Source organism: Actinosynnema sp. NPDC059335 (assembly GCF_042752395.1).
Taxonomy (GTDB): Bacteria; Actinomycetota; Actinomycetes; order Mycobacteriales; family Pseudonocardiaceae; genus Actinosynnema.
In genome coordinates this window covers 1-56,008 of record NZ_JBHYXZ010000039.1, presented here as the reverse complement: position 1 = coordinate 56,008, position 56,008 = coordinate 1, and the positions used below count along the sequence as shown (strand labels likewise).

The window sequence follows — 56,008 nt, the reverse complement described above, 5'->3', positions numbered from 1 at the left end:
CGCCGCACCGCCCTGTACCTGGCGAACGGTCTGGTCAAGAGCCCGGCCGGGCTGTTCTTCCACCACGACCGCGACAACGCGTTCGCGTCCATGCGGGAGACCTGGGACGACCCGGTGACGTGCTGGGCCGACTGGCACAACCGCCTGCACCGGCACGCCGAGGTGGTGTCGCTGGGCGGGCCGCCGGGCTGGCTCCAGGTCGTGCACGGCGGGAACGTGAGCAACCGCACACGCGGCCGGCTGGTCTCGCCCGCGCCCTACCGGCCGCTGTTCGGCGCGGCGCTGGACGACGTGCCCGAACCGGCGGGCGGCGTGCTGGCCCGCGACCGGTTCGTCGGGCGACCGCTGCGCTCGGCCCGCGACGGGGCGAGGTACCTGGCCAAGAACGCGGCGCTGCGGCTGCTCGGACCGGGCGGCTTCGAGAAGGCGAAGCAGGTGCTGGCCGCGCGCGGCCGCGTCCGGACCCCGAGGTGAGGCGGGGCACCGCGGCGGCGCTGACCTCCGGCTTCGCCCTGGCCCTGGCGCTGGCCGGGTGCGCCGCCGAGCCGGTGCGGCAGCCCGAACCGCCGGCCGCCGTGCCCCCGGGGCCGTCCGTCGACTACTACCGCAAGTGGTCCAACGGGCCGAACCCCGCCGGCGACCCGGCCGTGTTCCCGATCAACGTGTGGATGCAGGACCCGTCCGGCGTCGAGAACGGCGAGAAGCTCGGCCGCGCCTTCCCGAAGATCGGCATCGACTTCGGGATCGGGCTGTGGGAGGACGAGTGGTGGCACCTCCGGCAGGAGGGCCTGCACGAGACCGACTGGCGGGTGTACGTGGACGGCACCCGCGTGGACGACGTCCTGGCCGACACCGCGCACGCCCGCAACTACGTCGGCTACCTGATCGCGGACGAACCGGACATGACCAAGGTCTACGGCGACGTGTTCCACCCCGACATGCAGCCGTCGGCGATCGTGAAGGCCGCCGACGCGGTGCGCGCCCAGGACCCGACCCGGCCGACCTACCTCAACTTCAGCCCGTGGATGGGCACCCCGACCGGCGAGGTCGGCTACGGCTACATCGAGAAGTCCTACGAAGAGGACATGCGCACGTACTGCTCGGCCGCGGACATCGCGTCGGCCGACTACTACGGCTGGACGCACCCCGACCGCAACCACACCGTCGGCGCGTACAGCTACGGGCAGGTCATCGACACCATGCGCAAGTGGTGCGGCCCGGACAAGCCGCTGTACGGGTTCGTGGAGACCGGGCACCCGCACGACCGCGGCGAGATCATCCAACCCGACCAGCTCGAATCGGCCGTGTGGAACACCGTCCTGCACGGCGCGACCGGCATCAACTACTTCGCGCACAGCTTCTACACCGACGGCACCGGCGAGTACTCCAGCGTGCTGACGCGGCCGGAGATCACCGCCCGGGTCGCCGCCGTCAACGCGCGGCTGAAGTCGCTCGCCCCGGTGCTCAACGCGCCCAACCTGCCCGGCGTGACGGCCGGGAGCGACAACGGCATCCCGGTGGCCGTGCTGCACAAGCGGGTCGGCGACGAGCGGTGGGTGCTGGCCCAGACCGACGGCACCAAGGACGACCCGCGCAGCCGCGCCGCCCGCGTCACCCTGACCGTGCCGGCGTCGTCGGGCACCGCCACGGTGGTGGGCGAGGACCGGACCGTGCCGATCGTGGACGGGCGGATCGTGGACGACTTCGGGCCGTACGGGGTGCACGTGTACCGATTCTGACCCGCTAACGGCGCAGTGGTCCCCGCCGATTGGAGCACTGCGGGACCCCAACCCCTGGAGGTCGATAGTGCTGCTCGGACGATTTCGCAAGGCGCCGGCCACGTGCGGCGTGGTCGCGTTGGGAGCGGCGCTGCTGCTCGTGCCGCCCGGCACGGCGGCGGCGCAGGACCCGGTCCGCGTGCTCGGGTACGTCGCCAACAACGGCGGCGGGGTGTCGGTGCTGGACACCGCCACGAACGCGGTCACCACGACGCTCGTCGACTCGGCCGGCGACTCGCCGTACGGCGTCGGCGTCGCGTTCGACGGCACGCGCGGGTACGTCACGAACGTGCGCGACGACACGCTGACCGTCATCGACACGCCGACCAACACCGTGGACGCGGCGGTGCCGGTCGGCGACGGGCCGGCCGGTGTCGTGGTGTCGCCCTCCGGCGGGCACGTGTACGTGTCCAACTACGCGGCGGGCACCGTCTCCGTGGTGGACGCGGCCACGCTGACGACCACCGAGACGATCCCGGTGGGCGCGAACGCGGACGGCATCGCGATCACCCCGGACGGCACGCGGCTGTACGTGGCGCACGACGTCGTGGGTCCGGGCACGGTGTCCGTGGTGGACACCGCGACGAACACCGAGATCGCCGACATCCCGACCGGCAGCACCCCGACCGCAGTGGCGGTGACGCCGGACGGCGCGAAGCTCGTGGTCGTCAACAAGTTCTCCAACAACGTGGCCGTGGTGGACACCGGGTCCAACGCCGTGCTCGGCACGGTGCCGGTGAGCTTCATCCCGCACGGCGTGGCGATCTCGCCCGACGGCGCGCGGGCGTACGTGACCAACAGCGAGGCCCACAGCCTGTCCGTGGTGGACCTCGTCGCGTTGACGCCGGTGGCGCAGATCCCGGTCGGCAGCAGGCCGATCGGCGTCGCGCTCACCCCGGACGGCGCGAAGGCGTACGTGACGAACTACAACAGCGGCACGGTGTCCATCGTGGACACCGCGAGCCTGGCGGTCGTGGGCTCGGTCCCGGTGGGGGCGAACCCGGTGGGCCTCGCGATCCACGCCGTCCCGCCCGCGCCGACCAGGCTCGTGGCCGGGTACGGGCAGCTCCAGCTGCGCCTGCTCGGCTTCACCGCGCGGGGTCTGGACGCCACGCTCACCGAGTCGCACACGGGCCGGCCGGTGGCGGGCAAGGCGATCGCTTTCCGCACGATCAAGGGCCACCCGCTGTGCACCGCGACCACGAACGCCCAGGGCAAGGCGCAGTGCGACGCGAACGTGCCGCTGCTGGTGGGGCTCTCCACCCTGCTCCGGGGCTACACGGCGAGCTACGCGGGCGACACGACCCACGGCCGTGCCGCGGCGCACGGGGCGATCGGCCTGCTCTGACCGCGTGTAGCGAGCGGGGCTGAGGGGCACCTCCCGGGAGGACCGGAACCGACCTCCCGGGGGAGTGCCATGCGCTTCGACTCCGACAAGGACATCGACTTCGCCGAGGACGCCGATCCCGGCAGCTTCCCGACGGAGCGGTCGCGGCGTCGGGCCATCGGCCTCGACCGCTGGTCGGGCCGCCACCCGGTGCTGGTCACGCTCCTGACCGGCGCGGGCCTGGGCGTCCTGATGTGGTGGGCCCTGCTGGACGTGCGGCCGGAGAAGCTCGCCCTCCGCCTGGTGATCTACGTCGGGTTCGTGGTCGCCGCGACGGTGTTGGTCGCCCGGTTCGCGCTGAAGGCCAGGAAGCGGTACTACGGCCGCTGAGCGTTGAGCCGCCAGGCCACCACGACCGCCACCGCCAGCGACCCGATCGCCGCCCACACCGCGGCGCCGAACGCGGCGAACTGGAGCAGGAAGCCGAACGCCACGGACGACACCAGCCGCGCCAACGCCTGCCCGGTCTGCACCACCGCGAGCCCCGACGCGCGCAGCGACTCGGGCACGAGACCGCTCACCCGCGCGGACAGCACGCCGTCCGTGGCGGCGTAGAACAGGCCGTGCAGCAGCAGTGCCGCGCCGACGCCGAGGTAGCCGGTGCCGGGTGCGAGCAGCAGCACGTACACCGCCAACAACAGCACGTGCCCGCCGAGGAACACCGGCCACCGGCCGACCCGGTCCGCCAACCGCCCGACCGGCGCGGCGGCCACGAGGAACACCAGGGCCGTGCCCAGCGGCAGCAGCGGCAGCAGGTGCAGCGGCGCGTCGGTCGCGTCCTGCACCAGGATGAACACGAACGCGTCCGAGAGCGTTGCGAGGCCGAGCACGGCCGCCGCGACCGCCAGCCGCCGGTAGCCCGCCTCCCGCAGCAGCGCGAGGCCCGCCCGCACCGACGGGCGCGGCCCGGCGAGCACCGGGCGCGGGTTCTCCCGCACGAACGCCACCAGCACGATCAGCCCCACCGCGGCGAAGCACGCGCTCACCACGAACACCGGACCCGCGACCGTGCCGATGCCGTACAGCAGCAGGAACGTCACCAGCGGCCCGAGGAGCGCGCCGACGGTGTCCATGCTGCGGTGCAACCCGAACGCCGCGCCGAGCCGGTCCGGCGGCGTGGCCAGCGAGATCAACGCGTCCCGCGGCGCGGTGCGCAGGCCCTTGCCCGCGCGGTCGGCCGCCATGGCCGCGCCGATGCCGAACGCCGACGCGCCCACGACCGGGAAGATGAGCTTCGTCACCGCCGACAGCCCGTAACCGACCGCCGCGATCGCCTTGTGCCGGTGCGTGCGGTCGGAGACGTGCCCGCCGACGAGCCGCAGCACGGCCGTCGCGCCCGTGTAGAGGCCGTCCAGGACGCCGAACTGGGCGTAGCCCATGTTGAGCGTGAACAGCAGGTAGACCGGCATGAACGCGGTGACCATCTCGGCCGAGACGTCGGTCAGCAGGCTCACCGCGCCGAGCGCGACCACCGTGCCCGGCACCTTGCCCCTGACCCGCTCGCTCGGCCGGACGGACGCTACGTACATGCCCCCGTTATCGGTCACGTGCGGTGACCGTTACCGGTGCGGGCCCCGTCGTAACGGGGACCACGCCGAACCCGATGACGCGGGTATGCCGGAACTCCCGCAGCCCCGCGTCCGCGTGGGCGCAGTCGACGTGTGGTCCGTCCGCGAGTCCGGTGTCGCCGATCACGTCGCCGCCGCGTGGCGGCGGGCCGAGGGCGGCGCGATCGTCACGGCCAACGTGGACATCGTGCGCGCCGCCACCCGTCGCCCCGAGCTGGCCGCGCTGATCGCCGAGTCGGAACTCGTCGTGGCCGACGGCATGCCGGTGGTGTGGGCGGGCCGGCTCGCGGGCGTGCCCGTGCCGGAACGGGTCACCGGGTCGTCGCTCGTGTTCACCCTGGCCGGGGCCGCCGCCCGCGAGGGCCGCTCGGTGTACCTGCTCGGCGGCGAGCCGGGCGTGCCGGAGAAGGCCGCCGAGGTGCTGGCCGGCCGGTACCCGGGGTTGCGGGTCGCGGGCACGGACTCGCCGCCGTTCGGCTTCGACGCCGATCCGGGGGCGACCGCCGCGACGGTGGCCAGGGTGGTGCGGGCCGAGCCGGACCTGGTGCTGGTCGGGCTCGGCTTCCCCAAGCAGGAACGCCTGATCCGGCTGCTGCGCGCGGAGCTGCCGCGGGCGTGGTTCCTGGGCTGCGGCGCGGGCATCCCGATGGCCGCGGGCGAGTTCAAGCGGGCCTCGGGCGTGGTGCAGAAGATGGGCGCGGAGTGGCTGCACCGCCTCGCCCTCGAACCGCGCCGCCTGGCCAAGCGCTACCTGCGCGACGACCTGCCGTTCGCCTTCCGCCTGCTCGGGGGCGCGCTGCGCACCCGCCTCCGCCGCACCACCGCCGGGACCGCCGGCGACCAGACCACCGCCGGCGCCCGGATCGGGGAGTAGAAGTGCCGCTTGCCGTCGTCGTCGTGACCTACCAGAGCGCGGAGGTCGTCGAGGACTGCCTCAGGTCCGTGGACGCGGCCCTGGCGTCCATCCCGGACAGCCGGGTCGTGGTCGTGGACAACGCCTCCACCGACGACACGGTGGCGATCGTCGCCCGCGTCGCCCCGCACGCGCAGGTCGTGGCGCGGACCGCCAACGACGGGTTCGCGGCGGGCGTCAACGCCGGGTTCGCCGCCGCGCCCGACTGCGACGTGCTGGTGCTCAACCCCGACGTCCGGCTCGACCCGGACGCCGTCGCGCTGCTGCGCGCCGCGCTGTCCCTGCCCGGCACCGGCATCGCCGTGCCCCGGCTGACCGGTCCCGACGGCGCGCCGCAGCTGTCCTTGCGCCGCGCGCCGAACCCGTTGCGCGCGTTGGGGGAGGCGATCCTCGGCGGCCCGCGCGCGGGCCGGTCCGCCGCCCTCGGCGAGCTGGTGGTCGACCCGATCCGGTACGAGACGGCCGGGACGGCGGACTGGGCGACCGGCGCGGCGTGGCTGATCTCCCGCGAGGCGCGCGAGGCGACGGGCGTGCTGGAGGAGCGGTACTTCCTGTACTCGGAGGAGACCGAGTACATGCTGCGCGCGGGCCGGCGCGGGCACGCCGTGCGCTACGAGCCGCGCGCGCGGGCCGTGCACCTCGGCGGCGAGCAGTCGACGTCGCCGGTGCTGTGGTCGATGGCCACCACGAACCGGGTGCGGATGGTGCGCGAGCGCAACGGTCGGTGGGCGGCGTTCGCGATGTGGTGGGCCGTGCTGCTGAACGAGCTGCTGCGCCTGCCGCGCGGGGCCAAGCACCGCCGTGCCGTCGGCGACCTGCTGCGCTGGCGGCGGTGGCCGCAGCGGCCCGGCGCGGGCGCGGAGCCCGGCTGGGTGTGCTTCTCCGCGCAGGACTGGTGGTACCACAACCGGGCGCACTCGGACTTCCAGCTCATGCGGTCGATGGCCGCGCACCGCCGGGTGCTGGTGGTCAACAGCATCGGCATGCGGATGCCCACCCGGGGCAACAGCACGCACGTGTCCCGGCGGATCCTGCGCAAGCTGCGCAGCGTGGCCAAGTTCGTGCGCCGGCCGCTGCCGGACTTCTACGTGATGTCGCCGTTGCCGCTGCCGTTCTACGGCTCGCCGCTGCTGCGCAAGGTCAACGCCGTGCTCGTCCGGGTCCAGGTGCGCGCGGTGGCCCTGGCGCTGGGCCTGCGCACGCCGGTGATCATGGTCACCATCCCGACCGCGTGGGACGTCGTCGCGCCGATGCGCCGGCACCGCCTGGTGTTCAACCGCTCCGACCGGCACTCCGACTTCCCCGAGGCCGACCGCGCGTCCATCGAGGCGCTGGAGAACCAGCTCCTGGACCACGCCGACCACGTGGTGTACGTCAGCCACGCGTTGATGGAGGAGGAGCGGGCGCGCACCGGTTCCCGCGCCTACTTCCTCGACCACGGCGTGGACGTCGACCACTTCACCGCGCGGCCGCAGCACGAGTGGCCGGACGACGTCCGCGCCGTCCCCGGCCCCCGGATCGGCTTCTTCGGCGCGCTGGACGACTTCGTGGTCGACTTCGACCTGCTGGAACGCGTCGCCGCCGAGCTGCCGGACGCGTCCCTGGTGCTGATCGGCGACGCGACGCACCCCATGGAGCGCTTCGACAAGTACCCCAACGTGCACTGGCTGGGCTTCCGCCCGTACGACCTGATCCCGGCCTACGGCTCGGCGTTCGACGTGGCGATCATGCCGTGGCAGGACAACGACTGGATCAAGCGGTCCAACCCGATCAAGCTGAAGGAGTACCTGGCGCTGGGCCTTCCGGTCGTCAGCACGGACTTCGCCGAGCTGGCCCACTACACCGACCGCGTCCGCGCCGCCCGCTCGCACGCCGAGTTCGTCGACGCCCTGCGCCGGACCCTGTCCGACGGCCCCCTGCTCCCGCCCCGGGCGCTGCGCACCTCCGTCCAACCCCACTCCTGGCAATCCCGAACCCGAACCCTCCTCACCCTCACCACCACGTGAGCCCACCCGCCAAACCCGCGTGTCCAACCTCCAGAACACCCGTGTCCTACCCTCAGAACCCGCGTGTCCTACGTTCAGAACGCGTGTGTCCTACGTCCAGAACGCGTGAGTCGTACGTCCAGGACCCCTGAGTTCAACGCTCAGGACGCCCGACCCGGTCCCGAGACACCCTCGACTGCACGACCCCGCCCGAGGTTGCGCGGTTGTGGCCTGCGCCGCGAACCCCGCCGTCCGGGCCGACCGGGGCGGCCGGCCCCTCTAGTGTGGGTGTCGTGCAGCCACTGCCCCCGAACGCCCCGTCGCGGATCGGCGACTACACGCTGCTCGCCGCCCTCGGCCGCGGCGCGATGGGGTCGGTCTACCTGGCGCGGTCACGCGGCGGGCGGCCGATCGCGGTCAAGGTCGCGCGGGCCGAGCTGGCCGACAACCCGCAGTTCCGCGAGCGCTTCCGCCGCGAGGTCGAGATGGCACGCGCGGTCGGCGGCTTCTGGACCGCCACCGTCGTGGACGCCGACCCGGACGCCGACCGGCCGTGGATGGCCACCGAGTACATCCCCGGCCCGAGCCTCCAGCAGGCCGTCCAGGACCACGGGCCGCTGCCCGAACGCGCCGTGCGCCGCCTCGCCGGCGGCCTGGCCGAGGCCCTGGTCGCGATCCACGGCGCGGGACTGGTCCACCGCGACCTCAAGCCGTCGAACGTCCTGCTGGCCGACGACGGCCCCCGCGTGATCGACTTCGGCATCGCCCGCGCCCTGGAGCACTCCGCGCTCACCGAGGCCGGCATCGTGTTCGGCACCCCCGGCTACCTCTCGCCCGAGCAGGTCGTCGGCCGGCGGATCACCGCCCAGAGCGACGTGTTCGCGCTCGGCTCGGTGCTGGTCTACGCCGCGACCGGCGGCGGGCCGTTCGGCGAGGGCGCCACGTCCGCGCTGGTCTACCGCGTGGTCCACCAGGAGCCCGACCTGTCCCGCGTGCCGCCGGGCCTGGTGCCGCTGATCGTGCCGTGCCTGGTCCGCGAACCGGAGCACCGCCCCACGCCCGCGCGCCTGCTGGAGGTGATCGGCCCGCCGTCGGCCGAACCGTCCTGGCTGCCGCCGCGCGTGCGGACCATGGTCGAGCAACGGCACACCGAGCTGAGCAAGCTGCCCGCCAAGCCGCCGACCCGCGTGCTGGTGGACGACCCGCCGCCCAAGCCGCCGACCCTCGTCGCCCCCGCGGCGACGAACCTCCCGGCGGTCGCGCGCCACCCGGTCCCGGCCGAACCCGACCGCAAGGACGTCCGCCCCACCGGCGTCCGCTTCAAGACCTCCCGCGCGGTCGGCCTGAGCTGGGCCGGCGCGAACGTGGTGGCCGCCCTCGTCACCGCCTCCGTCGCGGACTCGGCGTCGGGCGCGCCGGGCGCGGTGCGGCTGGCCGCGTTCGTCGCGTTCCTGGCGTTCGCGCTGGCCGGCGTCCGGCTCCTGATCGGCGTCGCCCGCTCGCCGCTCACCCTCGACGTCGGCCCCGACGGCATCACGCTGTCCAACGGCGCCCGCTCGCACCGCCTCCCGTGGTACGCCATCGCCCGCGTCAAGGTCGAGGCCCACCACGCCCGCCCGTGGCTCGTGGTCTGGCTGGTGCCCGCCGCCAAGACCCCGGACACCCTGGGCCGCGGCAGCTTCACCCGGCACCAGGGCGGCCTGCGGGTCTACCCGATCTCGCACGAGCGCTACCGCAAGCGCCGCGACCGGGACGTGGTCGAGCTGCGCTCCGCCCTGGCCTGGTACGGCTCCGCCGCCTACGACCCCCGCTAGGGCGACCGCCACCGACCCCCGAGGCGCGGGCGAAGGTCAGCGACCGCTGAACGTCGCCTTGCCCGGTCCGTCGGTCAGGAACGACCGCACCGCGCCGCGCAGGTCCTCGGTGTCGAACAGCTCGGCCGCGATCGCCGCGACGTGCTCGTTCGCCTCCGCCACGCCGCCGCTCTCGAAGTGCGCCAGCACCCGCTTGGTGGCCGCGTGCGCCACCGTGGGCCCGGCCGCGAGCGCCAGCGTGAACTCCAGCGCCGCGTCGTCGAACCCCTCGTCGGGCAGCACCCGGTTCACCACGCCCCACCGCTCCAGCGTGGCCGCGTCGTAGCGCTCGCCGGTCATCACCAGCTCCTTGGCCCGCCCCACGCCCGCCCGCGCGGCCAGCCGCTGCGTGCCGCCCATGGTCGGGGTCAGCCCGATGACCTTCTCCACCAGCCCGAACCTGGCCCGCTGCGCGGCCAGGACCACGTCGCACGCCAACGCGACCTCGAACGCCCAGGTCAGGCACAGCCCGTGGGCCGCGAACACGGTCGGGAACGGCAGCGCGGCCACCCGCTCCGGCAGGTCCAGCATCCGGTCGAACAGGGCCTTGGCCTGCGCGGGCGTCTTCCGCGCGGCGAACAGCGCCACATCGACGCCGCCGCTGACGACCTTGCCCTCGTAGCGGATCAGCAACGCCCGCGCGGGCCGCTCCTCCAGGTCCTCGACCGCCGCCTCCAGCAGGTCCTGCAACTCGCCGGTGTAGAGGTTCAGCGGGGGCGCGGCGACCGTGAGCACGGCCAGCCCTGCCGCGTCCCGCTCGAGGCGGAGGAGTTGCGCTGCCACGGGCGTGCACCCTACACGCGTCCGGAATGCCGAAAAGCACGTGCCCGAATGGACCAGCGCGGGTGAAAATCTGCCACTGTGTTCGTGGACCGTTCAGCCCGAACCCCTTGACCGCCGCGCCGGGCGGTCCCGGGCGGAGCGTGCCGACCGACCCGGCCCTGTTCGCGGGGGTCGTGGCGGCCGTCGTCTCATTTGGACGCGGCGGCCATTCGCCGCGCCACCCGTACTGACCTGGTCGAAGCGCGGGCGTCGGGCGGCCGACCCGGCTACCGTGAGGTGTTCGCGCCCGCCGACGACCGCTGTGCGGAGCACTGCTCCGAAAAGCGGCTATGAGGGCCATCGGGTTCCCATATCCCTGTTGTGATGTGTCTCACTTGACAGTTAATAAACGCCCCAGTTGAGTATGTGGCGAAAGTCGGCCGCGGAATGAAATGGGGATCAGTCCAGTGGCTTTCGCCGTTGAGTTGACATTTCGTGATGCGCGCCAGGTGCGGAGATCCATTCATCTCGCGCACCGGGAATATTGGCGTCCGCTCGCCGAGCAGGGTGTGCTCGTCGGAACCGGCCCGTGGGCCGACGGTTCCGGCGTGCTGCTGATCGTGCAGGTGCCCGACGACGCCGCGGCCCGGGACCTGGTGCGCGGTGACCCGTACGTGCGATCGCAGTCGATCGCCGAGGTTCGCATACGCCAGTGGCACGTGCTGCTGGGTGTGCCGGAAGGTGAGCGCGTGCCGGGCATGGTCCGGCCGCGCGACGGGCAGAGCGCCGAGGCGCGCTCGCGCGAGCCGCTGACGCCGCACGAGCACCGGATCGCCCTGATGATGTTGGAGGGGATGACGAACCGCCAGATCGCCGAGCACTTCTCGGTGTCGACCCGGGCCGTCGAACTCCACATCACCCGCATCTACCGCAAGCTCGACATCGGCCGGCGGGCGCAGCTCGCCGCGGCGATGCCGTGGGGCCAGCGCTCGTACCTGTAGCGGACGTACCGGTCTGACGCGACGCCGCGAGGAACGGCGGGACACCCCCGCCACCCTCGCGGCGTTCCCGTGCTCAGACCACCAGGTCGGCCCTCGACGCCACGCCGAGCTTGCGCAACGCCCGCGCCACGTGCTGCTCCACCGTGCGCGGCGACAGGAACAGCACCTCGGCGATCTCGCGGTTCGTCCGCCCCTGCGCGACCAGCCGCGCCACGTCCCGCTCGCGCGGCGACAACGCGTTGCCGTAGCCGCGCCGACCGCGCCGTGACGGCGTGGCCACGCCCGCGCCGCGCACCGCGTGCCGGCACCGCGCCGCGTCCCGGCTCGCGCCCAGCGCGTCGAACCGCGCCGCCACCTCGCCCAGCGCGGCTGCCGCGGTCCCGTCACCGCGCTCCAGCGCCAGCACCGCGATCCGCTCCGACAGCCGCGCCGAGTAGTACCGCAACCCCAGCCCGTCGGCCGCCCGGCGCGCGTCCTCCAGCAGCGCCGCCGCGTCGTCCCGACCTTCGCGCAGCGCGAGCGAGGCCCGGCACGTCTTCAGCGCCACGTGCGCGAGCGGCGCGTCCCGGTCGGCCAGCCCGGCGTCGAACTCCGCCACCAGCCGGACCGCGTCCGCCACCCGCCCGGCCGCGCAGAACGCGTCCACCGCCGCCGGGGCCAGCTCGCCCAGCCACGCCCACACGCCCTTGCGCCGGGCGAGGTCCAGCCCGCGGTCCGCCTCGGCGCACGCCCGCGCCGGGTCTCCGCGTTCCAGCCACAGCCGCGCCGACGCGGCGAACCCGCCCAGCGCCACCGGCGTGATCGCGTTCTCCACCGACCGCACCCCGCACGCACCCAGGTGCCGCTCGGCCGCGGCCCAGTCGCCCCGCGCCACCGCCAGGCACCCCAGCACCAGGTCGATCTCCCCGGCGACGGGCAGCATCTCGCGGTACTCCTCCAGCAGCCGCGCGCCCCGGTCGGCGAGCGTCGCCCAGTCCCCGCGGTACCAGTCGAGGTGGATGCGGGTGGACTGGCCGGTGCCCTCGGTGAACGGCACGCCCGCGCCGACCGTGAGGCGCAGGCCCCGGTCGAGGAAGTCGCGGGCCAGGTCGAAGTGCCCGACCAGGGCGAACGCGTCGGCCAGGTTGCAGTGCGCCCGCGCCAGGTGCCGCCGCACGGTCACGTCCGCCGCCGTGTCGGGCAGCCGGTCCAGCTCCGCCATCACGGTGTGGTCGCCGATCGACATCCGCGAGCCGAGCTGGTTGGCCAGCAGCGCGTACCGCGTCTCCTCGTCCGCGCACGAGCCGATGAACGCCTCCACCTCGCGCAGCCACCGCAGGTGCTCGGCCAGCGGCGTGCCGCCGAAGTACGGCTGGGCCAGCACGGCCCGCGCCCGCATCGCCAGGTCCGGGCGGTCGGCCAGCTCGCCGATGGCGCGCTCGACGACCTCCCGGGCGTGCCGCGGGCCGTCGAACTGCCGGATCAGCAGGAACCCGAGGTTGAGCCGCACCTCGCCGCGCGCGGCGGTGGACAGCCGCCGGTCGTCGAGCAGGCGTTCCAGCGTGGCACGGGGGTCGCGCTGGTCCAGCCCGCCGCGGGCGACCTGCCCGAGCTTCACCGCGAGCCGGTCCACGTCGGCGGGCGTGAGCGACGCCTCGTCCAGCAGCCGCCGGTAGAGGTGGGTGGCGGTGGCCGGGTCGCCGACCTCCAGCGCCCGGTCGGCGGCGGCCTCGCCGTGCCGCAGCCAGTCCGCCGCCAGCCCGGCGCGCCGGCTGTGCTCGGCCAACTGCCGGTGCGGGCGCGGGGAGGCGTGTTCGAGGGCGTGCAGGGCGCGCAGGTGCAGGCGTTGCCGTTCGGGACCGGTGAGCGTGTCGTAGACGGCCTGCTGGGCGAGCGAGTGCCGGAAGCCGTAGCGCACGTCGGCGGTCTCGTGCAGCACGCCGCTGTGCAGGGCGTGGGTGAGCGCGGCCCGGGCCCGGTCCGGGGCGACGGCCCCCACGTCCGCGAGGAGCCGTTCGGTGGCGGGCACGCCGAGCACGGCGGCGGCCTGGGCGATGCGCCGGCCCGTGGCGGGCAGCCGGGCCAGGCGTTCGGCCATCGCGTCGCGCAGCAGCGCGGGCACGCCGACCGCGTCCAGCAGCCGCCAGTCCGGGGCGCGCACGGCCCGCAGCACCTCCTCGACCACGAACGGGATGCCGGCCGTGCGCTCGTGCAGGCGGGCGGCGAACCCGGCGGGCACCGCCTCCACGCCGAGGATCGCGGCGGTGAGGTCGTGCACCTGGTCCACGTCCAGCGGGCCCAGCTCGACCAGCGCCGACGCCACCCCGGCGGGCGGCCGGTACGCGCTGCCCAGCGGCATCCCGCCGGGCGCGTCCTCACGGCGGTAGGTGACCAGGGTGGTCAGGTTCGGCGGCGGGTCGGCCATCAGGAAGCGCAGCAGGTGGCGGCACCCGTCGTCGGCCCAGTGCAGGTCCTCGACCACCAGCAGCACCGGGCCGAGGGCGGACAGCAGCTCGCGCACCGCGCGGAACAGGTGGTGCCGTTCGTGGCGCGGGTCGTCCGGGCGCTCGGGCGGCTCGGGCAGGCGCCCGGCGAGTTCGGGCAGCAACGGTCGCAACACACCGGTCACAGGGCTCAGTGACGCCCGACCGAGGTAGTCGCCCACGTTCCGCAACGCGTCGAGCACCGCGCCGTACGGGAACGGCTCGCGCAGCGGCTGGCAGAACCCGGTGAGCACGCGCAGCGGCCGCAGCTCCGCCCGGCCGAGCAGCTCGCGCACCAACCGGCTCTTGCCCACCCCGGCCTCGCCCGCCACGAGCACCACCGACGGCTGCGCGGCCACCGCGTCCAGCACCGCGGCCAGCTCGTCGCCCCGACCCACCAGGACGGGGGAGCTGGTTCGCGGTGGCGTCATGCGCTCTCCAGGCGGTTCCGGTTGCGGGCGGGGTCTCGACCGGCCCCAGTATTAGAACCCGAATCGTTCGGCGGGGGCACCCCGCTGGCCGTCGGTCCACCCCGGGTCGCATCGGTCGTGAATGTTGATCTGAACGGGTGGCAATCGCCGGCGGCGCGGAGCGGAAGTGCGACCGAAATGCTCACCGACCGTGCGGTATGTCACATGATTAGGCGATCCGGGTGATGCCTGTCAATACTCCTTACCCGTCGGTAACCTGAGCGCGGTGGGAGTCCCGTTGGTGCGCAACTTCGTCGTCGGATCGGCCGTGCTCGCCCTGCTGGCCGCGACCGCGTGCGGGGCCGCGGAGGAGACGCCGGTCAAGACCGGGCCCGGCGTCACCGACGACACCATCTCCCTGGGCGTGCTCACGGACATGACCGGACCGTTCTCGGCCACGTCGCTCGTCCGGATCAAGGGCTACGAGCTGTTCCTGGGCGAGCTGAACGAGCGCGGCGGCATCTGCGGGCGCAAGGTCGAGCTGAAGCAGGCCGACCACGGGTACGACGTGAACCGGGCGCTGGACGCGTACTTCGAGCTGGAGCCGCAGGTGCTCGGGTTCATGGACGTCACCGGCGCGCCGATGACCGAGGCCATCGAGCCGGACCTGATGCAGACCCGCGCCGTCGCCGCGCCCGCGTCGTGGTCGGCGAGCCTGCTCGGCAACCCGCACATGATGATCGTCGGCACCACGTACGACCTCGACGTGATCAACGGCCTGGACCACCTGAAGCGGTCCGGGCTGATCCGCGAGGGCGACACGATCGGGCACGTCCACGTCGACAGCGACTACGGCCGCAACGCCCTGGAGGGCAGCGCGTTCGCGGCCGGGCAGTGGGGCATGGACCTCGTAGCGAAGGCCGTGCCGGAGACGGCGGACGTGGCCGCGCAGGTGGGCGAGCTGCGTGCGGCGGGGGCGAAGGCGGTGTTCCTCAGCACGTCGCCGCAGCAGACCGCGACGGCCGTCGTCACCGCCGAGCGGCTCGGCTGGGACGTGCCGTTCCTGGTCAACGCGGTGGGTTACGACCCGTTGATCCTCAAGTCGCCCGCGGCGGCGGCCGCGGTGGCCCGGCTGCGGGTCGTGTCGCCGATCGCGCCGTTCGCCACGGACCAGCCGGGGCCGCGGGCGGTGGCCGAGGCGTTCACGCGCGAGTTCCCGGACGTGGAGCCGACCGGGTCGGTGGACCACGGGTACGTGATCGGCGTGGCGTTCGCGGCGGTGCTGGAGAAGGCGTGCGCGGAGCGTGACCTGACGCGTGACGGCGTGCTGCGGGCGTTCCAGGACACGAATCAGGTGGACACCCGGGGCCTGACCGGGCAGCTGCGGTTCTCGCTCGTGGGCAGGCCGTCCGCGACCAAGTCCTTCATCGCGACGCCGGACCCGGCGACGGCGGGCGGGTTGGCGGTCGTCGCGGACCTGTTCGAGTCCGACCTGGTCAAGCTCAAGGGCACGCGCGCCAAGTAGCCCCGGCGGGGAGTTTCCGCCGGCGTGCGCGGGGAATCCGAGGCGCATGATCGAGGTGCGCTGGGCGGTGCCCACGTCGGTGGAGCGGGTGTTCGCGGTGCTGGCCGACGGCTGGTCGTACGCGGGCTGGGTGGTCGGCGCGGCGCACATCCGCGAGGTCGACGCGGGCTGGCCGGGCACCGGCACCCGCATCCACCACAGCGTGGGCGCGTGGCCGTTGGCGGTGAAGGACGTGACCACGGTGCTGGACGTGGACCCGCCCCGGATGCTGGAGCTGGAAGCGCGCCTGTGGCCGTTCGGGGCCGCGCGCATCCGGTTCGAGCTGGCCCCCACCCCGACGGGCTGCGAGGTCACCATGCTGGAGGAGGCCGTCAAGGGCCCGCTCTCCCTGCTCCCCGAACCGGCCCAGTCCGTCTACCTGATCCCCCGCAACCGCGAAACCCTGCGCCGCCTGGCCGACCAGGCCGCCCGCAACCCCAACCCCTGACCCCGCGTGTCCTACCTCTGGAACGCGCGTGTCCTACGTTGGGAACACGTGTGTCCTACGTTGGGAACACGTGTGTTGAACGCTCAGAACACGCCGCCTGCCCTGAACGCTCAACTCGGCTGTTCTGGACGTAGGACACGCGCGTCCTGAACGTAGGACACGCGCGTTTTGGACGTAGGACACGCGGGTTAGTAGAGGGAGCGGTGCAGGGTGTGGAGGAGGAGGCGGTAGGCGTCGCCGGTCAGGGCGTTGCGGGACAGGGCGGCACGGGCGGCGTTCGCGCCGGCCGCGCCGTGCACGCCGCCGCCGGGGTGGGCCGAACCGGACGTCAGGTACAGGCGGTCGACCGGCGTGTCCGCACGCCCCAGACCCGGCACGGGCCGGAACACCAACTGCTGGTGGATCGCCGCCGTGCCCGAGTTGATCGACCCGCCGACCAGGCTGGGGTTGCGCGCCTCCAGCTCACCCGGCCCCTGCACGAACCGCCCCCGGATCAGCGACCGGAACCCCGGCGCGTGCCGCTCCACCAACGCCTCCACCTCGTCCGCACGCCGTTGCAACCGGTCCTCCGGCCACCGCTCACCCCGCGGCACGTGCGTGTACGCCCACGCCGTCTCCGTCCCCGCCGGCGACCGCGTCGGGTCGGCCGTCGTCATCTGCCCCATGATCACGAACGGCGTCCCCGGCACCCGACCGCACGCGATCTCCGTGCTGGTCATCGCCAACCCGTTGAAGTCCCCTCCCAAGTGGACGGTCCCCGCCGACCGCGCCCCCTCCGCCGTCCACGGCACGGGCCCGTCCAACGCCCAGTCCACCTTGACCGTCGCGTCGTCCCACTCGAACGCGTCCAGGTCGGACACCAACCGCGCCGGCAGGTGCTCCGCCCCCACCAACCCCAGGTACAACGCCGGCGCCGGCACGTCCGCCAGCACCGCCTTCCGCGCCCGCACGTACCCGCCTTCCGCGTCACGCACCCCGAGCGCGCGCCCACCGGCCACCACCACCCGCTCGACCGGCCGCCCGCACTCCACGACCCCGCCGAGCCGCCGCACCAACGCCCGCGTCAACGCGCCCGCACCGCCCTCCGGCACCGGGTACCCGACGTCCTGCCCCAGCATCGACAGCAGCCACCCGAACGCCGCACCGCCCGCCTGGTCCGGCCCGAGGTCGGTGTGCATCGCGTTGCCCGCCATCAGCAGCGACGCGCCCTCGCCGGCGAACCGCTCGTTCCCGAACGCCCGCACCGACTGCACGAACGACCGCGCGAACCGCAACGCCTCGCCCGGCCCCAACGCGCCCAGCAACCCCGCACCGGCCCGCACCGGCGGGAACGGCCGCATCAACGCCTCCACCAACGACGACCGCACCCGCAGCCACCGCGCGAACTCCGCCCGCCACGCGTCGCCGTCGCCCGCCCCGAACGCCTCCACCGACGCGGCGGTCCGGTCCACGTCCTGCGACAGCACCACGGCCCGGTCGTCCGGCAGCACGTGCGCCAGCACCTCCGGGGCCCGCCGCCACCGCAACCCGTGCCGCTCCAGCCCCAGCCCGGCGATCACCGGCGACGCCGCCCCCAGCGGGTAGAACGCGCTGAACAGGTCGTGCCGGAACCCCGGCTCGGTCAGCTCCGCCGTCCGCACCGCGCCGCCGGGCTCGTCGGCCGCCTCCAGCACCAGCACGTCCCACCCGGCGTCGGCCAGCAGGTTCGCCGCCACCAGCCCGTTCGGGCCGGACCCGATGACCACGGCGTCCACGACATCGCTCACCGCACGTCTCCCTGACTCTGGTGCGCCGGCCGCCCGAGACGGGGCCACCGCACGGCGCCGCGCGGTGCGAGCGGCCCCCACGTCCCGCGTCCCTCGGCGACCGCCGCCACGAACTCCGACAACGCCGCCGCGGGCGGGTGCCGCGGCTCCCACCCCAACGCCCGGACCCGGGTGCAGTCCACCAGGGGCGCGTGGGCGGCCAGCCGCAGCCAGCCGGGGTGCGCCGGCTGCACGCCCACCCGCCACGTCGGCCACGCCAGCGCCAGCAGCACCGCGAACGGCACCGGCACCAGGAACCCGCCGAACACCGACGCCAGCTCGCGCGCGCCCAGCGGCGGGTCGGCGGCGACGTTGAACGGGCCCGTCGCCCGGTGGGCGAGGATCACCCGGATCGCCCGCGCCACGTCCTCCGCGTGCACGACCTGCGCCGTCAACCCCGGCCACAGCGGCACCGGCAGCCACGGCCGCCCCAGCAGCCGTCCGGGCAGGAACGGCCCGAGCACCCACCGGTCGACCTCGGCCCCCGCGTCGGGCTGCACGACCGCGCAGGGCCGCACCACCGCCACGCCGTCCCGCCCGATCAGCAGCCGCTCCAGCTCGGCCTTCTGCCTGCTGTACGCGCTGCCCGGCACCCCGCCGCACGGCCAGCCTTCGTCCACCGGGCCGGACGTGGGCGTGTAGGCCGCCACCGAGGACGCCACCACCACGTGCGGCACCCCGGCACGCCCGGCCGCGCGCAGCACGTGCGTGCTCCCCGTGATGTTGGTCCGCCGCATGTCGGGCTCACCCGGCGTGGGTTGGATCGCCCACGCCAGGTGCACCACCGCGTCCGCACCCTCGAACGCCCGCGCCAGCACCACCTCGGCGGCCGGCGCGCCCAGGTCGCAACTCACCCAGTCAGGTGAAGCGGCCGGGATGCGCCGCGCGATGCCGACCACCGTGTCGCCCGCGTCCGCGAGCACCCGGCGCAGGGCCGTCCCCACGCTGCCGCTGGCACCCGTGACGACGACCCTCATGGCCAGGCGGGTACCCCTATCGGCCGCCGCCAAGCCCCGCGCGCCGCAGCGCCTCGGCCATCGCCCCGTTCGCCGGCGGCCGCTCCTGCTGGCGGGGCCGACCGCCGCCGCCACCGCGCTGCCCGCCGCGCTGACCGCGCTGGCCGTCGCGCTGCTGCTCGCGCGGCGGCTTGCGGCCCGGCTCGTCCTCCAGCCGCAGCGTCAACCCGATCCGCTTGCGCGGGATGTCGACCTCCAGCACCTTCACCCGGACCACGTCGCCGGACTTCACCACGTCCCGCGGGTCCTTCACGTAGGTGTTGGACAGCGCCGAGATGTGCACGAGCCCGTCCTGGTGCACGCCGATGTCCACGAACGCGCCGAACGCGGCCACGTTCGTCACCACGCCCTCCAGCACCATGCCGGGCTTGAGGTCGGCGATCTTCTCCACCCCGTCGGCGAACGTGGCGGTCTTGAACGCGGGCCGCGGGTCGCGCCCCGGCTTCTCCAGCTCCCGCAGGATGTCGGTGACGGTCGGCAGGCCGAACGTGTCGTCCACGAAGTCCTGCGGTCGCAGCGACTTCAGCACCGCGGTGTTGCCGATCAGCTGCTCCGCGCCCGCGCGCTCCTGCATCCGCCGCACCACCGGGTACGCCTCGGGGTGCACGGCGGAGGCGTCGAGCGGGTCGTCGCCGTTGGGGATGCGCAGGAAGCCCGCGCACTGCTCGAACGCCTTCGGGCCGAGCCGCGGCACGTCCTTCAACGCCCGCCGCGAGCGGAACGGCCCGTTGGTGTCGCGGTGCTGCACGATGTTCTCCGCCAGCCCGGCGGTGATGCCGGAGACCCGCGTCAGCAGCGGCACCGACGCCGTGTTCAGGTCGACGCCGACCGCGTTCACGCAGTCCTCGACCACCGCGTCCAGCGAGCGGGACAGCTTCGCCTCGGACAGGTCGTGCTGGTACTGGCCCACGCCGATCGACTTCGGGTCGATCTTCACCAGCTCGGCCAGCGGGTCCTGCAACCGGCGGGCGATGGACACCGCGCCGCGCAGCGACACGTCCAGCCCCGGCAGCTCGGCCGAGGCGAACGCCGACGCCGAGTACACCGACGCGCCCGCCTCCGACACCACGACCTTGGTCAGCTTCAGGTCCGGGTGGCGCTTGACCAGGTCGGCGGCCAGCTTGTCGGTCTCCCGCGACGCGGTGCCGTTGCCGATCGCGATCAGCTCGACCCGGTGCTGCCGCGCCAGCGCGGCGAGCTTGGCCAGCGCCTCGTCCCACCGGTTCGCCGGCACGTGCGGGTAGACGGTGTCCGTGGCGACGACCTTGCCCGTCGCGTCGACCACGGCCACCTTCACCCCGGTGCGGAAGCCGGGGTCCAGGCCCATCGTGGCGCGCGTGCCGGCGGGCGCGGCCAGCAGCAGGTCGCGCAGGTTCGACGCGAACACCTTCACGGCCTCGTCCTCGGCGAACGCCCGCAGCCGCGACCGCAGGTCGATGCCCAGGTGCACGAGGATGCGGGTCCGCCACGCCCAGCGCACGGTGTCGCCCAGCCACCGGTCGGCGGGCCGGCCGCGGTCGTCCACCCCGAACCGGGACGCGATGCGCGCCTCGTAGCCGGTGGGCTCGTCCTCGTCGGCCGGGTCGAACTGGAGGTCGAGCACCTCCTCCTTCTCGCCGCGCAGCAGCGCGAGGATGCGGTGCGAGGGCAGCTTGGTGAACGGCTCGGAGAAGTCGAAGTAGTCGGCGAACTTCGCGCCGTCCTCCTCCTTGCCCTCCCGCACCTTGGACACCAGCCGGCCCTGGCCCCACATGCGTTCCCGCAGCTCGCCGATGAGGTCGCCGTCCTCGCCGAACCGCTCGACCAGGATCGCCCGCGCGCCCTGCAACGCGGCGGCGACGTCGGCGACCTCCTCGGTCACGTACGCCTTGGCCGCCTCCTGCGGGTCCTGCCCGGGGTCGGCCAGCAGGCCGTCGGCGAGCGGTTCGAGGCCCTGCTCGCGGGCGATCTGCGCCTTGGTGCGCCGCTTCGGCTTGTAGGGCAGGTAGAGGTCCTCCAGCCGGGCCTTGGAGTCGGCGGCCAGGATCGACGCCTCCAGCGCCTCGTCCAGCTTGCCCTGCGACCGGATGGACTCGAGCACAGCCGCCCGGCGGTCCTCCAGCTCGCGCAGGTAGCCGAGCCGCTCCTCAAGCGTGCGCAGCTGGGCGTCGTCGAGCGCGCCGGTCGCTTCCTTGCGGTACCGGGCGATGAAGGGGACGGTGGAACCGCCGTCGAGCAGGTCGACCGCGGCGCTGACCTGGCCGGCCCGCACCCCCAGCTCGTCGGCGATCCTCTGGTGAATGGCTGTGCTCACAGCGAGCCATTGTGCCCTGCCCGCCGGTCCACGTTCGGGCACCCCGACCCCTCCCCGCGCGCGTCGCGGCCGTTACGGCATCGCCTTGGTGAGCACCGCGACGTCCGACTCGTCGTCGGGCAGGTACATCGCCCGGACCACCATCCCCGGCTGGACCTGCGGGATCGACACGGGCGGGAGCTTCTTGTCCTGCGTGACGTCGAACGTGGTCCCGTCCGGCCGGCTCACCCGCAGCGTCAGCCGCAGCGCCGTGCGGCCGTCCGGCAGCTGCCCGGTCGGCGTCATGTCGAGCACGACCGCGCGGGTGTCGACGCCCTCCTCGGTGATCCGGAGCTGGTGCGGTGTCAGGTACCCCTTGGCCACGTGCACGCGGTCGAGGGCGGCCTGCAGCTCGTGCGGCGGGGCGTCGGTCGCGAGCACGGCGCGCCCGTCGGGCAGGTGGCGCACCGGCAGGATCGCCCCCGGCCGCACCAGCGCCAGGTCGGTGAGGTCCACGACCTGGCGCGCGGTGGCCGGGAACGTGCGGCCGTCCGCGGTGTCCACCTCCAGTCGGATGTCGAGCTGCGGCTGGTCGTTCACGGAGAGGCCGGTCCGCGCGACCCCGACGACGGTGCCCATGCCGATCGGCGCGCCCCGGAACTCCTTGGGGACGCCGCCGGTCAGCGCCGTGAGGCCGCCGCCCGGCAGCCGGCCCGCCGAGAACAGGGTCGGCACGACGAACAGCAGGATGGCCGGGCCGACCAGCAGGCCGTTCAGCCAGGCGAACGCGTCGTCGCCCGCCAGCCCGCCCGCGACCCACGCGGCGGTGAGGGCGAGCCCGGCGGCCAGGACGAGCCAGTTGACGATCTTCATGTGAGGTCCTTCCAGGGTGTCGGACGGGGGTCAGCGGGGTGCGCCGAAGAAGCCGGCGAGGCCGACGTCCAGGGGCACCACCCGGCCGTCGCCGCGGGCCGCGGCGAGCACTTCGCCCGCCGCGATCGCCGTGAGGCCGTCCGGGCCGACGAGGGCGCGGTCCACCCGGGCGTCGACCGCCAACGTGGCGGTGACCTGCCCGGTGGCCAGGGAGACCAGGCTGAGCGCGAGGCCGGGGTCGTTCACCGAGCGCTGGTGCTCGACCAGCACGTGGCCGGTGGCGGCGGCGACCGCGGTCACGCCGTCCACCACCAGCCGGGCGTCGTGGAAGACGGTCGCGCCGACCGGGAGGTCCCGGCCGTCGGCCGTGACGCGGACCAGCACGCTCCCCGGCGCGCCGCCCGGCGCCCGCCGCAGCGCGACCCGCTCGGCCCCGGCGCCGAGGACGGCCTCGACACCGGTCGCGCTGGTCGGCGCGCCGGGACCGCGCTCGACGGACAGGCGTCCCGCCCAGGCCGCGGCCGTCGGCGCGTCGACCGGCACGGCCACCGCCTCGTCCAGCCCGATCGCCACCACCCCTCCGGTGGCGTTCATGGCCATGACGCGGCGGTGGTCCGGGTCGTAGGCGTAGGCCGTGCGCACCGCGGCGTACGCGTCGCCGAGCCCTTGCACGCCCGCGCCCTCGGCGACCACCGAACCGTCCGCCAGGTCGATCACGACCAGCCCGGAGTCGGTGGCCAGGTAGGCGTACCGCTGCCCGGCGGCCAGCACGGACGCCTCCCAGACCAGCTCGTCGGACAGCTGGGTGTCCCACAGCACGTCGCCGGTGGCCGGGTCGGTGGCCGCGAGCCGCACCTGGAACAGGTCCTGGGTCAGCAACTGGAACATCCCGCGCGCGCCGTGCCGCTCGTACGGGGCCAGCACCACGTCCCGCCCGTCGATCTCGGCGAACGCGAAACCCGGCTGCACCTCGACGTCCGGTTCCGGTGCGATCGCGTAGGACCCGCCGAAGAACAGCGCCGCGAACAGGACCAGGGGCAGCAGCAACAGCCGCAGCGGCAGGACGAAGCGGAGGCGTCGTGTCGGCGTCTCGTAGGGCATCGCCGGCGGGTACTGCGGCGGTGTCTCGTACATCGGTCTCCCCCGTTCGGTGGTCGTGGGGGAAGCGTCGTGCGGACCGCGCGCCTACCGGTCCCAACAACGGCGGGCGCGAAGCCGCCACCAGCGGTGATCCGGTTCGACTAGGCTCGGCCCGGTGAGCACCGCCCGAGCCGTGACGGCCACGATCCCGCGCGGTGCGCTGGTGGCCCGCGCCTGGGCCGGCCTGGGCGACGCGGTCGCGCCGCTGGGCAACCCGGCGGGCCGACCGCTCACCCGGACGGTGAAGCTGATCCTCGACCCGCTCGTGCTGCGGCCCGTGCAGAACCCGGAGTTCGCCGCGGGCGCGATCGCGGCCGAGCACGCGGACGCCCTGCTGTCCCGGATCGCCGACGCCGGCCCGGCGCTGGCCGCGACCGCGAGCTGGTTCGTGGTGCTGAAGAAGGAACGCCGCCGGCGGTGGATCACCGAGGGCAACCCGCAGGACCTGTACTTCCAGCGCTGCTTCGAGCTGGCGACCGGGCGCGGCGAGCCGGGGCCGGACGCGGCCGAGGTCGCGGCGGTGGTGCTGGAGGAGGTGCACGGGCGGGACGGGCCGACCGTGGCCGCGCTGCGCGACTTCGTGGCCGATCCGGGCCGCGCGGCCGAGCTGACCGCCCTGCTGGACGCGGCGTGGGCCGCCCGCGAACCGGTGGTCCAGGCTCCGCCGGCCACGGCGCCCTTCCTGGCCACCTGCGCCGTCGCGCCCGACCACGGCCTGTTCGACGCGCTGGTCGCGAGCCGGGCCGGCGCCGCCGCCGCGGCCGACCTCGACCGGCCCGGTGTGGCGCTGGCGCACGGCCTCACCTCGCGGGACGTGCCCGTGCGGCCGGAACTGGGCCGTGCCGCGTCGAAGGCCAACCTGCCCCGTCCGTTCGACCGGTCGATCGTGGAGCGCCTGTTCCCGCCGCTCACCAACGCGTTCCAACGGGCCGGCCTGGCGGACGTGCCGACGTTGGTGCGGCGGGAGATCGCCCGGTCCACCGGTCCGTGGCAGCTCGCCGAGGAGGAGAGCCGGCTCGTGGTCGCGCTGGGCCGGGACGCGTCCGCCGACCTCGCCGGCCCGCCGACGGCCGAGCCCGGTTCCGCCGCGGCCAGGCTGCGGTCACGCTGGGAGCGGGAGGCGTACGTGCACCGGGTGCTGCGGGTGCCGTCGTCCGCGCCGCCGGAGGTCCGCGCGGACGTGCACGGGGTGCGCGAGGCGTACCTGCGGCGGCTGTGGGTGCGGCTGCACGGCCGCGAGCTGCGCCACGACACCGTGACGCCCGACCAGGTGTGGGACGTGCTGGACGGCGTCCTGCGGTCGGTGATCCTGGACCAGCGGGACCGGCTGCGCTCGGCGCTCGAACGGGAGGCGGTGGCATGAGGGTGACCCGCGGGGCCGACCTCGCGGTCGGCGACTGGCCCACGTCGCCCGAGGTCGTGGCCCTGCTCGAAGGCGCGGGCGCGGTGCTCGCGTGGGACGTCCTGGCCGACGACCCGGTGCCCGCGGCCCGCGTGCACGACCCGGAGCGCGCGTCCGAGTGGCTGTGGGAGGTCTACGGCGACGCGGCCGACGCCGTCCTCGGCGGTGCGGAGGAGGTGGACGTGCCCGCCGCCGGCGACTGGCGGGTCCGCGACGCCTGCCGCCGCGCGGCCCGGCTCACGTGGGCGGAGGCGTGGTGGCCCGCGTCGGTGACCGCCGGCGTGCCCGCCCTGGACCCCGCCGTGCTGCACGCGGAACTCGCGGTCGCGCTGTCCACTGTGGAGCACCTGCTGGACGACCCGGACGCGGTGACCCGGGCGCTGGCGTCGGTCGTGCCGCTCGACGTGCCGACGACCGACCCGGAGCTGGACGCGCTGGCCGAGCGGGTCGCCGCGCTCGCCGAGGACTACGGCGTGCGGCCGCGGCCCGCCGAGGCGCCGAGCAGGCGCGCGTTCGCCCTCGCCGCCGGGGGAGGAGGCGGCACGGCCGGGATCACGGCGCTGTCCGGCGAGTCCGATGTGGACTGGGCGCTGGTGCCGCACGGCGCGGTCGACGCGGTCGCCCCCGCCCGGTGGGCCGTCGTGCGCAGGCAGGGGCGCACGGTGCTGGAGGTCTCCGTCGTGCCGGGACCGTCGCCGGGCGCGCGGCTCGCGGCGCGGTTCGGCGACGTCGAGGTGGCCCTGGACGGGGTCGACGCGGCGGGTCGGATCACCGGGGCCGCGCCCGTGTCGGCGGCCGTGCTCCTGCTGCCCCCGGACCGGCGCGTGCTGACGGTCCACGCGCCGGACTTCGCCGCGCCCGCCGCACCCGACCCGGACGCCCCGGCCCGCCGCGCGGCGATCGTCGCCCACGCCCGGTCCCGGATCGGCTCGCCGACCGCGACCCTCACCGAGCGGACCGCCCGGTGACCGACTGGGCCGAGCTGAACGACCGGGCCGTCCACCTGGCCGCCGCCGGCGACCTCGACGGGGCGCGCGCGGCGCTCGAAGCCGCGCTCACCGCGCCGGCGCCGCACCGCGCGCAGGTCCTGCTGAACCTGGCGCACGTGGTCGACCTGGCCGGCGACCGGCAGCGCGCCGCGGACCTGCTGACCGAGGCGGTCGAGACCGGCGAGGGGGAGGTCCGGTTGACGGCCGTCGCGGCGCGTGCCGACCTGCTGCCCTGGCTGGGCCGGTGGGACGAGGCGTGGCGGGACGTCGAGGCGGCGCTGGCGGACACCGAGCCCGAGCACCAGGTCGGGCTCCGCAGCACCCGCGTCGGCCTGCTGATGATGGCGGGCCGGCTCGCCGAAGCGGAGGCGGACGCGGTAGAAGCGGTCGGGCTGGCCGCCCGGCACGCGCCGGAGCACCTGGCGGGCCTCTACGCCAACCTGGCGCTCCTGGCCGACGAGGCGGGGGACGAGCGGCGCGCGGCCGAGTACCGGGTGCTGTCCGACAACCCCGGTCGGCAACCGCTCGGGCACCGGTGGCACCGGTTCGTGGAGCTGAACACCGAAGGCGGCGTGCTGCTGGCCTCGGGCGACCGGGCCGGCGCGAAGGCGGCCTTCGAAGCCGCCTACCGCGAGGTCGGGACGACGTCGACCGGACCGGACGACGTCGAAGCCGTGGTGTGCCGGGCCGGCGTCGCGGGCAACCTCGCCGGGGTCGCCGACGACCCGGAGGACGCGGCGCGCTGGAGCACCGAGGCGATCGAGGCGGCACGGGCCGCGTCGGCGGTCGTCGGCGACGCCTACGGCTCGGCCTCCGTGCTGCTCAACGCCCTGGTGTCCCGGGCCGCCGCCCACCACGCGCGGACCAGGCTGCCCGAGGCGTTGGCCGACTTGGCGGAGGCCCTGGACCTGTCGGTCGACGGGAGCGAGGCGACCGTCCGCGCCGTCCGGGCCCGCGTGCTCGCGACCGGCGGCTGGTTCGCGGAAGCCGCCGAGGAGGCGGGTCGCGCGTTGGACCTCGCGTACGCGGGCGCACCCGAACTGGCCGCGTCCGTCCACCTCACGCTGGCCGAGATCACGAGCGCGACCGGCGACCTGCCCGGCGCGGCCGAGCACCTGGCCCTGGCCCGTGACCTGAGCGCCGCCACCGGTGACGTCGCGGGCGAGGCCACCGCCCTGCTCAGCGCCGCGCGCCTGGCCTACCTGTCCTCGGACGTCGACCGGGCCGACGCGCTGTACGGGGAGGCGGACGCGCTCCTCGCCGACGACCCGCGACGCCGGGCGGTGTGCCTGCACGGCCGCGCGGCGGTCGCCGTCCTGCGCGGCCGGCCGGACGAGGCCCTGGCGCTGTCGGACCGGGCGCTCGCGCTGTTCCCCGCGGCCTCCCCGCTGGAGTCCGTGGCGTTGCACCAGGTGCGGGGGTCGGCGTTCGAGGCGGCGGGGCGGTACGCCGAGGCCGAGTCCTGCTACGCCGAGGCCGCGACGTCGTGCGAGGCCGCCGGGCTGTGGCACGTCGCGTTGGGCATGGCGTGGTGGCGCGCGGACGCCCTGGTGCGCCGGGCCGCGGCCGCGACCGGCGCCGAACGCGAACGGATCGGCCGCCGGGCGCTGGACCTGGCGCTGCCCGCCGCGCTGGCCGCGGAGGCCGTGCGGCAGCGGTTCCCGCACGGGCCGCTGCGCGAGCGGTGGGTGGCGCTGGCCGCCGCACCGGCCACCCGGTCGGCGTTCCTGGCGATCCGGGCGGTGGGTGACGCGTCGTTGGCCGCCGAGTACGTGGACCACCTCGCGGGCGCGGTGTCCCTGAGGGCCGAGGGGGTCGTCGAGGTGGAACGCGGCGAGCTGGTCCGGCTGCCCGCCCCGCCGCCCGCCGCCGCGCACCTGCCGCACGCCGCGGCCGGGTTCGCCACCGGAGCCGACCCGGCCTTCCCGGACGCGGGCTTCGAGCTGCCGCCGAGGGTCCGGCCCGACCCGGCCACGCCCACCGCGCTGGACGCCTGGATCGACCTGGCCGAGCGGCGGTACGGGCTGGGCGTGCGGTCGGAACGGGCGGTGTCGTCGTGGTGACCGTGCAGCTCAAGCTGGTGGACGCGGGCGACCTGTACGTGTCGTGGCGGTGGGAGCACGAGCCGGCCGACCCGCGGGTGATCGCCGTGCCGCGCGACCTCGTGGAGGGCACGTTGCGGGAGTGGGCCGAAGCGGTGCCGTCGCCGCTGCCGGGCGAGACCGCCGACCAGGCCCTGCGCCGCTCGCTGACGCACGGCCCGCTCGTGGACCACGACCGCGAGCGGGACCTGGCCACCAGGATGGCGCGGGCGCTGGTGCCGCACCGCCTCGCGGTCGAGCTGAACGCGTACCTGGCGCAGGGGGTCCGGCCGCACCTGCGGGTCCAGCCCTCACCGTCGACCGCCTTCGTCCCGTGGGAGGCGCTGCGCGTGGACGAGGGCGGACGGGCGGTGCACGACCTGACGATCTCCGTGCTGCCGCCCGCCACCGTGGCCAACGCCCCGACCCGCCGGGTGAGCCCGTTCGATCCACAGGGGACGGTCGTCGGCGTGCTGGACCCGGTGGTGCCGGGGTTCGCCGACGACTCCGGCCTCGGCTCGGTGCTCGGCGACCCGACCCCCGAACTGGCCGCGCTCGGCGGCGTCCGCCGCGACGACGTGGACCGCGACCACCTCGAACGGGCCCTCGCCGGCGCCTCGCGCTTCCTCTACGTCGGCCACGTGACCACCGGCGACCACGGCCTGGACGCGCGGCTGCACCTGTCCTGCGCCGCCGACACCGCGGGCCGGGCCGCACCGCTCGGCGCGCACCGCCCCCTGACCGCCGCCGACCTCGTGCTGGGCCACCGCCCCGGCCCCGTGCGCCCGTGGCGGATACCCGCCCGGGTCGCCCTGGTGGCGTGCGAGAGCGGCGGCGACGTGCGCTTCGCCGAACCGTCCGGCCTGGTGACGGCCATGGTGCACGGCGGCGCGGAGCACGTGACGGCGACGCGCTGGACCCTGCCGACCGACGAGGGGCTGCGCCGGCTGGTCCCCGGCTTCCCGCCGACGCCCGTCCTCGGGCCGACCGTCCTGTCCGTCGACGCCGCCCACCGCGCGCCCGACCCGGTGACCGCGCTCAACGACTGGCAACGCGCCCTCGCCACCCGCTGGGAGCAGACGGGCGACCCGACGTGCTCGCCGCTGGTGTGGGCGGCCTTCACCACCACGTGGGCGCCACCGCCGCGAAGTTGGGAGCGGTAGGGCACCACCCGGCCCTTAACGTCCGTTCGCCGGAAGGGGTGAGCGGACGTGTTCGGATCGAGGGACGAAGCGCTGTACGCCAGGGTGCTGGAGCTGGAAGGCCGCGTCGAACGGCTCGGCACGCTGCTGGGCGCGTTGTCCGAGGACCAGGAGCGGTACGCGCGGCTGCACGAGTTGGCGGAACGGGCGGACGGCGCGCTGCGGTCGCTGGAGGGCCGGGCGGCCGGGGCGGGTGTCGGCGAGCCGCGCTTCCAGGCCGCGCTGGACACCGTCTACCGCGCCAGGACGTTCGGCTACGTGGCCGTGTTCTTCGTCGGCGGGCGGACGGCCCGGATGCGGTTGCTGGTCGGCCCGCAGAGCCCGCCCACCACGAGCATCGGCCAGGCCGACTCCAGCGCCGACCTCAACTCCTACATGGGCGGCGTGGTCCGGCCCGGCGAGTTCTGGATGGCCGCCACCCACCGGCCGGGGATCAAGGCCGGGTTCGAGTGCGTCTTCACGCCCCTGTTCTGACCGCCGCGGCTTCTTCGGCCCTCCGGAGCGCCGCGAGGACCCGGTCGGCGAGCTGGGCGGGGTCGTGCCGGTCGCCGCGCAGCACGAGCGTGCCGGCGGGCAGGTCGTCGCGGGCGGCGACGCAGCGGTCCACGTTGCGCAGTCGGAACGCGCGGGCCCGCGCGTCGGCCTCCGCGTCGTGCGGGTCGAGGACCTGGGCGTCGATCCGGCGGCGCAGCTCGTCGGCCGGCACGTCCAGGAACACGTGCAGCAGCGGGACGTCCGCGGCGGCGAGGAGCGTGAAGATCTCCTCCCGGTAGGCCGGCTCCACCAGCGTCATGGGCGTGATGACGTGCCGCCCGTAGTCGTGGTGCAGGCCGATGGCCATCTCCGCGGTGAGCTTGCGCCACAACCGCAGGTCCTGGAAGTCGCCCGTCCCCGGCGGCGGCGCGGTCACGCGGAGCAGGAAGCCGACGTGCTCCGGGTCGAACGACAGGGCGTCCGGGAGGCGACCGCGCAGCTCCCCGGCCAGCGTCGTCTTGCCCGCGCCGAACGCGCCGTTGATCCACACGATCACGTTCACCACTCTAGGCGACCTGGTGCCGCCACCCGGTCGTGGTGGCACGATCCGACCGTGGACCTACCCGGACCGGTCGGGTTCGTGCTCGGCGGTGGCGGCAGCCTGGGCGCGGGCCAGGTCGGCATGCTCCGCGCGCTGGCCGAGCGCGGCGTGCGGCCGGACCTCGTCGTCGGCACGTCCGTCGGCTCGGTCAACGGCTCCCTGCTCGCGCTCGACCCGGCGGGCGCGTTCGAACGGCTCGACGCCATCTGGCGGCACATGACGCGCGCCCGCGTGTTCCCCGGCGGCCTGTTCGCGCAGGCCAGGACGTTGCGGCAGCACAAGACCCACCTGTTCGCCAACACCGGGCTGGCGCAGGTGCTCCGGCTCGGCCTCGGCGGCGACCGGGACTTCGCCGAGCTGACCCTGCCGTTCGGCGCGGTGGCGGTCGACACCGTGACCGGCTCCGCCGTCGCGCTCACCTCGGGCGACCTGGTGTCGGCGGTGTTGGCCAGCAGCGCCATCCCCGGCGTCTACCCGGCCGTCCGGCGGGAGGGCCGGGTGCTCTACGACGGCGGCGTGCTGGCGAACGTGCCCATCCGCCAGGCGTTGGCCATGGGGGCGAAGTCGCTGGTCGTGCTGGACTGCGCGTTCCCCGGGCACCTGCCGGCCGTGCCGGCGACGTTGGCCGAGGCGCTGTTGTTCTGGGCCACGCTGAGCACCCGCAACCAGGCCGTGCTGGAAGCCGAACTGGCCTCCGCCGACGTGCCGGTGGTCTACCTGCCGGGACCTCCCGTGCGACCGGTGACCCCGCTCGACTTCGGCCACACCGCCGAGCTGGTCGAGGCGTCCTACGCGGCCTCGGCGGCGTTCCTCGCGCACGTGGTGATCAAGGGGCCCGGTCTGTACGGCCACCCGTCCGGGACATACTGACCGGTATGACCACACTCGACCACTGGGGCGGCACGAGCCGGACCGTCCACCTCGACGGCGCGCCGGTGCACTACGTCGACTTCGGCGGCGACGGCCCGCCGATGGTCCTCGTGCACGGCCTGGGCGGGTCGCACCTCAACTGGTGCCTCCTCGCGCCGCACCTGGTCGACCGGCACCGCGTGCTCGCCGTCGACCTGGCCGGGTTCGGGCTCACCCACCCCGAGGGCCGGTCCACGACGGTGCCCGCCAACGCGCGCCTGCTGGAGCGGTTCCTGGCCGAGGTCGTGGGCGAGCCCGTGGTGCTCGTCGGCAACTCGATGGGCGGGATGATCTCCATCCTGCACGCGGCCCGCCGCCCCGCGTCGGTGACCGCGCTGGCCCTGCTCGACCCGGCCGTGCCGCTGCCGTTCGGCGTCCGGCTGGACCCGCAGGTGGCGGCGGCGTTCGCGATGTACACCGTGCCGGGGCTGGGGCGGTGGTTCCTGGCGAAGTCGCGGGCCGGGGTGTCGACGCGCCGGCAGGTCAGGCGGGTGCTCAACCTGGTGTGCGCGAACGCGAAGTCCGTGCCGGAGGAGATGGTCCTGGCGTCGATGTCGTTGCTGGAGCAGCGCGCCGAGATCCCCGGGCTGGACGAGGCGTTCCTGGCGGCGGCCCGGTCGGTGGTGTGGACGGGGGCGACGAGCCGGCGCTACTACACGGCCATGAGCCGGGTCACCGTGCCGGTGTACCTGATGGCGGGGGAGAAGGACCGCCTGGTGCCGTTGGCGTCGGCCCGCGAGGCCGCGCGGCGCAACCCGTCGTGGCGCTTCGAGGTGCTGGAAGGCGTCGGGCACGTGCCGCAGTTGGAGGTGCCGGAGCTGGTCGCCGGGCGGATCAAGGGTTGGTTGGACGAGCGCTGAGCGTGGATCAGGCCCGCGGGGTCGTGGAGCTGGTCGGCGACGTGCTGGGCGGCGAGGTCGTCGGCGCGTACCTGCACGGGTCGGCGGTGCTCGACCGGCTCAGGCCGGCCAGCGACGTGGACGTGCTCGTCGTCGCCCGGCGGTCGCTGGAGCCGGGGGAGCGCCGGGTCCTGGTGCGCGGGCTGCTGGACACGCCCGGCGACCGCCCGGTCGAGCTGACCGTCGTGGCCCACCCGGAGGTCCGCCCGTGGCGGTACCCGCCGACCGGGGACTTCCTGTACGGCGAGTGGTTGCGCGGGGAGTTCGAGGCGGGCGCGGTGCCCGAGCCCGCGCCGATGCCGGACCTGGCCCTGTTGGTCACGATGGTCCTGGCCGGTGACCACCCGTTGGCCGGCCCGCCGCCCGCGCGGGTGCTGGACCCCGTGCCGCGGGCCGACGTCGTCCGCGCGAGCACGGCGGCGATCCCCGCGCTGCTGGCGGACGTGGAGCACGACACCCGCAACGTGGTGCTGACCCTGGCCCGCGTCTGGAGCACCGTCGCCACCGGGGTGATCAGGTCGAAGGCCGCGGCGGCCGACTGGGCCGCGTCCCGGCTGCCGCCCCGGCACCGGGCGGTGCTGGAGCACGCGAAACGGCTGTACCTGGGGTTTCGGTACGACGAGGAGCGGTGGAGCGACGAGCTGAAGGCGCGGGTGCCCGACCACGTGCGGCACGTCGTCGCCGAGATCCGGCGGCTCAGCGGTTGAGGAACTTCGCCCAGGCGGCGCGGGGGAAGGTCAGCACCGGCCCGGTGGGGTTCTTGGAGTCGCGGACGTCGATCGCGTCGGGCACGAACCGCACCTCCACGCAGGACGGGTTGTCCGCGCTGCGACTCGACTTGAACCAGCCACTGCGGTCGATGCCGTCCCTCACTCAAGCTCCCTGCGGATCTCTTCGATCAGGCCGAGCGATTCGCTCCGGCCGAGGGCGAAGCTTAGAGCCTGGTCGTGGGCCAGACTGTACTCGCGCATCCGCATCGGTTGATCGATCAGATCCGTGGACGTGATCGTCTCCTGCCAGACCAGTTCGGGCAGTCGGCTGCTGGCGAACCCGAAGAGGTAGAAGTTCGAACCGCCGAGGGCGTTGTAGTAGTCGGCGGAGAACGGGATGACCCGCACGTCGAGCGTGTCCGGCAACCGCTCGATCCTGGTCTCCAGGTGTCGCAGCTGCTCGACCATCACCTCCCTGCCGCCGACCTGCTGCCTCAGCGCGGACTCGCCGATCAGCGCGGTCAGGCGGAGCGGGTCCTCGGCGTCGTCCAGGCGTTCCTGCCGCTTCAGGCGCACCTCGACCCGTCGACCGGCCTCGGCGAGCCGGATGCTCGGCCCGCCGCCGTGCATGACCGCGAGCGCGTACGCCCTGGTTTGCAGCAATCCGCTGATCAGCCCGGCGTTGTAGGCGCGGATGCTCTCGGCACCGTGCTCGAACCCGAAGTACCGCAGGACGTCCGCGCTGAACATGGCGGAGTAGGGGTGCCACCAGGCGCGTTGGGCGGCGGCCTCGCGGAGTTGCTGGAGTTCGTCGATCTCGGCGGCGTCGAACTCCAGGACGGTGGCGAGTTCGACCAGCTTGGCGGCGTTGATCTTGAGCTTGCCGGTCTCGACGCCGGAGACGTACGACTGGCCGGTGCCGATGGCGTGCCCGGCCGACGCCGCCGTGACGCCCATGAGCTCGCGGCGTTCCCGCAGCCGGAGGCCCAGCTCCCAGCCTGCCACAGAAGGCGACATCGCCATGATTCACCACCCGATCGGGTTGTTCCAGTTGCTGATATCAGCACACTTCGGCACGATCATAACAGGGCACGAGATCGGAGGCAGGGATGGCGCGGGCTCAAGTCCACCTGTGGGCGCAGGTGCCGAACGACGTGTGGATCAACTACGAGGTGGAACCGGGAGGAGGTGCGGTGGTGTTCAAGATCGGTCAGGACGTGGAGCTGTACATCGATCCGCGGGCCTTGACCAAGCTCAGCGAGGCGGCGGCGGAGGCGGCCGAGCTGGCCGGGGCGATCGCGGCCGACCGTCTCGGCGCGCGACCGAAATGAGGTGACGCGGTGGTGCCCGCCTGCGCCATCCGACAGTCCGCGACCGCACGCGACCGTTCCCCGACGCCGGGCCGGTCCGGGGTGGGGAAGGAGGTGCGTCCACGGGGCTGCGGGAATCGAGACTGATCCGTACTGGCGTAATCAACCGCCACGAAACATCATGGTCACCTGGGGTTGCGCTCGACGCGGAGCGGGGGAGGGGCCATGTCAACACTGCCGCACATCCCACCTGACCACCCTGATCTGCGCGAACCGTCGAACGGGCCTGGCGTGCGCGAACCGCGCGCGTCCGAGCGGACATCGGAGCACGTGTCCGTGCGGCCATCCGAGCGGCCATCCGAGCGTGTGTCCGAGCCGGTGACCGAGCGGGTGTCTGGGCGGGTGCCCGAGCCGGTGATCGAACCGGTGTCCGAGCGGGATCCGGCTCCGGGCCTGCTCTGGTACCTCACCGAACCGACCCGGACCGCTGTCGGCATCGGCCAGTTCGCGGCGTCCCGTTCCCTGCTGCGGGCCGCTCCGAGCGGCGACGGGCACACCGTGCTCGTGCTGCCGGGCCTCGGGACGACCGATGCGATGACCGCGCCGCTGCGGAAGTTCCTGGCGGGCCTGGGTTACGACGTCCACGGCTGGGGCCTCGGCCTGAACATCGGGCCGTCGGTCGGGGTCGTGCGCGGCATGCGCGAGCTGCTGCGGGAACTCGCCGTGGGGGCCAAGGTCAGCATCGTCGGCTGGTCGCTGGGCGGCATCTTCGCCCGCGAACTGGCCCGCGAGCACCCCGGCATGGTGCGCCAGGTGATCACCCTGGGCAGCCCGTACGCCATGACGGACCTGCGCCAGACCAGGGTCAACCCGGTCTACCAACTGCTGGCCAGGTTCTACGTCGCCGGCGCGGAGCTGCCCCCACCGGAACACACGCGCCCCCCGTTCCCGGTCCCGTCGACGTCGGTCTACTCGAAGTCCGACGGCATCGTGGCCTGGCAGACCTGCATCAGCACACCCGCCACCCGCCAGGAGAACGTGGCGGTCAACTCGAGCCACCTGGGCTACGGCTACAACGCCACCGTCCTGTGGCTCATCGCCGACCGCCTGGCCCAACGCCCCAACCGCTGGCGACCCTTCACCCCACCACCGGGCATGGCCCGGATGTTCCCCACCCCCTGACACCCGCCCCGCCTCCTGCCTCACCACCCGGCGGCCACGCCCCTGCCCACCACCCGGCCCAGCCGCCCAACCCGGCCGTGCCCCGTCCGCCGCCCGATCCGGCCGCGTCCCTGCTCGCTCTTCGGCCCGGCCGCCTCCCTGCCGCTCCTTGGCCCGGCCGTGTCCGTGCCCGTCGCTTGGCCCGGCGGCATCCGTGCCCGGCGTCCGGCCCGGCTCCGCCCGCTTGCGGCGGATCCCGCCCCGGCCCGGCTGTCCGACACCGGCCCGCCGCACCCACCGCCCGACCCCCACCGCCCGACCGCCCCACCGGTCGATCGGCACCGCGGCCTGCCTGCCGGAACCGGCACCGGTGCCGGCACCGCGCCGAGAGGCGCGATCCCTGACGTGCCAAGGCGAAATCCGTCGGACCACGACATTCCTCAGTGGACCGGACATTGCTCGTTTCAGGTGACATGACCCGTTTGTCAACCACCTGACCACAGTGGTTCAGCACGTGGGCACCCTTGTTCGTGCGCCGGCGAAGTGGCTACCTTTCCGCCGCCGTCCCTCGACGCAGCGCTTCTCCCCACCCGGAAGGACCTCGCCATGAGCGTGTCCGCGCGACCGCGCCCGCGTGCCCTCGACTCACCGGCGCCCAAGGTGGTCGCCGCCCGCCACCCGTGGCGGTGGGTGGGGGTCGTGGTCGTGCTGGTCCTGTTGTCCCAGTTCGTCCACGGCCTGGTCACCAACCCCGGCTGGGACTGGGCCACGTTCGCCCGCTTCGTCACCGCGCGGTCCATCCTCGACGCGGTCGTGGTGACCCTCGAACTGACCCTCTACGGCACCGTGCTCGGCTTCGCCCTCGGCATCGTGCTCGCCCTGATGAGGCTGTCCCGCAGCCGGTTCCTCGAAACCGTCAGCTGGACCTACGTCTGGGCGTTGCGCTCGATCCCCCTGATCGTGCAACTGCTGTTCTGGTTCAACATCTCCTACCTGTACGACGAGCTGCACTTCGGCATCCCGTTCGGCCCGACGTTCTTCGGCTTCCGCACCCAGGACCTGATCAGCCCGATGGGCGCGGCCGTGCTCGGTCTCGCGCTGCACCAGGCGGCCTACGCGGCGGAGATCGTGCGCTCCGGGGTCATCTCGGTCGACCACGGCCAGCTCGAAGCCGCCGCCGCGCTGGGCCTGCCCCGGTCGCGGCAGCTGCGCCGGATCGTGCTGCCCCAGGCCATGCGCTCGATCCTGCCGAACGCGACCAACGAGGTGATCAGCCTCTTCAAGGGCACGTCCGTGGTGTCCGTGGTCGCCATCGGCGAGCTGTTCTACCAGGTCCAGGTGATCTACGGCCGCAACGCGCGGGTGGTCGCGCTGCTCATGGTCGCCACCGCGTGGTACGTCGCGCTGACCACCCTGCTGTCGATCGTGCAGCACTACGTCGAGAAGCACTACGCCAAGGGCGCGACCCGCAACGAGGAGGGCTGGAAGTGGGCCAGGTGATGGTGGACGTCCGGGGCGTGCACAAGAGCTTCGGCGACAACGAGGTGCTGCGCGGCGTGGACCTCCAGGTCGGCGCGGGCGAGGTGGTGGTCGTGCTGGGGCCGTCCGGGTCGGGCAAGTCGACGCTGCTGCGCACGATCAACCACCTGGAGAAGACCGACCGCGGCCTGGTCGGCATCGACGGCGACCTGATCGGCTACCGCCGCCGCGGCGACAAGCTGTACGAGCTGCGCGAGCGCGAGGTGCTGCGGCAACGCGCGCACGTCGGGTTCGTGTTCCAGAACTTCAACCTCTTCCCGCACCTCACGGTGCTGGAGAACATCGTGGAGGCCCCGGTCGCCACGCGCCGCAAGACCCCGGCCGAGGCCCGCGCGCAGGCCCGTGCGCTGCTGGGGCGCGTCGGCCTGTCGGACAAGGAGTCCGCCTACCCGCGGCACCTGTCCGGCGGGCAGCAGCAACGCGTCGCGATCGCCCGCGCCCTGGCGCTGGAACCGAAGGTGCTGCTGTTCGACGAGCCGACCTCCGCGCTGGACCCGGAGCTGGTCGGCGAGGTGCTGGACGTGATCCGGGACCTGGCCCGCAGCGGCACCACGATGATCATCGTCACGCACGAGATCGGGTTCGCCCGCGACGTCGCCGACACCGTGGTCTTCCTGGACGCGGGCGTCGTGGTCGAACAGGGACCGCCCGGCCGGGTGCTCGACGACCCGCAACACCCGCGCACCCGCGCGTTCCTGTCCAAAGTGCTCTGAAGAACCCGCCGAGAACAACCGGGAGAACCGTTGTCCTTCCTGAAGATCGCCGCCGCGGCCACCGTCGTGCTCGCCTCCGCCGTCTCGCTGGTCGCCTGCGGGACCGAGGGCGGGACGACCGAGGACCAGGTGGTCGCCGCCGGCAAGACCGTGAACCTGGGCCCGGACCAGCAACGCCTCACCGCCGCCAAGGTCGACTCGATCGCCGCCAAGGTGCCGGAGGAGTTCCGCCGCACCGGCAAGCTCGTCGTGGGCGGGTCGATCACCACCGCGCCGCCGCTGCGCTTCTACGCCACCGACGACAAGACGCCGATCGGCGTCGAGACCGACCTGGCGGTGCTGATCGCGGGCGTGCTGGGGCTGGAGGCCCAGCTGGAGACCACGTCGTGGGAGAACCTGTTCATCAACCTGGACAGCGGCACGTTCCCGGTGGGCCTGTCCAACATCACGGTCACCGAGGAGCGCAAGGAGAAGTACGACTTCGCCACCTACCGGCTGGACACGCTGGCGTTCGAGGCGAAGAAGGGCGGCAGCTGGCGGGTGACCAAGCCCGAGGACGTCGCCGGCAAGGTCATCGCGGTCGGCTCCGGCACGAACCAGGAGAAGATCCTAGTGGACTGGAGCAGGTCCAACGAGGCCAAGGGCCTGCCCGCCACCGACATCAAGTACTTCCAGAACGCCGCCGACTACTACCTCGCGCTGGAGTCCGGCCGGATCGACGCCTACCTCGGCCCGAACCCCACCTCCGCCTACCACGTGGCGACGTCCGGCAAGACCGAGGTGATCGGCACGTTCTCCGGCGGCGGCGCGACCGTGGGCAAGATCGCCGCGACCACCAAGAAGGGCAGCGGCCTGGTGGAGCCGATCGCCGAGGCGATCGACCACCTCATCGCCAACGGCCAGTACGCCGAGGTGCTCGACCGCTGGGGCCTGGGCGACGAGGCCGTGGAGAAGAGCGAGATCAACCCGCCCGGCCTGCCCAAGACGAGCTGAATCCCGCACGGTGGACGACCTTGAGGGCCGGCGGCGACACCGGCATGCTTCGGCGCATGAACCAGCCACTCGTCGTCGGCGCCCTCGTCGGCAACCCCCGTCCGGGCTCCCGCACGGCGACCGCGGCACTGGCCCTGCGTGACGCGGTCCGGCACGCCCTGGCCGCGCAGGGCCTCGAAGTCACGCCGGACGGGCCCGTCGTGGACGCCGCGGACCTCGCGCCCTCGGTGTTCGCGCCGGGCTCCACGGCGGTGCGGGAGGCGTTGGACGCCTTGGCCGCGGCCGACGTGCTCGTGGTGGCGTCACCGACGTACAAGGCGACGTACACCGGGCTGCTCAAGGCGATCCTCGACCAGGCTCCCGGGAACTGGCTGCGCGGCCGGACCGCCGTGCCGCTGCTCGTGGCCGCCGCCGAGAAGCACGCGTTGGCCGTGGAGCTGCACCTGAAGCCGCTGCTCGCGGAGCTGGGCGCGGCCGTGCCCGGCCGGGGGCTGTTCGTCACGGAGTCGCTGCTGTCCGGCGACGGCGGTCGGGACGACCGGGACGGGCTGGTCGCGGCCCTGGGCGCGCAGCTGGCCGAGGCGGGCTGGTTCACCGCCCGCTAGCTCAGGCCACCGACTCGCCCGCACCGTCGGCCTCGGCGGCGAGGAAGCGCAGGATCGCCCGCGCCACCTCGTCGCTCTGCCGGAAGTTCGGCGCGTTCGTGCCGGGCCGGGCGAACGCCGCGTACGCCTTCCGCGTCGTGTAGGGCCCCACCGCGAACCGCCGGGCGTGCGGCGTGCCCGTGGCGTCCACGACCCGGCTGTCCGCCGGGTCCACCAGCACCAGACCGTCCACATCGGTCACGTCACCGGCCGCCGCCATCGACCGCAGCAGCGGGTCGGCGGTGTGCGGCAGCGTGTGGACCGGCAGGCGCGCCTCGATCAGGCCCGTCGCGCGCACCACGTGCGACGGCACGCTCGCGCTCCCCGCGAGGAACACCCCGTCCTCCGCGCGGACCCACGTGTCGGCGCCCAGGAACCGCACGACCCCCGCGCGCGACAGCGCCAGCAGCTCCTCCAGCCGGTCCGGCGGCGGCCCGCTCGCGATCGAGCTGAAGAAGCCGTGCCACCAGCCGTCCTCGCCGCGCAACCTCCCGGACGCGGACAGCACCGCGAACTGCCCGTACACGCCCAACAGCGCCAGGAACGCCCCCAAATCCGCGCTGTACGCCGAATCGGAGCGCCGCGCCACGTCCGCCTCGACGTGGGCCCGCAGGAACTCCTGGAACTCCTCGGCCGAGGAGAACTCCAGGCCGTCGATGGGCCGGTCCAACCGCTCGAAGTCGATGCGGTCCTCGACTGCGGGCACGGTCTCGCGCTCCAGCGCGCGCATCCGGTCGTCGTACCAGTCCAGCTCGGCGAACCTCGCCGAGAACTCCTCCCACGACGCCAGCACGCGCGACGGGTGCCCGGTGAACAGCTCGCGGTAGTGCCCGTACGCGATGTCCTTGGCCATCAGCGGCCACGCGTCGCGCCGGAAGTCGATCTCGCCCGGACGCGCCAGCAGCTCGGAGGCGACGAAGAACCGCGGCGGCTCCGGTGGCGCGCCCTGGAGCCGGTAACCGGTCTTGGAGTGGTAGAGCGTGCCGCGGCGCGAGCCGACGTGCAGGCGCGGCTCACGCCCGGACGGCACGTACCGCAGCGTCCCATCCTCCCGGGTGAACCGCCCGCCGCGACCCTCGCCCAGCAGCACGGCGAGGTCCACGAACGCCAGCCCCAGGCCGCGCACCACGACGTCCGCGCCCGCGGGCACCGCGGACAGGTCCGTGTCCGCGGTGTAGTCCGGCGGCAGGTACGTGAGGCCGTGCGCGTCGGCGTACTCGGCCAGCCGCCGGTGCTCGGGCTCCACGACGGTGTCCAGGTGCCCCAGCACGAGCACCACCACGTCGGCCACCAGCGGCTCGGCCCGGTCGGCGAGCCACACCCGCTGCCGCACCTGCGCCGACCCGGTGATCCGCACGACCTTGGTCGCGTGCGAGGTCACGGAACTGCCCTCCGGCAGCGACGACACCGCGACCTGGTGGAACCACTTCAGGTACGCGCTCTGCACCCGCCTGCTCGGGAACGACGTCGGCTCCATCGCCTCCAGCTCGGCCCGCACGGACGGCTCCAGCGGCACCGACGACAGGCACGACCGCGCCCACTCCGCCAACGACGGACCGGGCCGGATCGGGCCGTCGCACGTCACCGACGCGTCGGTGAACATCGTGACGTCCTCGGCCATCGAGTTCATCCGCAGCAGCGGCGACTGCTCGTGCCGCCACACCCGTCCCGCGCCCGCCGCGAACGGGTCGACCAGGTGCACCTCCACCGGCCCGTCGAACAGCTCGGGCGCGTTCGCGCCGAGGCGTTCCAGGATGCCCGACGTGCGCGGCCCCGCGCCCACCAGCACGACGACGCTCATCGCGCGCCACGCCCGTAGTAGCGCTCGACGTAGTGCTGGCCGATGCTCAACAGGCTCGTGACGATGACGTACCAGACCGTGGCGACCAGCAGCAACGGAATGATCAGGTAGTTGCGGTTGTAGATGAGCTGGACCGAGTACAGCAGGTCCTGCACGGCCAGCACGCTCACGATCGACGTGCCCTTCAACGTGCCGATGAGCATGTTGCCCGCCGCCGGCACGATCGACCGCATCGCCTGCGGCAGCACGATCCGGCGCAGCACCCGGGCGCGCCCCAGGCCCAGCGCGGCCGCCGCCTCGCTTTGCCCGGCGTCCACCGACAGGATGCCGCCGCGCACGATCTCCGCGGCGTAGGCCGCCTCGTGCAGCACCAGGCCGAGGATCACCGACGTCATCGGGCCGATCACCGGGGCGGAGCCCGACAGCGCCGGGTACAACGCGCCGAAGTTGAACCAGAACAGCAGTTGCACCAGCAGCGGCACCGAGCGGAACAGCCAGACGTAGCCCCAGCTCACCCCGACCAGCACCGGGTTGCCGGACAACCGCATCACCGCCAGCACGCCGCCGAGGAGGAAGCCGAGCCCGACGGTCACCGCGGTCAGCCACAACGTCAGCCACAGCCCGCGCAGCACCGCGTCGGTGGCGAAGTAGCGGACGACCACGTCCCACTGGAACTTCTCGTTGGTCGCCGCGGACCACAGCACGACGCCGACCGCGGCGAGCACCAGCGCGGCGGAGGTCCAGCGCCAGGGCCGGCGCAGCGGGACGATGCGGGCGGTCCCGGCGGACCGCGGCGGCGAGGAGACGGTGGACGCGCTCATCGGCTGCTCCAGAGCAGGAGGGATCACGACAAATCGGCCGCGTCCCTCAACGCCGCGCCGGTGATCGTAGGCGCGCGTCGCCGAGGCCCGTCAAGGCATTCCGGTATTTGGACGGCGGTCGAACCGCCGTTGACGGCGACTTGCGCCGCTGCTCCACTGGGAACGTGGAATCCACGCGGCTGGTCATCCGCGGCCACATCGACTTCGGTCGGGTGTGGTCGGCCTCCTGTCGAGGCTGAGCGCCCGCGTTCCCGCTTCACCGTCGACCCCGCGCGTCTCCCTCAACGTCGTGTGCGCGTCGACGTCTTCTTCCCTACCCGACGGAAGGTACTGACGTGCCTGTTGAGTTCCTGGGGATCGGCGGCACCAACGACGGTTCCGAGACGCACCCGCGCAGCGGCCTGTCGTTCGACAAGGAGTACACGCTGCGGCTGGCCCGCGCGCACGAGGACCACGGCTGGGACCGGATCCTGTTCGCCTACGGCTCCGGCTCGCCCGAGCCCGCGCAGGCCGCCGCCTACGTGGCCACGAAGCTGGACCGCATCCAGATCCTCCTGGCGCACCGGCCGAACGTGTCCTACCCCACGTTCGCCGCGAAGACCTTCGCCACGCTGGACCACATCAGCGACGGCCGGTTGACGGTGCACTTCATCACCGGCGGCACCGACCACGAGCAGCAGCGCGAGGGCGACTACCTCACGAAGGACGAACGTTACTCGCGCACCGAGGAATACATCCGCATCGTTAAAAAGGTCTGGACTGCGAGGGAACCTTTCGACCACGAGGGCAAGCACTACCGGTTCGCCGACTTCGTCAGCGACATCTTCCCGGTGCAGCAGCCCCGGCCCCGCGTGTCGTTCGGCGGCTCGTCGCCCGCCGCGTACCGGGCAGGTGGTGCGGAGGCAGACATTTTCTGCCTGTGGGGAGAACCCCTCGCGGACACGGCCGCGCAGATCGAGTCGGTGAAGCAAGCCGCGCGTGATGCGGGCCGGACGGACGTGCCGCGCATCCAGGTGGCGTTCCGCCCGATCCTCGGCGCGACCGAGGAACTGGCCTGGGAGAAGGCGTACCGGACGGTGGACGCGATCAAGTCGCGCACCGGCGGCGTGAACCCGTTGACCCGCAGGCACTCGCTGAAGAACCCGGAGAACACCGGCTCGCAGCGGCTGCTGGAGATCGCCGAGCGCGGCGAGCGCTTCGACCGCGCCCTGTGGACGCCGACCGCCGCCGCGACCGGCGGCGCGGGCAACTCCAACGCGCTCGTCGGCACGCCCGAGACCGTGGCGCAGGCGTTGCTGGACTACTACGACCTGGGCGTGGACATCCTGTCGGCGCGCGGCTACGACATGGTCAACGACACGATCGACTTCGGTCGGCACGTGATCCCGATCGTGCGCGAGGAGGTCGCCAAGCGCGACCGGGAACGCGCGGCGGCCGTGCCGCAGCCGCGCGAGATCGCGGTGGACGGCTGACCGCGTGACCGCACCGGAGACCCTCGTCGCCCGCCGGGTCCGCTGGGAGGATCCGGCCACCGCGCCGCTGAAGGAGGAGCTGACGCACGAGTACGTCACCCGTTACGGCGACGGCGCCCGTGCGGAGCTGACGCGGTACGACCCGGACGTCTTCGCGCCGCCGCACGGCACCCTGGTGCTGCTGTTCGAGGGTGACGTGGCGGTGGCGGGCGGGGCGTTCATGCGCCACGACGACCGCACCGCCGAGCTGAAGCGGATCTGGACGGACTCGCGGCACCGGCGGCGCGGCCTGGCCCGGCGCGTGCTGGCCGAGCTGGAGCGCGACGCCGTGGACCTCGGCTACTCGCGGCTCTACCTGACCACCGGCCCGCGGCAGCCGGAGGCGCGGGCGCTGTACCTGGCGACCGGGTACGCGCCGTTGTTCGACCTGACCGCCGACCCGCTCACCATCCCCTACCTGCCGTTCGAGAAGGACCTGGGATAGCCCATGCGCGCACGTTGCCTGTTGATGCTCACCGCCGTGCTCGCGCTCGTGGTCTCGGGGTGTTCCCTGCCCGCGGACGCCGTGGACCCGCCCGCGTCGGGCGTGAAGCCGACCGAGGACGTGCTGTCCGCGGTGACGAAGGACGAGTCGATCGCCGCGCTGCTGCCGGCCGCCGTGCGCGAGGCGGGCGTGGTGCGGTTCGGGTCGTCGGTGGGCGGGCAGCCGCCGTCGTCGTACTACGCCGAGGACAACAAGACGGTGCTGGGGCTGGACATCGACGTGTCCGAGGCGGTCGCGCGGACGCTGGGGATCCGCATCGAGCGCGAGGTGGCGAGCTTCGAGACTATCCTGCCGTCGTTGGCGGCCGGGAAGTACGACGTCGGCACCGGCAACTTCGGCGTGACCGAGGCGCGGAAGAAGACGATCGACTTCGTCACCTACATCAACGACGGCCAGGGGTTCGCGGTCCGCGCGGACGACGACCGCCTCACGCGGGTGGACGGCCTGGTGGCGTTGTGCGGGCTGAAGGTCGGCACGGGCGCGGGCACGACGTTCGAGGCGACGTTGGAGCGGGAGAAGCACGTCTGCGCCGAGGCCGGCAAGCCGGACTACGAGGTGCTGAGCTTCTCCGAGAACGCCTCGACCTACCTGGGGTTGCAACAGCGGCACATCGACGTCGTGATGAGCACGATCAACGGGTTGCGGCACGCGGCGGCGAACCAGCCCAACCTGAAGTTCCTGGGCGAGTTCAAGCGCCTGGACGTCGGCTTCGCGCTGCCCAAGGGCTCACCGCTCGCGCCGGCGCTCCAGGCCGCGGTGAACGACCTCATCGAGGACGGCGCCTACCAGCGGATCCTGGCGAAGTGGGGCACCGAGGACTCGGCGATCCCGGAGTCCCAGGTCAGCCCGCCGGAGCACGCTTGAGGCGCGCGTGGGGCGGACCGGGGCACTTCGACTTCCCCGGTCCGCCCTGCGGTTCCCCGAAGCCTTCCCCCGCGTTCGAGGGGGTTTTCGCCCGATCCACCCCTTGTGTTGACCACCGCTTCACCCCAGGGTTCGGCGCGGCCCGTTGGCTCCGACGGGCAACCCTGACGGAGGTGGAGCATGTTCCCTGCCCGCAAGCTCGCCGCGGCGCTGGTCGCGGCGGCGTCCCTGTCGGCGTTCGTGGCAACCCCGGCCCACGCGGCGACCGACGCCGAGCTGGCGTTCCACTGGGCGCCGGTGCACTACCAGGACACCGACTCGTCCGACTACGACGCGGATTACCTGTCCACTGTGGATTTCGACGGTGAGTGGAACACGGCGAACAACTGGGAGTCGCAGGACGACTCGCTCGCGCGGCTCACCGGTGCGGCGTACTACTCCGTGGTGGAGACGTCGACGCACTGGTTCATCGTCTACAGCTTCTACCACCCGCGTGACTGGGAGGACTTCGCCGACCCGTTCGGGCAGTTCACCCACGAGAACGACATGGAGGGGTTGCTGGCGACCGTGCGGAAGGACGGTTCGGCGTTCGGCCGGCTGGAGGCCGTGATCACGGTGGCGCACAGCGACTTCTACTCGTACGTGCCGGCCGGGAGCACGTACACGTCGGGCCGGGAGAGCGTGGACGGGGTGCTGCGGTTGCAGGGCACCCGGCCGACGACGCGGCAGGAGGCCAAGGGGCACGGGCTGTACGCGTGGAACGGGGCGGAGTTCCCCGGCGGCGACGGCGTGGTGTACGTGCCGAGCGCGACGGGGGAGGCGCCGTCGGGCGGGAACGACCGTTCGGTGGGGTACCGGCTCGTGGACACGTTCGCGCCCGGCGGCTTGTGGGCGCAGCGCAACAGCTCCGCGACGTTCGCGGGCTGGGGCACGTTCCGGGGTGACAACGGCAAGGACAACGCCGCGAACAGTTCGTGGGGGTGGGACGACGCCAACGACGGCAGCGACGTGCCGCGGGGCCTGCTCGCCACCGACCCGGCCTACGTCGTCTCCGTCTACTTCGCCAACCGCGGCGACTTCAACCTGACCTACCTCCGCAACCCCTACCGCTAACCCACCCCACCCGCGTGTCCTACCTCCAGAACGCGCGTGTCCTACCTCCAGAACGCGTGTGTCCTACGTTCAGAACGCGTGAGTCGTACGCTCAGGCACCCCGAATTCAACGCTCAGGACGCTCGGCCCTGTTCTGAGTGTTGAATTCGGGTGTTCTGAACGTAGGACACACGCGACGCGAACGTAGGACACTCGCGTTCTGGACGTAGGACACGCGGGTGCTGGAGGTTCGACCCACGGGAGGCTCTAGGCTCCGGTGATGACGCTGAGGCTCGACACCGCAGGCCCGGTGGCGACGTTGACCATCGACCGCCCGGCCAAGCGCAACGCCATGAGCTACGACATGTGGTCGGCCCTGCCCGGCCTGCTGGCCGAGGTCCGGCGCGACGACGACGTGCGCGTCCTGGTCGTCCGGGGTGGCGAGCACTTCTCGGCGGGCGCGGACATCGGCGAGTTCTCCACGCTCCGCAAGGGCGCGGACGGCGCGGCCCGGTACAGCGAGGCCGTGCACAACGGCGAACGCGCCATCGCCACGCTCGGCAAGCCCACCATCGCCGCGATCACCGGTTTCTGCATCGGCGGCGGCTGCGAGATCGCGCTGGCCTGCGACCTGCGGGTGGCGGCGGCGGACGCCCGGTTCGGCATCACGCCGGCCAAGCTCGGCATCGTCTACAACTTCACGTCCACCAAGCAGCTGGTCGACGCGGTCGGCCCGGCGTGGGCCAAGCAGATCCTGTTCACCGGGGAGATCATCGACGCCGCCACCGCGCTGCGCATCGGCCTGGTCAACGAGGTGCACCCGGCGGACGCGCTGGAGGCCCGGGTCAAGCGGCTCTCGGAGACCATCGCGTCCCGCGCGCAGGTCAGCGTGCGCGGCGCGAAGCACATCGTCAACCGCATCACCGACGGGCAGCACGACGAGGACGACGCCGTGCGCGCGCTCTACGACGAAGCCGTGCACAGCGCGGAGTACGCGGAGGGCGTGGCGGCGTTCCTGGAGAAGCGCACGCCCCGGTTCTGACCCCGGACGGCGGGCCGGTTCAGGCGGGCGGGGTGGCGGGTACTTCGAGCGCATGACCGAACACCCGCTCGAAGGCGATCCGAACGACCCGGACCAGCACATCAACCCCGACCCGCCGCACTCGCCGGGCACGCCGGAGCCGCCCGACCTCGACGTGGACGCGGAGCAGTTCCTCGACGAGGGCGAACGGCGCGGGCAGGAGGACGAGCCGCCCTCCTAGGACACGACCACCCGGGACGCGACCACCCGGAACCGCCGAACCACCGAACCGCTGAACCACCGAACCGCTGAACCACCGAACCGCTGAACCGCCGAACCACCGGACCCCGGCACCCCGCCGCACGGGCAGGGCACGGGGGTCCGGGAACGGGAAGACCGGGGCCGGGCGGTTCGGGCCATCCCGACCCCGGGGACCTGGTCAGCGGTACTTGTTCGTGTCGCCGGGCCACTCGCCGGTGAGCTTGTCGTAGCCCGCCGCGCCGCCCCGGTCGATCGCCGCCTTCACCACGCCGAAGATCGCACCCTGGATGGACGCCGCCAGCAGCACCTCGCCCCAGCTGCGGTCCTTCTGGGTCGGGGTGGGCGCGTCCTTGGTGCCGGTCATCAGCTTCCACACCTGCCCGAACAACGCGCTGGCGGCCAGACCGCCGAGCACGCCGAACAGCATGCCGAGCGGGCGGTAGAGGAGCTTGTTCACGTTCACCGGCCCCTCCGCAGGAGCTTCCACAGCACCAGCACCGCCGCCACGACACCGGCCGCGACCGCCGCCGGGTGCTTGCGGGCCTGCTGGACGCCCTGCTCCACCTTCTGCTGCACGGGCGGCGGCAGCTGCTCGACCGCCTGGGCGGCCTTCGTGCCGACCTGCTCGGCCACCACGCCGGCCTTGGCCGTGACCTGCTCGGCGACGGCGCCCGCCTTGACGCTCACCTGCTCGGCCACCTCGCCGGCCTTCTGGCCGACCTGCCCGGCCACCTCGGTCGCCTTCTGGCCGACCTGGCTCGCCGCCGCGCCCGCCTTCTCGCCGATCGCCGTGGCCTTCTCGCCGACGGCCGCGCCCGCCGCCGCGCCGGCCTTGCCGACCCGCTCGCCCGCCTTGTCCGCGGCCTCGCCGACCTTCGCGGTGGTCTTGCCCGCCGCCGCGGCCACCGCCGCGTTGGCCCGCGTCGCGGTCTCCTTCACCTGTTCCACTCCTTCGTGCGCCTTGTCCTTCACCCGTCCGGGAACGTCGGCCTTGTGCACCAGCGCTTCCACGGTGTCGCCCAGCTCACGCCGGGTCTGCTCCACATCGGCGCGCAGCTCGTCCGGGTCCTTCGGGACGTCCTTGCCGCTCATCGGTGTGCCCTCTCGCTCACGGTGGCGATGTCCTTCTTGACACCAGCAATGGCCTCTTCGGGCACGGGCGGGGTGCCGCGTTCGAGCTGCTTGCGGCCGACCAGCGCCAGCACGCCCGCCACGACGAACACGGCCGCCGCGACGACGAACGCCGCGAGCCACGCCGGCATGACGGTGGCCAGCAGCAGCACCACCCCGGCGAGCACCGTCATCAGCCCGAACCAGGCCAGCACGCCCGCGCCGCCGAGCAGCCCGGCGCCCGCGCCGACGCGCTTGCCCTTCGTGCGCAGCTCCGCCACGGCCAACCGCATCTCGTCCCGGGCCAGCCGGGTCACCTGCTCGGACAGCCGGTTCACCAGCTCCGCGGTCGACGGTTCACGACCGGTCGGCCGATCCGTCACTCGATCGGTGTCCCGGACGGCCGCGTGGGTGGCGGCGACGTGACTCATGGCCGTCTCCTCTCGTGCACTCGCCACCCGACTACCCGAAATCGCGCGGGTGTACGCCCCGTGTTCGGGGGAAACCCGTCGCCCATGGCGCACGCACCGCAGGCACCGACCCAATTGCCGAAGCGCTCGTGGTGGGGGGTTCTCAAGCGAACCGTCAAGGAGTTCGGCGACGACAACCTCACCGACTGGGCGGCGGCCCTCACCTACTACGCGGTGCTGTCGCTGTTCCCCGGCCTGCTGCTGCTCACCGCGCTGCTGGGCATGCTCGGCCCGGACGCCACGAACTCCATTGTGGACAGCCTCGACGCGCTCGGACCGGGCGAGGCCAAGGACACCATCGCCGGCGCGATCGAGAACCTCCAGAAGTCGCAGGCCAGCGGGCTGCTGGCGGTCGTCGGCCTGGTGACCGCGCTGTGGTCGGCCTCGGGGTACGTGGGCGCGTTCATGCGCGCGGCCAACTCGATCTACGACGTGGCGGAGGGCCGGCCGTTCTGGAAGGTCATCCCGCTGCGGCTGGGCCTGACGATCGGCGTCGTGGTGCTGCTCGCGCTGACCGCGCTCGGCGTCACGCTGACCGGCGGCGTGGCCGCGTGGCTGGGCGACGTGCTCGGCCTGGGCTCGACGGTCGTCACCGTCTGGGACATCGCCAAGTGGCCGGTGCTGTTCCTGCTCGCCAGCCTGGCGATCGGCCTGCTGTTCTGGGCGTCGCCGAACGTGCGGCAGCCCAGCTTCCTGTGGATCACGCCCGGCGGCCTGCTGACCGTGGTGGTCTGGGTGGCCGCGTCGCTGGGCTTCGCGTTCTACGTGGCGAACTTCGGGTCCTACAACCGGACCTACGGCTCGCTGGCCGGCGTGATCGTCTTCCTGGTGTGGCTGTGGATCTCGAACCTGGCCCTGCTGCTCGGCGCGGAACTCGACGCCGAGCTGGAGCGGGGCAGGCGGATGGAGGCCGGGCAGCCCGAGGGGCGGGACCCGGTGGCCCCGCCCCGCGACACGGCGGCGATGGACTGACGGCCGGTCGAGCGGCGCGACCGGGGCCGCGCCGATCGGCCCCGACGACCAGCGCTGAAGGCGGCGCCGACGACCAGGGCCGCGCCGATCGGCGCTGCCGACCGGGGGCCGTGTGCGGACCCCCGGACCGCGGGTCAGCCCTTCTGCTCGGCGACCTGCTTGCGCACCTCGTCCATGTCGACCTTGCGCGCCTGGTCGATGAGGTCTTCCAGCGCGGCCGGCGGCAGCGCGCCCGGCTGCGCGTAGAGCACGACGCCGTCGCGCACGATCATGAGGGTCGGGATCGACCGGATCTCGAACGCCGCGGCGAGCTGCTGCTGCGCCTCGGTGTCGACCTTGCCGAACACGATGTCGGTGTGCTTCTCCGCGGCCTTCTCGTAGGTCGGGGCGAACTGGACGCACGGCCCGCACCAGCCCGCCCAGAAGTCGACCAGGACCATCTCGGAGCCGCCGACAACCTCGTCGAAGTTCTCCGCGGTCAGCTCCACGGTGGCCATAGGTCCTCCTTGCTGTGGACATGGGGTTGCCCCCTTGTACCCCGAGCAACGACCGCGAACCGCCCACAATTCCCTTCAACTGACCGTGGACGACTTCAACAAACAGTTGTAGTTTCCGGGTCACCCGACGGTTGGAGGTGGGTCGTGCGCGGAGCCGCAGCCCTGTCCCTGTCCGTGTTGGCGCTGGTGGCGTGCGGTGCGCCCGCCGAGGACCCACCCGCGGGCCCCGCCGACGACCTGCCGGCCACCGCGTCGATCGTGCAATCCGTCACCAAGGACGACGCCCTGGCCGCCGGGCTCCCCGACGCCCTCACCCGATCGGGCGTGCTCAAGGTCGGCTCGAACATCCAGAACCCGCCGAACAACTTCTACGCCGCCGACGGCAAGACCCCGGTCGGCTCCGAGGTCGACCTGGTCAAGGCGGTCGCGGCCAAGCTCGGGCTGGCCGTCGAGCACCACGACATGGCGTTCGGCTCGCTCATCACGAGCCTCCAGGCGGGCCGGATCGACGTCACCGTGGCCGCGATGAACGACACCCCGGAACGGCAGCGGGCGATCGACTTCGTCGACTACTTCACCTCCGGCATCACGATCATGGTGCGGAAGGGCAACCCGGCGGGCATCAAGGGCCCGGACGACCTGTGCGGCAAGACCGTCGCCGTCAACCTCGGCTCCAGCCAGGAGAGCTACGCCAAGGGGTTCCGGTGCCTGTCCGGCGAGCCCATCGGGGTGACGGCCACCGATAGCGACACCCAGAACCAGAACCAGCTGCGCACCGGCCGGGTCGACGCCATCCTGAACGACCTGCCCACCGCCGTCTACGTGGCGAGGACGGCGGGTGACGGCGAGTTCTTCGAGGTCGTGGACCTGGCCCCGATCAACGGCGGCCCGTACGGCATCGGCGTCAACAAGAACACCCCCGAGCTGACCGCGGCCCTGCGGGACGCGTTGCAGGCCCTGATCGACGACGGCACCTACCGCCGGATCCTCGACGCGTGGGACGTCGGCCAGGGCGCGGTGACCAAGGCGACCGTCAATGGCCGGTGAGGACGGGGACGACCTGGTCGTCGTCCCGCTGAGGCACCGGGGGCGGTGGGTCGGCGGGGCGGCGATCCTCGCGGCGCTCGGCGCGCTGGGGTGGGCCCTGGCCGGCGCGAAGATCGACTACGCCGCCGTGCCCGGGTTCTTCACCCACGACATCGTGCTGCGCGGCCTGGTCAACACGGTCGTGCTGGCCGTGGCCGCGCAGGCGGGCGCGATCGTGCTCGGGGTGCTGGTCGCGCTGCTGCGCCGGTCGGCCAACCCGGTCGCCCGCTGGTTCGCCGCCGGGTACGTGTGGCTGTTCCGCGGCCTGCCCGTGCTGCTCCAGATCCTGCTGTGGTTCAACCTGGCGCTGGTCTTCGAGGACATCTCCGTGTTCGGGCTGGTCGAGGAGAAGACGAACGTGCTGGTCACGGCGTTCGTCGCGGCGCTGCTCGGGCTGGGGCTCAACGAGAGCGCGTACATGGCCGAGATCGTGCGCGCCGGGCTCGACAGCGTGGACCGCGGCCAGGTCGAGGCGGCCAGGGCGATCGGCATGACGCCCGTGACCACCCTGCGCCGGGTCGTGCTGCCGCAGGCCATGCGCGTGATCATCCCGCCGACCGGCAACGACTTCGTCAACCTGCTGAAGGGCACGTCCATGGCGTCGGTGATCGGGTTCCTGGAGCTGGTCCACGCGGCCAACAACATCGCCTCGCGCAACCTCCAGATCATGGAGACGCTGCTGGCCGCGGCGGCCTGGTACCTGGTCGTGGTCAGCCTGGCGGGCGTCGGCCAGCACTTCCTGGAGCGCCACTACGGCAAGGGGGTGGCGCGGTGAGCCTGCTGCGGGCGGTGGGCGTGCGGAAGTCGTTCGGCGCGGTCGAGGTGCTGCGCGGGGTGGACCTCACCGTGGACGCCGGGCAGGTGGTGTGCCTGCTCGGGCCGTCGGGCGCGGGCAAGTCGACGTTCCTGCGCTGCGTGAACCACCTGGAGACGATCGACGCCGGCCGGATCTGGGTGGACGGCCAGGCGGTCGGGTTCGCCGCGCGCGGCGGCAGGCTGCACGAGCTGCGCGAACGGGAGGTGGCGCGGCAGCGGCGGGGCATCGGGATGGTGTTCCAGCGGTTCAACCTGTTCCCGCACCGGACCGCGGTGCAGAACGTCGCCGAGGGACCCGTGCACGTGCTGCGCACGCCCCGGGCGACGGCCCTGGCCGAGGCGCGGGCGCTGCTCGACCGGGTGGGGCTCGCGGACCGGGCCGACGCCTACCCGCACCAGCTGTCGGGCGGCCAGCAGCAGCGGGTGGCGATCGCGCGGGCGCTCGCGATGCGGCCGAAGCTGATGCTGTTCGACGAGCCGACCTCGGCGCTGGACCCGGAGCTGGTCGGCGAGGTGCTGGACGTGATGGCCGACCTCGCCCGCGACGGGATGACCATGGTCGTGGTCACGCACGAGGTCGGGTTCGCCCGGCAGGTGGCCGACTCGGTGGTGTTCATGGTGGACGGAGCGGTGGTCGAGTCCGGACCGCCGGAGCAGGTGCTGGACAATCCGCGGCAGCACCGCACGCGGCAGTTCCTCGCGAAGGTGCTCTAGCGGACGCAGTGGGAGGTGCGGTAGGTGGTCACGCGGTGGAAGGTGCGGTAGGTGGTCACGCGCATCCCGTCGTCCTACCTGGTCCAGTTCCGCGAGCCGGAGGGGTACCTGGACTTCGCCCGGTTCGGGCCGCCGTCGTTCGCGGTGGTCGACGCCTCCACGCGGCTGGCGGAGGCGTCCGCGTCGGCCGGTCCGTCCACCGTGGACGACCTCATGCGGCAGGAGCTGCGGGCGAAGGCGGCGGTGGCCCGGCTGTGCCGGGGCGACACCGACCACGTGGCGCTGCTGCCGAACACGAGCACCGGGCTGTTCCAGGCGGCGCTGGGCGTGACCGGCGAGGTGCTGGTGTCGGCGGGGGAGTTCCCGGCGAACACCTACCCGTGGGCCCGGTCGCCGTCGGTGGACGTGTCGTGGCTGCCCGCCGGCCCGGTGACGGCGGACGTGGTGCGGGAGGCGGTGACGCCGGCGACCGCGGCGCTGTCGGTGAGCGCGGTGGACTTCCGCACCGGGTACCGGGCCGACCTGGCGGCGCTGCGCGAGGTGGTCGGCGACCGGTTGCTGGTCGTGGACGGCATCCAGGGCTTCGGGGTCGTGGACGAGCCGTGGGAGGTCGCCGACGTGCTGGTGGTCGGCGGGCAGAAGTGGCTGCGGGCGGGGTGGTCGACCGGGTTCCTGGTGTTGTCCGACCGGGCGCTGGAGAGGCTGGAGCCGGTGCTGTCGGGGTGGACGGGGGCGCAGGACCCCGGGTTGTTCGACAACGCCGTTCACCCGGTGGGGGAGGGGGCGGCGGGGTGGTCGATCACGAACCTGAGCCCGGTGGCGGCGGGGGCGTTGGCGGCGGCGTTGGAGCTGGTCGAGCTGGCCGGCGTGGAGGCGATCCAGGCCAGGGTCGTGGACCGGGTCGACGAACTGGCCGAGGTGGTGCGGTCGGCCGGCGGCGGGATCGTCTCCGCGGTGGAGCGCCGGGCGGGCATCCTGGCGTTCACCCTGCCCGACCACCCGCCGTCGGTGATCGGGGCGGCGCTGGCGGACGCGGGCGTGACGGCCACCGTGCGGCCGGAGCACGTCCGCCTGTCGCCGCACGCCTCCACCACGCCGGAGACCACCGCCCGGTTCGCCGCCGCGTTGCGGGAGCTGCGCAAGCCCGCCGGCGCCGCGGTGGGCGCGCCGGCGGGTGCGGTGACCCCGGACGTGCTCGCCGCCCTGGTCCCGACGGTGAACAGCCTCGCCGGGGTGCTGGGGCCGGGCACCGAGGTCGTCCTGCACGACCTGGCGGCGCTGCCGAACTCGATCATCGCCATCGCGGGCGACCTCACCGGCCGCGAGGTCGGCGGCCCGATGACCGACCTGCTGCTCGGCCTGGTGCGCCGGGGCACCACGCAGGACCTGGCGGGCTACGAGACCTACGCGCCGGACGGCCGGGTGATCCACTCGTCCACCGTGTTCCTGCGGGACGCGGAGGGCGTCGCGGTCGGCTGCCTGTGCGTGAACAGCGACCCCGGCCCGAACCGGCGACCGGGCGGCGCGGTGTCGGCGGTCGAAACGTTCCCCGGTGACGTGGACACCCTCCAGCGGCTCCTGGTCGAACGCGCCGTCACCGCCGTCGGCGTGCCCGTGGAGCTGATGAAGAAGTCGCACAAGTCGGAGGTGGTGCGGGTGCTGGACGAGGCCGGCCTGTTCCTCATCCGCGATTCCGTCGACTACCTGGCGGGCGTGCTCGGCGTGACCCGGTACACGATTTACAACTACCTCAACGAAATCAGGGCCTGACCGCCCCCCGGTCGCGCCGCACGACGGCTCCGTCCCGCCGGCGGGACCGAGCCGTTCCCGAACCCTTGAGCCCTCGCCGCGGCCGGTAGTAGTGTCCGGTCCCGGTCGCCGGCCGGACAACGGTTTCCGGCGACCGCGGGGGGCTCGGCAATCTCCATTCCGCACACCGGCGCGTGACTCGACGCGCCCGGTCGGTGCCGCCTGCCCTTCCACTGCTCGACATCACGCCAAGCAGCCCAGGAGCAAGCATGGCATTGCGTTCCCGATTCGCCGCCATCGCGGCCACCCTGTTAACGGTCACGACGGTCGGCGCGCTCCCGGCCGGAGCCGACGACACCGCGGCCGGGTTGTACGTCGACGAGCAAGACCTGAATTCCCTGAGCACGGTGGTCCACCGGAACGGCGCGGAGTTCGCCGGTTCCTGGTACGACCACGACGCGAAGCGCTTCGTCGTCGCGGTCGCCGACGGGGCCGACCCGGCGAAGGCGCGCGACCGGGTGACCGGCGTGGCCCGGTCCCGCAGATCGCCCGACGCGGGCATCCGGCTGGAGTTCGAGTCACGACCCCGGTCGTTGACCGCGCTCCAGGACGCCCTGGCCAAGGTCGACGCCGTCCTCCAGGCCCCGGACGCCGCCCGCCGGGCCACCGTCAGCAGCTGGTACGTCGACCAGCGGCAGGGCAAGGTCGTCGTGCACGCCCGCGAGAACACCGCCGAACTGGCCGCGAGCCTGCGCCGCGAGGCCGGTGACGCGGTCGAGGTCGTCCGCGACGACACGACCTACCGCACGCTCGAGAAGAAGGAGACCACGTCCACGCCGCCCCGGGTGGTGCGGCTGCCCGACCCGAAGGCGGGACCGTCGGCCGGCGTGGCGGCGGCGGACGCGGCCAACCGCGTGCAGGACGGGTTCCCCTACTACACGGGCAACCGGATCATCCGCGTGGCGGGCAACAGCATCTCCCAGTGCAGCACCGCGGCGGTCAACTACCCGCAGACCCACGTGTACACGGCCGGGCACTGCTACCGGGTCGGCGAGGTGATCTACCAGGGCTACTTCGACGGCGGCACCAACACGGTGTACGTCACCGGCCAGGCCGGCACGGTGGAGTCCGTCCAGTGGGGCAACGGGCGGATCGACGCGGAGTCGTTGCGCACCAACCGGTACACCAACCGCCAGTGGCACGGCAGCGTCACCTTCCCGACGGACCTGTACCAGACCAAGGACACGTCCAACTACCTCGGCCTGCGGGTGTGCGGGAACGGTTCGGTCAGCGGCACGCAGTGCACCGGCGAGGTGTCCGCGACCAACGTCTGCATCTTCTACTCGGACGCGAACATCAACGTCTGCGGCCTCACCAAGGTCCGACCGCTGAACGGCGCGGACCTCAGCGACAACGGCGACAGCGGCGGCCCGGTCATCCTGGACTCCACCGGGACGGGCGCGCGGGTGGTCGGCATCATCTCCGGCGAGAGCAACGCGGGCGACATGGCCTACACGCCGATCTCCGCGGCGTGCGCCCAGGTGACCCCGTACACCTGCGATTAGCGGTGGGGCGGGTGTAGCCCGCCCGGCGTGAGCAAGGTCAAGACCTTGTCGATGTGCGGGCTCTCCGCGCTGTTCGTCTTCTGCTCGGGCTCCGGGTGCAGGCCGGGGCCCGAGCAGGACGAGTGGAACCCGGTGCCACCGATCACCGCTTCCAATCCGTCGATCACGGTGCCGTTGGTGGAGCCGACGCCGTGAGGGCGAGTCGGTGCGGTTCGGCTCGATGTGACATGGGGCCCTTACGGGTACCAGGGGCAGGCCAAAGCCGGCAGGCCCAGCGGGGAAAAGCGTG

General features: G+C 73.5%; 54 protein-coding genes (1 of these 54 cut by a window edge). 37 read left to right on the top strand and 17 right to left on the bottom strand.

What is annotated here, in order from left to right; all coding sequences use genetic code 11:
* From ACFXGA_RS14935 to ACFXGA_RS14920, 4 genes are all read left to right on the top strand, one after another.
* A protein-coding gene (locus tag ACFXGA_RS14935; protein WP_378088036.1) for a glycosyltransferase crosses the window boundary here: on the top strand, positions 1 to 474 show its 3' portion. Its footprint begins 375 nt before the window's first position; the window shows 474 of its 849 coding nt (coding positions 376-849); its start codon lies off the left edge, out of view; its stop codon occupies positions 472 to 474.
* Positions 471 to 1,739, top strand: a complete 1,269-nt coding sequence (locus ACFXGA_RS14930; RefSeq protein WP_378088034.1) for a hypothetical protein — start codon at positions 471 to 473, stop codon at positions 1,737 to 1,739. The genes ACFXGA_RS14935 and ACFXGA_RS14930 overlap by 4 nt, the downstream gene beginning before the upstream one ends.
* 109 nt (positions 1,740 to 1,848) lie before the next feature.
* Positions 1,849 to 3,126, top strand: coding sequence for a cytochrome D1 domain-containing protein (locus tag ACFXGA_RS14925; protein WP_378088032.1), 1,278 nt, complete (start codon positions 1,849 to 1,851; stop codon positions 3,124 to 3,126).
* 69 nt (positions 3,127 to 3,195) lie between these two features.
* A complete protein-coding gene (locus tag ACFXGA_RS14920) occupies positions 3,196 to 3,495 on the top strand; it encodes a hypothetical protein (protein WP_378088030.1) in 300 nt (99 codons plus the stop codon).
* On the opposite strand, the gene ACFXGA_RS14915 is transcribed toward ACFXGA_RS14920, so the two are convergent.
* Positions 3,483 to 4,694: an MFS transporter gene (locus tag ACFXGA_RS14915; protein ID WP_378088029.1), complete on the bottom strand. Its 1,212-nt coding sequence runs from the start codon at positions 4,692 to 4,694 to the stop codon at positions 3,483 to 3,485. The two genes, ACFXGA_RS14920 and ACFXGA_RS14915, sit on opposite strands and share 13 nt — an antisense overlap.
* 85 nt (positions 4,695 to 4,779) lie before the next feature.
* Between ACFXGA_RS14915 and ACFXGA_RS14910 the strand changes: the two genes are divergently transcribed.
* From ACFXGA_RS14910 to ACFXGA_RS14900, 3 genes are all read left to right on the top strand, one after another.
* Complete coding sequence (locus ACFXGA_RS14910) at positions 4,780 to 5,607, top strand: WecB/TagA/CpsF family glycosyltransferase (protein ID WP_378088027.1); 828 nt, start codon at positions 4,780 to 4,782, stop codon at positions 5,605 to 5,607.
* A 2-nt stretch (positions 5,608 to 5,609) separates the two neighbouring features.
* Complete coding sequence (locus tag ACFXGA_RS14905) at positions 5,610 to 7,652, top strand: glycosyltransferase (protein WP_378088025.1); 2,043 nt, start codon at positions 5,610 to 5,612, stop codon at positions 7,650 to 7,652.
* 272 nt (positions 7,653 to 7,924) lie between these two features.
* Complete coding sequence (locus ACFXGA_RS14900; RefSeq protein WP_378088023.1) at positions 7,925 to 9,445, top strand: serine/threonine-protein kinase; 1,521 nt, start codon at positions 7,925 to 7,927, stop codon at positions 9,443 to 9,445.
* A gap of 36 nt (positions 9,446 to 9,481) precedes the next feature.
* Here the strand turns inward: ACFXGA_RS14900 and ACFXGA_RS14895 are convergent, their stop codons facing one another.
* The gene (locus ACFXGA_RS14895; RefSeq protein WP_378088021.1) at positions 9,482 to 10,267 is read right to left on the bottom strand and encodes an enoyl-CoA hydratase/isomerase family protein; all 786 of its coding nucleotides are present in this window, start codon (positions 10,265 to 10,267) and stop codon (positions 9,482 to 9,484) included.
* A 446-nt stretch (positions 10,268 to 10,713) separates the two neighbouring features.
* On the opposite strand from ACFXGA_RS14895, the gene ACFXGA_RS14890 reads away from it, so the two are divergent.
* Positions 10,714 to 11,247 (top strand): LuxR C-terminal-related transcriptional regulator, encoded by a 534-nt coding sequence (locus ACFXGA_RS14890; RefSeq protein WP_378088019.1) that lies wholly within the window; start codon positions 10,714 to 10,716, stop codon positions 11,245 to 11,247.
* 73 nt (positions 11,248 to 11,320) lie between these two features.
* Here ACFXGA_RS14890 and ACFXGA_RS14885 read toward each other — a convergent pair whose 3' ends face one another.
* Positions 11,321 to 14,140 (bottom strand): ATP-binding protein, encoded by a 2,820-nt coding sequence (locus ACFXGA_RS14885; RefSeq protein ID WP_378088017.1) that lies wholly within the window; start codon positions 14,138 to 14,140, stop codon positions 11,321 to 11,323.
* A gap of 265 nt (positions 14,141 to 14,405) precedes the next feature.
* Between ACFXGA_RS14885 and ACFXGA_RS14880 the strand changes: the two genes are divergently transcribed.
* Together ACFXGA_RS14880 and ACFXGA_RS14875 are read left to right on the top strand one after the other, a co-directional pair.
* The gene (locus tag ACFXGA_RS14880; RefSeq protein WP_378088015.1) at positions 14,406 to 15,644 is read left to right on the top strand and encodes an ABC transporter substrate-binding protein; all 1,239 of its coding nucleotides are present in this window, start codon (positions 14,406 to 14,408) and stop codon (positions 15,642 to 15,644) included.
* 46 nt (positions 15,645 to 15,690) lie between these two features.
* A complete protein-coding gene (locus tag ACFXGA_RS14875) occupies positions 15,691 to 16,131 on the top strand; it encodes an SRPBCC family protein (RefSeq protein ID WP_378088013.1) in 441 nt (146 codons plus the stop codon).
* A gap of 188 nt (positions 16,132 to 16,319) precedes the next feature.
* Here ACFXGA_RS14875 and ACFXGA_RS14870 read toward each other — a convergent pair whose 3' ends face one another.
* The 5 genes from ACFXGA_RS14870 to ACFXGA_RS14850 form a co-directional block, all read right to left on the bottom strand.
* Positions 16,320 to 17,897, bottom strand: coding sequence for a phytoene desaturase family protein (locus ACFXGA_RS14870; RefSeq protein ID WP_378088011.1), 1,578 nt, complete (start codon positions 17,895 to 17,897; stop codon positions 16,320 to 16,322).
* On the bottom strand, positions 17,894 to 18,913 hold the full coding sequence (locus tag ACFXGA_RS14865) for an NAD-dependent epimerase/dehydratase family protein (RefSeq protein WP_378088009.1): 1,020 nt from the start codon (positions 18,911 to 18,913) through the stop codon (positions 17,894 to 17,896). Before ACFXGA_RS14865 ends, ACFXGA_RS14870 begins: the two co-directional genes overlap by 4 nt.
* Positions 18,914 to 18,929: 16 nt before the next feature.
* Positions 18,930 to 21,245 carry a Tex family protein gene (locus ACFXGA_RS14860; RefSeq protein WP_378088007.1) on the bottom strand — a complete coding sequence of 772 codons (2,316 nt, stop codon included), beginning with the start codon at positions 21,243 to 21,245 and terminating at the stop codon, positions 18,930 to 18,932.
* Positions 21,246 to 21,317: 72 nt separating this feature from the next.
* Positions 21,318 to 22,097: a hypothetical protein gene (locus ACFXGA_RS14855; RefSeq protein ID WP_378088005.1), complete on the bottom strand. Its 780-nt coding sequence runs from the start codon at positions 22,095 to 22,097 to the stop codon at positions 21,318 to 21,320.
* A gap of 30 nt (positions 22,098 to 22,127) precedes the next feature.
* Entirely contained in the window at positions 22,128 to 23,231 is a 1,104-nt protein-coding gene (locus ACFXGA_RS14850; RefSeq protein WP_378088003.1) for a PA2928 family protein, read from the bottom strand.
* A gap of 121 nt (positions 23,232 to 23,352) precedes the next feature.
* On the opposite strand from ACFXGA_RS14850, the gene ACFXGA_RS14845 reads away from it, so the two are divergent.
* The 5 genes from ACFXGA_RS14845 to ACFXGA_RS14825 are packed head-to-tail and all read left to right on the top strand — an operon-like array spanning position 23,353 to position 29,385.
* Complete coding sequence (locus tag ACFXGA_RS14845; protein WP_378088001.1) at positions 23,353 to 24,600, top strand: hypothetical protein; 1,248 nt, start codon at positions 23,353 to 23,355, stop codon at positions 24,598 to 24,600.
* A complete protein-coding gene (locus ACFXGA_RS14840) occupies positions 24,597 to 25,607 on the top strand; it encodes a hypothetical protein (RefSeq protein ID WP_378087999.1) in 1,011 nt (336 codons plus the stop codon). Before ACFXGA_RS14845 ends, ACFXGA_RS14840 begins: the two co-directional genes overlap by 4 nt.
* Positions 25,604 to 27,691, top strand: coding sequence for a hypothetical protein (locus ACFXGA_RS14835; RefSeq protein ID WP_378087997.1), 2,088 nt, complete (start codon positions 25,604 to 25,606; stop codon positions 27,689 to 27,691). Before ACFXGA_RS14840 ends, ACFXGA_RS14835 begins: the two co-directional genes overlap by 4 nt.
* Positions 27,685 to 28,872, top strand: a complete 1,188-nt coding sequence (locus tag ACFXGA_RS14830; protein ID WP_378087995.1) for a CHAT domain-containing protein — start codon at positions 27,685 to 27,687, stop codon at positions 28,870 to 28,872. The genes ACFXGA_RS14835 and ACFXGA_RS14830 overlap by 7 nt, the downstream gene beginning before the upstream one ends.
* A gap of 48 nt (positions 28,873 to 28,920) precedes the next feature.
* Entirely contained in the window at positions 28,921 to 29,385 is a 465-nt protein-coding gene (locus tag ACFXGA_RS14825) for a hypothetical protein (protein WP_378087993.1), read from the top strand.
* Here the strand turns inward: ACFXGA_RS14825 and ACFXGA_RS14820 are convergent.
* The gene (locus tag ACFXGA_RS14820) at positions 29,369 to 29,941 is read right to left on the bottom strand and encodes an AAA family ATPase (protein ID WP_378087991.1); all 573 of its coding nucleotides are present in this window, start codon (positions 29,939 to 29,941) and stop codon (positions 29,369 to 29,371) included. The two genes, ACFXGA_RS14825 and ACFXGA_RS14820, sit on opposite strands and share 17 nt — an antisense overlap.
* 57 nt (positions 29,942 to 29,998) lie before the next feature.
* Here ACFXGA_RS14820 and ACFXGA_RS14815 point away from each other — a divergent pair, with 57 nt between their 5' ends.
* From ACFXGA_RS14815 to ACFXGA_RS14805, 3 genes are read left to right on the top strand one after another with little or no spacing between them, the layout of a single operon-like run.
* On the top strand, positions 29,999 to 30,856 hold the full coding sequence (locus ACFXGA_RS14815) for a patatin-like phospholipase family protein (protein ID WP_378087990.1): 858 nt from the start codon (positions 29,999 to 30,001) through the stop codon (positions 30,854 to 30,856).
* Between the two features lie 5 nt (positions 30,857 to 30,861).
* Positions 30,862 to 31,755 (top strand): alpha/beta fold hydrolase, encoded by an 894-nt coding sequence (locus tag ACFXGA_RS14810; RefSeq protein WP_378087988.1) that lies wholly within the window; start codon positions 30,862 to 30,864, stop codon positions 31,753 to 31,755.
* A gap of 2 nt (positions 31,756 to 31,757) precedes the next feature.
* Positions 31,758 to 32,501, top strand: coding sequence for an aminoglycoside adenylyltransferase domain-containing protein (locus ACFXGA_RS14805; protein ID WP_378087986.1), 744 nt, complete (start codon positions 31,758 to 31,760; stop codon positions 32,499 to 32,501).
* Here the strand turns inward: ACFXGA_RS14805 and ACFXGA_RS14800 are convergent.
* The gene (locus ACFXGA_RS14800; RefSeq protein WP_378087984.1) at positions 32,491 to 32,667 is read right to left on the bottom strand and encodes a DUF397 domain-containing protein; all 177 of its coding nucleotides are present in this window, start codon (positions 32,665 to 32,667) and stop codon (positions 32,491 to 32,493) included. The two genes, ACFXGA_RS14805 and ACFXGA_RS14800, sit on opposite strands and share 11 nt — an antisense overlap.
* Positions 32,664 to 33,521 carry a helix-turn-helix domain-containing protein gene (locus tag ACFXGA_RS14795; protein ID WP_378087982.1) on the bottom strand — a complete coding sequence of 286 codons (858 nt, stop codon included), beginning with the start codon at positions 33,519 to 33,521 and terminating at the stop codon, positions 32,664 to 32,666. The genes ACFXGA_RS14800 and ACFXGA_RS14795 overlap by 4 nt, the downstream gene beginning before the upstream one ends.
* A gap of 92 nt (positions 33,522 to 33,613) precedes the next feature.
* On the opposite strand from ACFXGA_RS14795, the gene ACFXGA_RS14790 reads away from it, so the two are divergent.
* From ACFXGA_RS14790 to ACFXGA_RS14765, 6 genes are all read left to right on the top strand, one after another.
* The gene (locus ACFXGA_RS14790) at positions 33,614 to 33,835 is read left to right on the top strand and encodes a hypothetical protein (protein ID WP_378087980.1); all 222 of its coding nucleotides are present in this window, start codon (positions 33,614 to 33,616) and stop codon (positions 33,833 to 33,835) included.
* A 381-nt stretch (positions 33,836 to 34,216) separates the two neighbouring features.
* Positions 34,217 to 34,996, top strand: a complete 780-nt coding sequence (locus ACFXGA_RS14785; RefSeq protein ID WP_378087978.1) for a lipase family alpha/beta hydrolase — start codon at positions 34,217 to 34,219, stop codon at positions 34,994 to 34,996.
* Positions 34,997 to 35,581: 585 nt separating this feature from the next.
* Complete coding sequence (locus ACFXGA_RS14780) at positions 35,582 to 36,475, top strand: amino acid ABC transporter permease (protein ID WP_378087976.1); 894 nt, start codon at positions 35,582 to 35,584, stop codon at positions 36,473 to 36,475.
* A complete protein-coding gene (locus ACFXGA_RS14775; RefSeq protein ID WP_378088046.1) occupies positions 36,475 to 37,227 on the top strand; it encodes an amino acid ABC transporter ATP-binding protein in 753 nt (250 codons plus the stop codon). Before ACFXGA_RS14780 ends, ACFXGA_RS14775 begins: the two co-directional genes overlap by 1 nt.
* A gap of 30 nt (positions 37,228 to 37,257) precedes the next feature.
* Positions 37,258 to 38,220, top strand: coding sequence for an ABC transporter substrate-binding protein (locus tag ACFXGA_RS14770; RefSeq protein ID WP_378087974.1), 963 nt, complete (start codon positions 37,258 to 37,260; stop codon positions 38,218 to 38,220).
* 56 nt (positions 38,221 to 38,276) lie between these two features.
* Complete coding sequence (locus ACFXGA_RS14765) at positions 38,277 to 38,825, top strand: NADPH-dependent FMN reductase (RefSeq protein ID WP_378087973.1); 549 nt, start codon at positions 38,277 to 38,279, stop codon at positions 38,823 to 38,825.
* 1 nt (position 38,826) lies between these two features.
* On the opposite strand, the gene ACFXGA_RS14760 is transcribed toward ACFXGA_RS14765, so the two are convergent.
* Both ACFXGA_RS14760 and ACFXGA_RS14755 read right to left on the bottom strand, forming a co-directional pair.
* Positions 38,827 to 40,665: an FAD/NAD(P)-binding protein gene (locus ACFXGA_RS14760; RefSeq protein ID WP_378087971.1), complete on the bottom strand. Its 1,839-nt coding sequence runs from the start codon at positions 40,663 to 40,665 to the stop codon at positions 38,827 to 38,829.
* Positions 40,662 to 41,486, bottom strand: coding sequence for an amino acid ABC transporter permease (locus ACFXGA_RS14755; RefSeq protein WP_378087969.1), 825 nt, complete (start codon positions 41,484 to 41,486; stop codon positions 40,662 to 40,664). The genes ACFXGA_RS14760 and ACFXGA_RS14755 overlap by 4 nt, the downstream gene beginning before the upstream one ends.
* Before the next feature lie 335 nt (positions 41,487 to 41,821).
* Between ACFXGA_RS14755 and ACFXGA_RS14750 the strand changes: the two genes are divergently transcribed.
* From ACFXGA_RS14750 to ACFXGA_RS14725, 6 genes are all read left to right on the top strand, one after another.
* Positions 41,822 to 42,958 carry an LLM class flavin-dependent oxidoreductase gene (locus tag ACFXGA_RS14750; RefSeq protein ID WP_378087967.1) on the top strand — a complete coding sequence of 379 codons (1,137 nt, stop codon included), beginning with the start codon at positions 41,822 to 41,824 and terminating at the stop codon, positions 42,956 to 42,958.
* Positions 42,959 to 42,962: 4 nt separating this feature from the next.
* Positions 42,963 to 43,442: a GNAT family N-acetyltransferase gene (locus ACFXGA_RS14745; protein WP_378087965.1), complete on the top strand. Its 480-nt coding sequence runs from the start codon at positions 42,963 to 42,965 to the stop codon at positions 43,440 to 43,442.
* Between the two features lie 3 nt (positions 43,443 to 43,445).
* Complete coding sequence (locus ACFXGA_RS14740) at positions 43,446 to 44,366, top strand: ABC transporter substrate-binding protein (protein WP_378087963.1); 921 nt, start codon at positions 43,446 to 43,448, stop codon at positions 44,364 to 44,366.
* A gap of 180 nt (positions 44,367 to 44,546) precedes the next feature.
* Complete coding sequence (locus tag ACFXGA_RS14735; protein WP_378087961.1) at positions 44,547 to 45,479, top strand: hypothetical protein; 933 nt, start codon at positions 44,547 to 44,549, stop codon at positions 45,477 to 45,479.
* A gap of 259 nt (positions 45,480 to 45,738) precedes the next feature.
* The gene (locus tag ACFXGA_RS14730) at positions 45,739 to 46,500 is read left to right on the top strand and encodes an enoyl-CoA hydratase/isomerase family protein (RefSeq protein ID WP_378087959.1); all 762 of its coding nucleotides are present in this window, start codon (positions 45,739 to 45,741) and stop codon (positions 46,498 to 46,500) included.
* Between the two features lie 52 nt (positions 46,501 to 46,552).
* Positions 46,553 to 46,720, top strand: a complete 168-nt coding sequence (locus ACFXGA_RS14725) for a hypothetical protein (RefSeq protein WP_378087957.1) — start codon at positions 46,553 to 46,555, stop codon at positions 46,718 to 46,720.
* A 198-nt stretch (positions 46,721 to 46,918) separates the two neighbouring features.
* On the opposite strand, the gene ACFXGA_RS14720 is transcribed toward ACFXGA_RS14725, so the two are convergent.
* The 3 genes from ACFXGA_RS14720 to ACFXGA_RS14710 are packed head-to-tail and all read right to left on the bottom strand — an operon-like array spanning position 46,919 to position 48,281.
* On the bottom strand, positions 46,919 to 47,203 hold the full coding sequence (locus tag ACFXGA_RS14720; RefSeq protein ID WP_378087955.1) for a DUF4235 domain-containing protein: 285 nt from the start codon (positions 47,201 to 47,203) through the stop codon (positions 46,919 to 46,921).
* Positions 47,200 to 47,832, bottom strand: a complete 633-nt coding sequence (locus ACFXGA_RS14715; RefSeq protein WP_378087953.1) for a DUF3618 domain-containing protein — start codon at positions 47,830 to 47,832, stop codon at positions 47,200 to 47,202. Before ACFXGA_RS14715 ends, ACFXGA_RS14720 begins: the two co-directional genes overlap by 4 nt.
* Positions 47,829 to 48,281 (bottom strand): phage holin family protein, encoded by a 453-nt coding sequence (locus ACFXGA_RS14710; RefSeq protein WP_378087951.1) that lies wholly within the window; start codon positions 48,279 to 48,281, stop codon positions 47,829 to 47,831. Before ACFXGA_RS14710 ends, ACFXGA_RS14715 begins: the two co-directional genes overlap by 4 nt.
* 84 nt (positions 48,282 to 48,365) lie before the next feature.
* On the opposite strand from ACFXGA_RS14710, the gene ACFXGA_RS14705 reads away from it, so the two are divergent.
* The gene (locus ACFXGA_RS14705; protein ID WP_378087949.1) at positions 48,366 to 49,292 is read left to right on the top strand and encodes a YihY/virulence factor BrkB family protein; all 927 of its coding nucleotides are present in this window, start codon (positions 48,366 to 48,368) and stop codon (positions 49,290 to 49,292) included.
* Between the two features lie 134 nt (positions 49,293 to 49,426).
* Here the strand turns inward: ACFXGA_RS14705 and trxA are convergent, their stop codons facing one another.
* A complete protein-coding gene (gene trxA / locus ACFXGA_RS14700; protein ID WP_378087947.1) occupies positions 49,427 to 49,789 on the bottom strand; it encodes a thioredoxin in 363 nt (120 codons plus the stop codon).
* Between the two features lie 144 nt (positions 49,790 to 49,933).
* Here trxA and ACFXGA_RS14695 point away from each other — a divergent pair, with 144 nt between their 5' ends.
* From ACFXGA_RS14695 to ACFXGA_RS14670, 6 genes are all read left to right on the top strand, one after another.
* Positions 49,934 to 50,836: an ABC transporter substrate-binding protein gene (locus tag ACFXGA_RS14695; protein ID WP_378087945.1), complete on the top strand. Its 903-nt coding sequence runs from the start codon at positions 49,934 to 49,936 to the stop codon at positions 50,834 to 50,836.
* The gene (locus ACFXGA_RS14690; RefSeq protein ID WP_378087943.1) at positions 50,826 to 51,650 is read left to right on the top strand and encodes an amino acid ABC transporter permease; all 825 of its coding nucleotides are present in this window, start codon (positions 50,826 to 50,828) and stop codon (positions 51,648 to 51,650) included. The genes ACFXGA_RS14695 and ACFXGA_RS14690 overlap by 11 nt, the downstream gene beginning before the upstream one ends.
* Positions 51,647 to 52,405, top strand: coding sequence for an amino acid ABC transporter ATP-binding protein (locus ACFXGA_RS14685; protein ID WP_378087941.1), 759 nt, complete (start codon positions 51,647 to 51,649; stop codon positions 52,403 to 52,405). The genes ACFXGA_RS14690 and ACFXGA_RS14685 overlap by 4 nt, the downstream gene beginning before the upstream one ends.
* A 51-nt stretch (positions 52,406 to 52,456) precedes the next feature.
* Positions 52,457 to 54,175, top strand: coding sequence for an aminotransferase class V-fold PLP-dependent enzyme (locus tag ACFXGA_RS14680; RefSeq protein WP_378087939.1), 1,719 nt, complete (start codon positions 52,457 to 52,459; stop codon positions 54,173 to 54,175).
* Between the two features lie 248 nt (positions 54,176 to 54,423).
* Positions 54,424 to 55,719, top strand: a complete 1,296-nt coding sequence (locus tag ACFXGA_RS14675) for an alpha-lytic protease prodomain-containing protein (RefSeq protein WP_378087936.1) — start codon at positions 54,424 to 54,426, stop codon at positions 55,717 to 55,719.
* 27 nt (positions 55,720 to 55,746) lie between these two features.
* On the top strand, positions 55,747 to 55,914 hold the full coding sequence (locus tag ACFXGA_RS14670) for a hypothetical protein (RefSeq protein WP_378087934.1): 168 nt from the start codon (positions 55,747 to 55,749) through the stop codon (positions 55,912 to 55,914).
* Positions 55,915 to 56,008: the final 94 nt, after the last annotated feature.

What these genes read in the sequence shown, in the direction of transcription:
- ACFXGA_RS14790 (WP_378087980.1), top strand. Translation starts at nt 33,614, where the DNA reads ATGGCGCGGGCTCAAGTCCACCTGTGGGCGCAGGTGCCGAACGACGTG.
- ACFXGA_RS14910 (WP_378088027.1), top strand. Translation starts at nt 4,780, where the DNA reads ATGCCGGAACTCCCGCAGCCCCGCGTCCGCGTGGGCGCAGTCGACGTG.
- ACFXGA_RS14755 (WP_378087969.1), bottom strand. Translation starts at nt 41,486, where the DNA reads ATGAGCGCGTCCACCGTCTCCTCGCCGCCGCGGTCCGCCGGGACCGCC.
- ACFXGA_RS14855 (WP_378088005.1), bottom strand. Translation starts at nt 22,097, where the DNA reads ATGAAGATCGTCAACTGGCTCGTCCTGGCCGCCGGGCTCGCCCTCACC.
- ACFXGA_RS14810 (WP_378087988.1), top strand. Translation starts at nt 30,862, where the DNA reads ATGACCACACTCGACCACTGGGGCGGCACGAGCCGGACCGTCCACCTC.
- ACFXGA_RS14765 (WP_378087973.1), top strand. Translation starts at nt 38,277, where the DNA reads ATGAACCAGCCACTCGTCGTCGGCGCCCTCGTCGGCAACCCCCGTCCG.
- ACFXGA_RS14840 (WP_378087999.1), top strand. Translation starts at nt 24,597, where the DNA reads ATGAGGGTGACCCGCGGGGCCGACCTCGCGGTCGGCGACTGGCCCACG.
- ACFXGA_RS14735 (WP_378087961.1), top strand. Translation starts at nt 44,547, where the DNA reads ATGTTCCCTGCCCGCAAGCTCGCCGCGGCGCTGGTCGCGGCGGCGTCC.
- ACFXGA_RS14740 (WP_378087963.1), top strand. Translation starts at nt 43,446, where the DNA reads ATGCGCGCACGTTGCCTGTTGATGCTCACCGCCGTGCTCGCGCTCGTG.
- trxA (WP_378087947.1), bottom strand. Translation starts at nt 49,789, where the DNA reads ATGGCCACCGTGGAGCTGACCGCGGAGAACTTCGACGAGGTTGTCGGC.
- ACFXGA_RS14915 (WP_378088029.1), bottom strand. Translation starts at nt 4,694, where the DNA reads ATGTACGTAGCGTCCGTCCGGCCGAGCGAGCGGGTCAGGGGCAAGGTG.
- ACFXGA_RS14875 (WP_378088013.1), top strand. Translation starts at nt 15,691, where the DNA reads ATGATCGAGGTGCGCTGGGCGGTGCCCACGTCGGTGGAGCGGGTGTTC.
- ACFXGA_RS14775 (WP_378088046.1), top strand. Translation starts at nt 36,475, where the DNA reads ATGGTGGACGTCCGGGGCGTGCACAAGAGCTTCGGCGACAACGAGGTG.
- ACFXGA_RS14865 (WP_378088009.1), bottom strand. Translation starts at nt 18,913, where the DNA reads ATGAGGGTCGTCGTCACGGGTGCCAGCGGCAGCGTGGGGACGGCCCTG.
- ACFXGA_RS14885 (WP_378088017.1), bottom strand. Translation starts at nt 14,140, where the DNA reads ATGACGCCACCGCGAACCAGCTCCCCCGTCCTGGTGGGTCGGGGCGAC.
- ACFXGA_RS14760 (WP_378087971.1), bottom strand. Translation starts at nt 40,665, where the DNA reads ATGAGCGTCGTCGTGCTGGTGGGCGCGGGGCCGCGCACGTCGGGCATC.
- ACFXGA_RS14850 (WP_378088003.1), bottom strand. Translation starts at nt 23,231, where the DNA reads ATGTACGAGACACCGCCGCAGTACCCGCCGGCGATGCCCTACGAGACG.
- ACFXGA_RS14705 (WP_378087949.1), top strand. Translation starts at nt 48,366, where the DNA reads ATGGCGCACGCACCGCAGGCACCGACCCAATTGCCGAAGCGCTCGTGG.
- ACFXGA_RS14725 (WP_378087957.1), top strand. Translation starts at nt 46,553, where the DNA reads ATGACCGAACACCCGCTCGAAGGCGATCCGAACGACCCGGACCAGCAC.
- ACFXGA_RS14690 (WP_378087943.1), top strand. Translation starts at nt 50,826, where the DNA reads ATGGCCGGTGAGGACGGGGACGACCTGGTCGTCGTCCCGCTGAGGCAC.
- ACFXGA_RS14715 (WP_378087953.1), bottom strand. Translation starts at nt 47,832, where the DNA reads ATGAGCGGCAAGGACGTCCCGAAGGACCCGGACGAGCTGCGCGCCGAT.
- ACFXGA_RS14780 (WP_378087976.1), top strand. Translation starts at nt 35,582, where the DNA reads ATGAGCGTGTCCGCGCGACCGCGCCCGCGTGCCCTCGACTCACCGGCG.
- ACFXGA_RS14920 (WP_378088030.1), top strand. Translation starts at nt 3,196, where the DNA reads ATGCGCTTCGACTCCGACAAGGACATCGACTTCGCCGAGGACGCCGAT.
- ACFXGA_RS14795 (WP_378087982.1), bottom strand. Translation starts at nt 33,521, where the DNA reads ATGTCGCCTTCTGTGGCAGGCTGGGAGCTGGGCCTCCGGCTGCGGGAA.
- ACFXGA_RS14710 (WP_378087951.1), bottom strand. Translation starts at nt 48,281, where the DNA reads ATGAGTCACGTCGCCGCCACCCACGCGGCCGTCCGGGACACCGATCGA.
- ACFXGA_RS14675 (WP_378087936.1), top strand. Translation starts at nt 54,424, where the DNA reads ATGGCATTGCGTTCCCGATTCGCCGCCATCGCGGCCACCCTGTTAACG.
- ACFXGA_RS14730 (WP_378087959.1), top strand. Translation starts at nt 45,739, where the DNA reads ATGACGCTGAGGCTCGACACCGCAGGCCCGGTGGCGACGTTGACCATC.